48 protein-coding genes and 2 riboswitches (2 of these 50 only partly in view) are annotated in these 57,671 nt (G+C 73.4%); of the genes, 22 read left to right on the forward strand and 26 right to left on the reverse strand.

Features of this window, described 5'->3' with window-relative positions; genetic code table 11:
- On the reverse strand, window positions 1-1,233 hold the 5' portion of the coding sequence (gene treS, locus ACZ462_RS02895; RefSeq protein ID WP_467802666.1) for a maltose alpha-D-glucosyltransferase. It extends 462 nt beyond the left edge of the window; the window shows 1,233 of its 1,695 coding nt (coding positions 1-1,233); its start codon is at window positions 1,231-1,233; its stop codon lies off the left edge, out of view.
- Entirely contained in the window at window positions 1,230-3,224 is a 1,995-nt protein-coding gene (locus tag ACZ462_RS02900; RefSeq protein ID WP_467802667.1) for an alpha-1,4-glucan--maltose-1-phosphate maltosyltransferase, read from the reverse strand. Before ACZ462_RS02900 ends, treS begins: the two co-directional genes overlap by 4 nt.
- Before the next feature lie 957 nt (window positions 3,225-4,181).
- On the opposite strand from ACZ462_RS02900, the gene glgP reads away from it, so the two are divergent.
- Both glgP and ACZ462_RS02910 read left to right on the forward strand, forming a co-directional pair.
- The gene (glgP, locus tag ACZ462_RS02905) at window positions 4,182-6,833 is read left to right on the forward strand and encodes an alpha-glucan family phosphorylase (RefSeq protein WP_467802668.1); all 2,652 of its coding nucleotides are present in this window, start codon (window positions 4,182-4,184) and stop codon (window positions 6,831-6,833) included.
- A 219-nt stretch (window positions 6,834-7,052) separates the two neighbouring features.
- A complete protein-coding gene (locus ACZ462_RS02910) occupies window positions 7,053-7,604 on the forward strand; it encodes a hypothetical protein (protein ID WP_467802670.1) in 552 nt (183 codons plus the stop codon).
- 104 nt (window positions 7,605-7,708) lie between these two features.
- On the opposite strand, the gene ACZ462_RS02915 is transcribed toward ACZ462_RS02910, so the two are convergent.
- Window positions 7,709-9,976, reverse strand: a complete 2,268-nt coding sequence (locus tag ACZ462_RS02915) for a M4 family metallopeptidase (RefSeq protein ID WP_467802671.1) — start codon at window positions 9,974-9,976, stop codon at window positions 7,709-7,711.
- 383 nt (window positions 9,977-10,359) lie between these two features.
- Between ACZ462_RS02915 and ACZ462_RS02920 the strand changes: the two genes are divergently transcribed.
- Window positions 10,360-11,838, forward strand: coding sequence for a sugar transferase (locus ACZ462_RS02920; RefSeq protein WP_467802673.1), 1,479 nt, complete (start codon window positions 10,360-10,362; stop codon window positions 11,836-11,838).
- 19 nt (window positions 11,839-11,857) lie between these two features.
- Here the strand turns inward: ACZ462_RS02920 and ACZ462_RS02925 are convergent, their stop codons facing one another.
- Window positions 11,858-12,820, reverse strand: coding sequence for a GDP-L-fucose synthase family protein (locus tag ACZ462_RS02925; RefSeq protein ID WP_467802675.1), 963 nt, complete (start codon window positions 12,818-12,820; stop codon window positions 11,858-11,860).
- Window positions 12,821-13,179: 359 nt separating this feature from the next.
- Here ACZ462_RS02925 and gmd point away from each other — a divergent pair, with 359 nt between their 5' ends.
- From gmd to ACZ462_RS02940, 3 genes are all read left to right on the forward strand, one after another.
- The gene (gene gmd / locus ACZ462_RS02930) at window positions 13,180-14,193 is read left to right on the forward strand and encodes a GDP-mannose 4,6-dehydratase (protein WP_114054250.1); all 1,014 of its coding nucleotides are present in this window, start codon (window positions 13,180-13,182) and stop codon (window positions 14,191-14,193) included.
- Window positions 14,194-14,439: 246 nt separating this feature from the next.
- A complete protein-coding gene (locus ACZ462_RS02935) occupies window positions 14,440-17,220 on the forward strand; it encodes a CBM96 family carbohydrate-binding protein (protein WP_467802676.1) in 2,781 nt (926 codons plus the stop codon).
- 87 nt (window positions 17,221-17,307) lie between these two features.
- Window positions 17,308-17,979, forward strand: coding sequence for a hypothetical protein (locus ACZ462_RS02940; protein ID WP_467802677.1), 672 nt, complete (start codon window positions 17,308-17,310; stop codon window positions 17,977-17,979).
- 71 nt (window positions 17,980-18,050) lie between these two features.
- Here ACZ462_RS02940 and ACZ462_RS02945 read toward each other — a convergent pair whose 3' ends face one another.
- From ACZ462_RS02945 to ACZ462_RS02960, 4 genes are read right to left on the reverse strand one after another with little or no spacing between them, the layout of a single operon-like run.
- Window positions 18,051-19,418, reverse strand: coding sequence for a CoA transferase (locus ACZ462_RS02945; protein ID WP_467802678.1), 1,368 nt, complete (start codon window positions 19,416-19,418; stop codon window positions 18,051-18,053).
- A 41-nt stretch (window positions 19,419-19,459) separates the two neighbouring features.
- Complete coding sequence (locus ACZ462_RS02950) at window positions 19,460-20,143, reverse strand: hypothetical protein (RefSeq protein WP_467802679.1); 684 nt, start codon at window positions 20,141-20,143, stop codon at window positions 19,460-19,462.
- A gap of 11 nt (window positions 20,144-20,154) precedes the next feature.
- Entirely contained in the window at window positions 20,155-21,273 is a 1,119-nt protein-coding gene (locus tag ACZ462_RS02955) for a glycosyltransferase (protein WP_467802680.1), read from the reverse strand.
- Entirely contained in the window at window positions 21,270-21,809 is a 540-nt protein-coding gene (locus tag ACZ462_RS02960) for a WcaF family extracellular polysaccharide biosynthesis acetyltransferase (RefSeq protein WP_467802681.1), read from the reverse strand. Before ACZ462_RS02960 ends, ACZ462_RS02955 begins: the two co-directional genes overlap by 4 nt.
- Window positions 21,810-22,029: 220 nt before the next feature.
- Here ACZ462_RS02960 and ACZ462_RS02965 point away from each other — a divergent pair, with 220 nt between their 5' ends.
- Window positions 22,030-23,451, forward strand: a complete 1,422-nt coding sequence (locus ACZ462_RS02965; protein ID WP_467802882.1) for a hypothetical protein — start codon at window positions 22,030-22,032, stop codon at window positions 23,449-23,451.
- A gap of 34 nt (window positions 23,452-23,485) precedes the next feature.
- Here the strand turns inward: ACZ462_RS02965 and ACZ462_RS02970 are convergent, their stop codons facing one another.
- The 3 genes from ACZ462_RS02970 to ACZ462_RS02980 are packed head-to-tail and all read right to left on the reverse strand — an operon-like array spanning window position 23,486 to window position 27,623.
- Window positions 23,486-24,679, reverse strand: coding sequence for an MATE family efflux transporter (locus ACZ462_RS02970; protein ID WP_467802682.1), 1,194 nt, complete (start codon window positions 24,677-24,679; stop codon window positions 23,486-23,488).
- Complete coding sequence (locus ACZ462_RS02975; protein ID WP_467802683.1) at window positions 24,676-26,421, reverse strand: lipopolysaccharide biosynthesis protein; 1,746 nt, start codon at window positions 26,419-26,421, stop codon at window positions 24,676-24,678. The genes ACZ462_RS02970 and ACZ462_RS02975 overlap by 4 nt, the downstream gene beginning before the upstream one ends.
- Complete coding sequence (locus ACZ462_RS02980; protein ID WP_467802883.1) at window positions 26,418-27,623, reverse strand: glycosyltransferase; 1,206 nt, start codon at window positions 27,621-27,623, stop codon at window positions 26,418-26,420. Before ACZ462_RS02980 ends, ACZ462_RS02975 begins: the two co-directional genes overlap by 4 nt.
- 172 nt (window positions 27,624-27,795) lie before the next feature.
- Here ACZ462_RS02980 and ACZ462_RS02985 point away from each other — a divergent pair, with 172 nt between their 5' ends.
- A complete protein-coding gene (locus tag ACZ462_RS02985; RefSeq protein ID WP_467802684.1) occupies window positions 27,796-28,278 on the forward strand; it encodes an FAD synthase family protein in 483 nt (160 codons plus the stop codon).
- Here ACZ462_RS02985 and ACZ462_RS02990 read toward each other — a convergent pair.
- Complete coding sequence (locus ACZ462_RS02990) at window positions 28,259-28,981, reverse strand: CDP-alcohol phosphatidyltransferase family protein (RefSeq protein WP_467802686.1); 723 nt, start codon at window positions 28,979-28,981, stop codon at window positions 28,259-28,261. The genes ACZ462_RS02985 and ACZ462_RS02990 overlap by 20 nt on opposite strands.
- Before the next feature lie 64 nt (window positions 28,982-29,045).
- Window positions 29,046-30,248, reverse strand: coding sequence for an MFS transporter (locus tag ACZ462_RS02995; RefSeq protein WP_467802687.1), 1,203 nt, complete (start codon window positions 30,246-30,248; stop codon window positions 29,046-29,048).
- A gap of 70 nt (window positions 30,249-30,318) precedes the next feature.
- On the opposite strand from ACZ462_RS02995, the gene ACZ462_RS03000 reads away from it, so the two are divergent.
- Window positions 30,319-30,813 carry a MarR family winged helix-turn-helix transcriptional regulator gene (locus ACZ462_RS03000; protein ID WP_467802688.1) on the forward strand — a complete coding sequence of 165 codons (495 nt, stop codon included), beginning with the start codon at window positions 30,319-30,321 and terminating at the stop codon, window positions 30,811-30,813.
- A gap of 66 nt (window positions 30,814-30,879) precedes the next feature.
- Here ACZ462_RS03000 and glgX read toward each other — a convergent pair whose 3' ends face one another.
- Window positions 30,880-33,150, reverse strand: coding sequence for a glycogen debranching protein GlgX (gene glgX / locus ACZ462_RS03005; RefSeq protein WP_467802689.1), 2,271 nt, complete (start codon window positions 33,148-33,150; stop codon window positions 30,880-30,882).
- A gap of 180 nt (window positions 33,151-33,330) precedes the next feature.
- Between glgX and ACZ462_RS03010 the strand changes: the two genes are divergently transcribed.
- From ACZ462_RS03010 to ACZ462_RS03035, 6 genes are all read left to right on the forward strand, one after another.
- Window positions 33,331-34,551, forward strand: a complete 1,221-nt coding sequence (locus ACZ462_RS03010) for a L,D-transpeptidase (RefSeq protein WP_467802884.1) — start codon at window positions 33,331-33,333, stop codon at window positions 34,549-34,551.
- A 219-nt stretch (window positions 34,552-34,770) separates the two neighbouring features.
- On the forward strand, window positions 34,771-35,994 hold the full coding sequence (locus tag ACZ462_RS03015; protein ID WP_467802885.1) for a L,D-transpeptidase: 1,224 nt from the start codon (window positions 34,771-34,773) through the stop codon (window positions 35,992-35,994).
- A gap of 87 nt (window positions 35,995-36,081) precedes the next feature.
- Window positions 36,082-36,849 (forward strand): enoyl-CoA hydratase/isomerase family protein, encoded by a 768-nt coding sequence (locus tag ACZ462_RS03020; RefSeq protein ID WP_467802691.1) that lies wholly within the window; start codon window positions 36,082-36,084, stop codon window positions 36,847-36,849.
- Window positions 36,850-37,097: 248 nt separating this feature from the next.
- A complete protein-coding gene (locus tag ACZ462_RS03025; RefSeq protein ID WP_467802692.1) occupies window positions 37,098-37,601 on the forward strand; it encodes an ATP-binding protein in 504 nt (167 codons plus the stop codon).
- 387 nt (window positions 37,602-37,988) lie between these two features.
- Complete coding sequence (locus tag ACZ462_RS03030; RefSeq protein WP_467802693.1) at window positions 37,989-38,780, forward strand: polysaccharide deacetylase family protein; 792 nt, start codon at window positions 37,989-37,991, stop codon at window positions 38,778-38,780.
- On the forward strand, window positions 38,777-39,967 hold the full coding sequence (locus ACZ462_RS03035) for a YncE family protein (RefSeq protein WP_467802694.1): 1,191 nt from the start codon (window positions 38,777-38,779) through the stop codon (window positions 39,965-39,967). Before ACZ462_RS03030 ends, ACZ462_RS03035 begins: the two co-directional genes overlap by 4 nt.
- Window positions 39,968-40,007: 40 nt before the next feature.
- On the opposite strand, the gene ACZ462_RS03040 is transcribed toward ACZ462_RS03035, so the two are convergent.
- Both ACZ462_RS03040 and ACZ462_RS03045 read right to left on the reverse strand, forming a co-directional pair.
- Window positions 40,008-41,246, reverse strand: coding sequence for a cytochrome P450 (locus tag ACZ462_RS03040; protein WP_467802695.1), 1,239 nt, complete (start codon window positions 41,244-41,246; stop codon window positions 40,008-40,010).
- Window positions 41,227-41,967, reverse strand: a complete 741-nt coding sequence (locus ACZ462_RS03045; protein ID WP_467802696.1) for a tRNA-dependent cyclodipeptide synthase — start codon at window positions 41,965-41,967, stop codon at window positions 41,227-41,229. Before ACZ462_RS03045 ends, ACZ462_RS03040 begins: the two co-directional genes overlap by 20 nt.
- Before the next feature lie 254 nt (window positions 41,968-42,221).
- On the opposite strand from ACZ462_RS03045, the gene ACZ462_RS03050 reads away from it, so the two are divergent.
- Complete coding sequence (locus ACZ462_RS03050) at window positions 42,222-42,434, forward strand: EF-hand domain-containing protein (protein ID WP_467802697.1); 213 nt, start codon at window positions 42,222-42,224, stop codon at window positions 42,432-42,434.
- 64 nt (window positions 42,435-42,498) lie between these two features.
- Here the strand turns inward: ACZ462_RS03050 and ACZ462_RS03055 are convergent, their stop codons facing one another.
- From ACZ462_RS03055 to ACZ462_RS03075, 5 genes are all read right to left on the reverse strand, one after another.
- Window positions 42,499-43,089: a PadR family transcriptional regulator gene (locus tag ACZ462_RS03055; RefSeq protein WP_467802698.1), complete on the reverse strand. Its 591-nt coding sequence runs from the start codon at window positions 43,087-43,089 to the stop codon at window positions 42,499-42,501.
- A 143-nt stretch (window positions 43,090-43,232) separates the two neighbouring features.
- A complete protein-coding gene (locus ACZ462_RS03060) occupies window positions 43,233-44,054 on the reverse strand; it encodes an energy-coupling factor ABC transporter ATP-binding protein (RefSeq protein WP_467802699.1) in 822 nt (273 codons plus the stop codon).
- Window positions 44,051-44,800, reverse strand: a complete 750-nt coding sequence (cbiQ, locus tag ACZ462_RS03065) for a cobalt ECF transporter T component CbiQ (RefSeq protein WP_467802700.1) — start codon at window positions 44,798-44,800, stop codon at window positions 44,051-44,053. Before cbiQ ends, ACZ462_RS03060 begins: the two co-directional genes overlap by 4 nt.
- A 3-nt stretch (window positions 44,801-44,803) precedes the next feature.
- The gene (locus tag ACZ462_RS03070) at window positions 44,804-45,148 is read right to left on the reverse strand and encodes an energy-coupling factor ABC transporter substrate-binding protein (RefSeq protein ID WP_467802701.1); all 345 of its coding nucleotides are present in this window, start codon (window positions 45,146-45,148) and stop codon (window positions 44,804-44,806) included.
- Between the two features lie 5 nt (window positions 45,149-45,153).
- Window positions 45,154-45,846: an energy-coupling factor ABC transporter permease gene (locus ACZ462_RS03075; RefSeq protein WP_467802702.1), complete on the reverse strand. Its 693-nt coding sequence runs from the start codon at window positions 45,844-45,846 to the stop codon at window positions 45,154-45,156.
- 29 nt (window positions 45,847-45,875) lie between these two features.
- Window positions 45,876-46,070: riboswitch (cobalamin riboswitch) on the reverse strand.
- Between the two features lie 320 nt (window positions 46,071-46,390).
- Between ACZ462_RS03075 and ACZ462_RS03080 the strand changes: the two genes are divergently transcribed.
- Entirely contained in the window at window positions 46,391-47,122 is a 732-nt protein-coding gene (locus ACZ462_RS03080) for a flavodoxin family protein (RefSeq protein ID WP_467802703.1), read from the forward strand.
- A gap of 21 nt (window positions 47,123-47,143) precedes the next feature.
- On the opposite strand, the gene ACZ462_RS03085 is transcribed toward ACZ462_RS03080, so the two are convergent.
- From ACZ462_RS03085 to gcvT, 5 genes are all read right to left on the reverse strand, one after another.
- Window positions 47,144-47,665 carry an AMIN-like domain-containing (lipo)protein gene (locus ACZ462_RS03085; RefSeq protein ID WP_467802704.1) on the reverse strand — a complete coding sequence of 174 codons (522 nt, stop codon included), beginning with the start codon at window positions 47,663-47,665 and terminating at the stop codon, window positions 47,144-47,146.
- Window positions 47,666-47,827: 162 nt separating this feature from the next.
- On the reverse strand, window positions 47,828-49,210 hold the full coding sequence (locus tag ACZ462_RS03090) for an L-serine ammonia-lyase (protein WP_467802705.1): 1,383 nt from the start codon (window positions 49,208-49,210) through the stop codon (window positions 47,828-47,830).
- 289 nt (window positions 49,211-49,499) lie between these two features.
- Window positions 49,500-50,756: a serine hydroxymethyltransferase gene (gene glyA, locus ACZ462_RS03095; RefSeq protein WP_365513623.1), complete on the reverse strand. Its 1,257-nt coding sequence runs from the start codon at window positions 50,754-50,756 to the stop codon at window positions 49,500-49,502.
- A gap of 14 nt (window positions 50,757-50,770) precedes the next feature.
- Window positions 50,771-51,154, reverse strand: a complete 384-nt coding sequence (gene gcvH / locus ACZ462_RS03100; protein WP_467802707.1) for a glycine cleavage system protein GcvH — start codon at window positions 51,152-51,154, stop codon at window positions 50,771-50,773.
- Between the two features lie 108 nt (window positions 51,155-51,262).
- Window positions 51,263-52,378 carry a glycine cleavage system aminomethyltransferase GcvT gene (gene gcvT / locus ACZ462_RS03105; RefSeq protein WP_467802709.1) on the reverse strand — a complete coding sequence of 372 codons (1,116 nt, stop codon included), beginning with the start codon at window positions 52,376-52,378 and terminating at the stop codon, window positions 51,263-51,265.
- Between the two features lie 182 nt (window positions 52,379-52,560).
- Window positions 52,561-52,664: riboswitch (glycine riboswitch) on the reverse strand.
- A gap of 278 nt (window positions 52,665-52,942) precedes the next feature.
- Here gcvT and ACZ462_RS03110 point away from each other — a divergent pair.
- The 5 genes from ACZ462_RS03110 to ACZ462_RS03130 all read left to right on the forward strand — a co-directional run.
- Complete coding sequence (locus tag ACZ462_RS03110) at window positions 52,943-53,575, forward strand: AAA family ATPase (protein WP_467802886.1); 633 nt, start codon at window positions 52,943-52,945, stop codon at window positions 53,573-53,575.
- Between the two features lie 96 nt (window positions 53,576-53,671).
- Entirely contained in the window at window positions 53,672-54,418 is a 747-nt protein-coding gene (locus ACZ462_RS03115) for an enhanced serine sensitivity protein SseB (RefSeq protein WP_467802711.1), read from the forward strand.
- 82 nt (window positions 54,419-54,500) lie between these two features.
- Window positions 54,501-55,241, forward strand: a complete 741-nt coding sequence (locus tag ACZ462_RS03120) for an enhanced serine sensitivity protein SseB C-terminal domain-containing protein (RefSeq protein ID WP_125543002.1) — start codon at window positions 54,501-54,503, stop codon at window positions 55,239-55,241.
- Window positions 55,242-55,883: 642 nt separating this feature from the next.
- On the forward strand, window positions 55,884-56,876 hold the full coding sequence (locus ACZ462_RS03125) for an ABC transporter permease (RefSeq protein ID WP_467802713.1): 993 nt from the start codon (window positions 55,884-55,886) through the stop codon (window positions 56,874-56,876).
- Between the two features lie 41 nt (window positions 56,877-56,917).
- A protein-coding gene (locus tag ACZ462_RS03130) for an ABC transporter substrate-binding protein (RefSeq protein ID WP_467802714.1) crosses the window boundary here: on the forward strand, window positions 56,918-57,671 show its 5' end (the start). Its footprint extends 1,010 nt past the window's final position; the window shows 754 of its 1,764 coding nt (coding positions 1-754); the start codon lies at window positions 56,918-56,920; its stop codon lies beyond the right edge, outside the window.

Here is a 57,671-nt window from a genome sequence, read left to right on the forward strand (position 1 = left end):
GCCGTCGCGGTCGCCGAGCCAGATGTTGTCGCCCATGCCGATCTCGTCGCCGTAGTACAGCACCGGGGAGCCGGGCAGCGACAGCAGCAGGGCGGTGAACAGCTCCATCTGGTTGCGGTCGTTGTCGAGGAGGGGGGCGAGGCGGCGCCGGATGCCGATGTTGGCCCGCATCCGCGGGTCCTTGGCGTACTCGGCGTACATGTAGTCGCGCTCTTCGTCCGTGACCATCTCGAGGGTGAGCTCGTCGTGGTTGCGCAGGAAGATGCCCCACTGGCAGCGCTCCGGGATCGCCGGGGTCTTGGCCAGGATCTCCGAGACGGGGTAGCGGGACTCCCTCCGCACCGCCATGAAGATGCGCGGCATGACGGGGAAGTGGAAGGCCATGTGGCATTCGTCGCCGCCGGAGGAGAAGTCGCCGAAGTAGTCGACGACGTCCTCGGGCCACTGGTTGGCCTCGGCGAGCAGGACGGTGTCCGGGTAGTGGGCGTCGATCTCCGCGCGGACCCGCTTGAGGAAGCTGTGGGTGCGGGGGAGGTTCTCGCAGTTGGTGCCCTCCTCCGCGAACAGGTAGGGCACGGCGTCGAGGCGGAAGCCGTCGATGCCGAGGTCCAGCCAGAAGCGCAGGGCGGAGATGATCTCCTCCTGGACGGCCGGGTTCTCGTAGTTGAGGTCCGGCTGGTGGGAGAAGAACCGGTGCCAGTAGTACTGCTTGCGGACCGGGTCGTACGTCCAGTTCGAGGTCTCGGTGTCGATGAAGATGATGCGGGCGTCCTGGTACTGCTTGTCGTTGTCCGCCCACATGTAGTAGTCGCCGTACGGCCCGTCGGGGTCCTTGCGGGACTGCTGGAACCACTCGTGCTGGTCGCTGGTGTGGTTCATGACGAAGTCGATGATCACCCGCATGCCCCGCTGGTGGGCGGCGTCCACGAACTCCACGAAGTCGGCGAGGTCGCCGAACTCGGGCAGGACGGAGGTGTAGTCGGAGACGTCGTAGCCGCCGTCGCGCAGGGGGGAGGCGAAGAAGGGCGGCAGCCACAGGCAGTCGACGCCGAGCCACTGGAGGTAGTCCAGTTTCGCGGTGAGCCCCTTCAGGTCCCCGACCCCGTCGCCGTTGCTGTCGTGGAAGGAGCGGACGAGGACCTCGTAGAAGACGGCCCGCTTGAACCAGTCGGGGTCGCGGTCCTTGGCGGGGGTGTCCTCGAACGTGTCGTGGACGGGATCGTTGATGATCATGTGGTGGGTGACCCTCCGGTGGGCGGGGACGGTCGCAGAGCGGTCAGCACGTGCGCGGGCGCGCGGCCCGGTTCCAGGCGCACGTAGTTCGCCCTGCCCCAGTGATAGGTCTCGCCGGTGAGCTCGTCGCGCACGGCGAGGGACCCGTGCCAGTCGAGGCCGAGTACCGGCATGTCCAACGAGACCGTCGCCTCCTGGGTGTGGTGCGGATCGAGGTTGACGACCACCAGTACGGAATTGGCGCCCGCGTGCTTCGAATAGGCGATCACCTGTTCGTTGTCGGTCGGATGGAAGTGGATGTCGCGCAGCTGCTGGAGCGCGGGGTTCTCCCGCCGGATCCGGTTGAGGGCGGTGATCAGGGGGGCGATGGTGCGGCCCTCGCGCTCGGCGGCCGCCCAGTCCCGCGGCCGCAGCTCGTACTTCTCCGAGTGCAGGTACTCCTCGCTGCCCTCGTGCAGCGGGGTGTTCTCGCAAAGCTCGTAGCCGGCGTAGACACCCCAGGTCGGCGAGAGCGTGGCGGCCAGGACGGCCCGCGCCTCGAAGGCGGGGCGGCCGCCGTGCTGGAGGTAGGCGTGCAGGATGTCCGGGGTGTTCACGAAGAAGTTCGGGCGCAGCACGGACGCCCAGTGCGGACCGGCCAGCTCGGTGACGTACTCGGTGAGCTCCGCCTTGGTGTTGCGCCAGGTGAAGTACGTGTACGACTGCTGGAAGCCGACGGCGGCGAGGGTGTGCACCATCGCGGGGCGGGTGAACGCCTCCGCCAGGAAGATCACGTCCGGGTCGGTCCGGTTCACGGCCGCGATCACCTTCTGCCAGAAGGACACCGGCTTGGTGTGCGGGTTGTCGACGCGGAAGATGCGGACGCCGTGGTCCATCCAGTGCCGCAGGACGCGGACGGTCTCCTCGACGATGCCGGCCATGTCGGCGTCGAAGTGGACCGGGTAGATGTCCTGGTACTTCTTCGGCGGGTTCTCCGCGTACGCGATCGTCCCGTCGGGCCGGTGCCGGAACCACTCGGGGTGCTTCTCCACCCACGGGTGGTCGGGGGAGCACTGCAGGGCGAAGTCCAGCGCGATCTCCAGCCCGAGCTCGCCCGCCCGGGCGACGAACGCGTCGAAGTCCTCCAGGGTCCCCAGGTCGGGGTGGACCGCGTCGTGGCCGCCCTCGGGGGAGCCGATCGCCCACGGCACGCCCGGATCCCGGTCCGTGGCCGAAAGCGTGTTGTCCGGCCCCTTGCGGAAGGTGGTGCCGATGGGGTGGATCGGCGGGAGGTAGACGACGTCGAAGCCCATGGCGGCGATCGCGGGCAGCCGTTCGGCGGCCGTGCGGAACGTGCCGCTCACGGGGGCGGCGCCGGGTTCGACGACGGCCCCCTCGGACCGCGGGAACATCTCGTACCAGGAGCCGAAGAGGGCCCGCCTGCGCTCCACGAGCAGCGGCAGCGCCTTCGCGGAGCTCACGAGTTCCCGGTAGGGGCGCCGGGCGAGCGCCGCCTGCGCCAGCGGGTCGAGGGCGGCGGCGTACCGCTCGGCCGCCGGCCGGTCCTCGTCCCGCATCGCGGCCGCCGCGGCGAGCACGTCCGCACGGCCGTCGCGCTTGGTGATCCGGGCGGCGGCGCGCTCGTACAACTCGGCGCCCTCCAGCAGGGTCAGACCGGGGTCGATCCCCGCGGGCACCTTGATCGCGGCGGCTGCCCGCCAGGTGGCCAGCGGGTCGCTCCAGGCCTCGACGGTGTAGGTCCACCGCCCCTCGGTGTCGGCGGAGATCCGGGCGCCCCAGCGGTCGGTGCCGGGGGCGAGTTCGCGCATCGGCACCGGCGGGCGCAGCCGCCCGCTGGGGTCGCGGAGCACGACGTGGGCGGCGACGGCGTCGTGGCCCTCGCGGAACACGGTGGCGGACACCTCGAAGACCTCGTCCACCACCGCCTTGGCGGGTCTGGCACCGCAGCCGACGGCGGGGCGGACGTCCAGGACGGGAATGCGACCGATCATGATGGGATCACCTGGGGGCAGTTCGCAGGGCTCGGTGACAACAGGCCGATCGGGACGCCGACCGGTAGTGCACGCTCTGTTCGCTCTGTTTCTAGCCGTTCGGAAGACGGCTGCGCTGCGGGCATGGCCGCTCCTGTCCGCGTTCACTCGGGTGGCGGGGAAGGGCTGGGCGTGGGGTGCCGTGCAGGTACGCGGGGAGCCCTTCCCAGTCTCGCCGCGCCCAATCCGCACCGCCCGTCAACTACTCGTGCGTAGCGCGTAACCCCGGACCGGGATGGGCCGGACGGATGGGTGATGCTCCGTCAAGTCGTTTGGAACAGGCGGACGCATCCCCCGGCACGCCCGTCACAACCGCCACTCGCGTGGTCTCCGGGGCTGGTGGAAGCCCTCCGGACCGGACCGTCCCGCAAGGGCGTGCGACGGCCGGAAACCTCCTCGACAGCGATGATTTCCGGCCGTTGTGTACGGGCGCGGGCCGTCCGCCGCCGCGAACGGGGGCACGGACGCCGCGCCCGCGCCCCCCGTGCGCCGTCAACTCGCCCGCAGGCCATAGAATTTGGCCGCCTTCCGGGCTTTCGCTCCGTCCGGTCGGCCTCGCAGTGGCCCGCCCGGGGGCCGCCGCATGCGCTCCGCCGGCGGGCGGAGGCCGCGGCGGACCCGCCGCGAGGGGCCGGCGGCGCCCGCGGCGGGGGCCGGCATGATCGCCCGGTCGGGGGATTCCGCCACGGCCGCCGCCCACCCACCCGATCCGGTCACACCCGTACGGCGCGCACCGGCGCTCCCGGACCCCTCCCGGTCCGGCGGCACGCGTTCGAGGAGCGCTTGCGGCGCGGTGGGGGGCCGCGGCGGCGGGATGGCCGCCCGGGCCCGGCGGGGCTAGCCTTCCGGGGGTTGTTGCGCGGGCGCACAGCGTGGTGCGGCCGCTCCGGTCCGCACTCGCCTGCGAAGGTGGAACGCGTGAAGGCTATCCGTCGATTCACCGTACGCCCCGTCCTCCCCCCGCCGCTGCTGCCGCTCGCCGACCTCGCGCGCAACCTGCGCTGGTCGTGGCACACGGAGACCCGCGAACTCTTCCAATCCGTCGACCCCGAGGGCTGGCAGGCCGCGGGCGGCGACCCCGTCCGCCTGCTCGGCTCCGTCTCCGCCGCCCGCCTCGACGCCCTCGCCTCCGACCGCCGGTTCCTGCGGCGGCTCGCCGTCGCCGCCGCCGACCTCGACGACTACGTGCACGGCGCACGCTGGTACCAGACCCACGAGGACATCGCCGACCTCCCCGCCGCCATCGCCTACTTCTCCCCCGAGTTCGGCATCACCGCCGCCCTGCCCCAGTACTCCGGCGGCCTCGGGATCCTCGCCGGCGACCACCTGAAGGCCGCCAGCGACCTCGGCGCCCCGCTCATCGGCGTCGGACTCCTCTACCGGCACGGCTACTTCCGCCAGTCCCTCTCCCGCGACGGCTGGCAGCAGGAGCACTACCCGGTCCTCGACCCCAACGAGCTCCCGCTCTCCCTGCTCCGGGACGCCGAGGGCACCCCCGCCCGGGTCTCGCTCTCGCTGCCGGGCGGCCGCGCCCTGCACGCCCACATCTGGCAGGCCCGCGTCGGCCGCGTCCCGCTGCTGCTCCTCGACTCCGACGTCGAGGACAACGACGCCGGCGCCCGCGAGGTGACCGACCGGCTCTACGGCGGCGGCAGCGACCACCGGCTGCTCCAGGAGATGCTGCTCGGCATCGGCGGCGTCCGCGCCGTCCGCACCTACTGCGCCCTCACCGGCCACCCGGAGCCCGAGGTCTTCCACACCAACGAGGGCCACGCCGGCTTCCTCGGCCTGGAGCGGATAAGGGAACTCGACGGGGCGCAGGACCTCGGCTTCGACGCCGCCCTGGAGGCGGTCCGCGCCGGCACCGTCTTCACCACCCACACCCCCGTCCCCGCCGGCATCGACCGCTTCGACCGGGCGCTCGTCGCGCGCCACTTCGGCCCAGGCGGCGAACTCGACGGCGTGCCCGTCGACCGGATCCTGGAGCTCGGCGCCGAGACCTACCCCGGCGGCGACCCCGGCGTCTTCAACATGGCGGTGATGGGCCTGCGCCTGGCCCAGCGCGCCAACGGCGTCTCCACCCTCCACGGCGCCGTCAGCCGCGACATGTTCGCCGGGCTGTGGCCGGGCTTCGACCCGGCGGACGTGCCCATCACCTCCGTGACCAACGGCGTGCACGCCCCGACATGGGTGGCCCCCGAGGTCGTCCGGCTCGGGGCGCGGCAGATCGGCGCCGGCCGGACCGAGGACGCCCTGTCGGTCGGCGGCTCCCAGCGCTGGGACGCCGTCGCCGACATCCCCGACCAGGACGTCTGGGAGCTGCGCCGGGGCCTGCGCGAGCAGCTGGTGCTCGAGGTGCGCGAGCGGCTGCGGGCCTCCTGGCGCCAGCGCGGCGCCGCCGACGCCGAGCTCGGCTGGGTCGACTCCGTCCTCGACCCGGACGTCCTCACCATCGGCTTCGCCCGGCGCGTCCCCTCGTACAAGCGGCTCACGCTGATGCTGCGCGACCCCGAGCGGCTGCGCCGGCTGCTGCTGGACCCCGACCGGCCGGTGCAGATCGTCGTCGCCGGCAAGGCGCACCCGGCCGACGACGGCGGCAAGCGGCTCGTGCAGGAGCTGGTGCGCTTCTCCGACGACCCGCGCGTGCGGCACCGCATCGTCTTCCTGCCCGACTACGGCATGGGCATGGCCCAGAAGCTGTACCCGGGCTGCGACGTGTGGCTGAACAACCCGCTGCGGCCGCTGGAGGCCTGCGGCACGAGCGGCATGAAGGCCGCGCTCAACGGCTGCCTCAACCTGTCGGTCCTCGACGGCTGGTGGGACGAGTGGTTCGAGCCCGACTTCGGCTGGGCCATCCCCACCGCCGACGTCGGCACGGACGAGGACCGGCGCGACGACCTGGAGGCGAAGGCCCTCTACGAGCTGGTCGAGCAGCGGGTCGCGCCCCGGTTCTACGACCGCGCCGACCGCAGCGGGCTGCCGGTGCGGTGGATCGAGATGGTCCGGCGCACCCTCGTCTCCCTGGGCCCCAAGGTGCTCGCGGGGCGCATGGTGCGCGAGTACGTGGAGCGGCTCTACGCGCCCGCCGCCCGAGCCCACCGGGCGATGAGCCAGGACGCCGCGCGGGACCTGGCCTGGTGGAAGGGCCGCGTCCGGGCGGCCTGGCCGCAGGTCGCCGTCGAGCACGTCGAGGCGCTGGCCGCGGCGCCCGTCGGCGGAACCGCCGAGCTGGGGGCGACCCTCACCCTGCGGGTGCGGGTGGCGCTCGACGCGCTGGCCCCCGAGGACGTCGAGGTGCAGGCGGTCGCGGGCCGGGTGGACCCGCAGGACGTCATCCGCGACAGCCGGGCCTTCCCGCTCAAGCCGGCCGGCGGGCCGGACCTGGAGGGCCGCTGGGTGTACGAGGGGCCGCTCGCCCTGGACCGCACGGGGGCCTTCGGGTACACGGTCCGGATCCTCCCCTCCCACCCGCTGCTGGCCTCGCCGGCCGAACTGGGGCTGGTCGCGGCCCCCGCGGACGGCGACGCGGCCGGGGAGGCGGGCCCGCAGGGCGGCGTCGTCCTGCGCTAGCCGCCCGTGCTGCGGCCGGGGGCGGGCGGGGTGCAGACCCCTCCCGCCCCCATTCGCGGGCCGGGGCGGCCCGTACGGCGGCGGAGGGCGCTCCGGGCGGGTGAACCTCCGAACGCGTGCGCATGCCGCACCGCCGCGGCGCGCGGGGCTTCTCCTACGCTGCCGGCTGGACGCCACCGCCGACCGCGCGTCCAGCGCCGACAGAACGGACACCGCCCCATGCGCCTCCGCCGCACCGCCGCAGCCCTCCTCACCGCCCTCGCCCTCGCCGTCCCGGCGGGCACCGCGGCCGCCGACGAGCACGACCAGGACCTGGGCAGGCTGGACTACCTGGTCGGGGGCGACGAGCGCCGCTCCATCCGCCCCACGGGCCTCGACACCTGCTACGAGCTGAACGGCACCTCGCACGACAAGCCCGCCACCGCCGTCAGCAACGGGACGGAGGGGCGCGCGTACCTCTTCCCGGACCGCGGCTGCAGCGGCCGGCCCGAGCGGATCCTGGAGCCGGGCGACCGGGTGTACGGCGTGCACGTCCGCTCGGTGCTGTTCACCCCGGTCGGCCGCGACGGCCACGACGAGGGCAACGACGAGGGCCGCGACGAGGGCAACGACGACGGCCGCGAAGACGGCGGGTTCGCCGGCGACGGCGGCGACTTCGGCGGCCCGGAGGCCGCCGCGCAGGAGGCGCCGGCCGGGCACGAGGCCGCGCGGGAGGACCGCGGCGCCCAGCGGTCCGGCATGCTCGACGAGGTCTTCGCGGCGATCCCGTAGCCGCCCCGCAGCGCACGCGGGCATGGAACAGGGCCGTCCGGGAGGGTTTCCCCCGGACGGCCCCGTGTCGTGTCAGCCGGTGCGCCTCATCCGCCCGCCAGGGGTCAGAAGGTCAGCTTCCAGCTGTTGATGTAGCCGGTGTCCAGGCTGGCGAGGTCCGCCACGCGGAGCTTCCAGACGCCGTTCGCGACCTCGGAGGAGGCGTTCACGGTGAAGGACTGGACGATGTTGTCTGCGCTGCCGCCGCTGCGGTTGCGCAGGTTGTAGACGGTGCCGTCGGGGGCGACGAGGTCGACCCGCAGGTCACCGACGTAGGTGTGGACGATGTTGACGTCCACCTTCAGGGTGCTCGGCGCGTTGCCGGAGCGGGTCACCGTGATCGGGGACTCGACGGTCGCGTTGTCCCGGATCTGGTAGTCGGCGGTGTTCTCGAAGACGTTCTGCTCGCCCGTGCCGACGGTCCAGGTGAAGGAGGCCGTGCCCGACTTGCTGGCGGAGTCGGTCACCGTCACCGTCACGTTGGACGTGCCCGCGGTCGTCGCCGTGCCCGAGATCAGACCCGTGGAGGAGTTGATCGAGAGGCCGGCCGGCAGGCCGGTGGCGGAGTACGACAGCGCACCGGGGGTGGTGCTCGTCGCCTGGACCTGGAGGCTGACCGCGGTGCCCACGGCGGTGTTCTGGTTCGGGATCGCGGTGACCGTGACGCCGTCGCTGATGCGGGCGCCGACGTTGATGGCGGCCCAGGCGTTGGCCGTGTTGTTGTACGTGGCCGAGCCCTGGCCGTACAGGTCGGCGGCGGCCTGGAGGGTCGCCGTGCGGGCGGCCGCGTAGTTGGTGTTCGACTTGAAGTAGCCGACCGTCAGCGCGCGGAACCAGATCTTCGAGGCGGCGTCGCGGCCGATGGGCGTGACCGGCAGGTTGTCGTAGGTCGGCGAGTCGTAGCTCACGCCGTTGACGACCTTGGCGCCGGAGCCCTCGGAGGCCAGGTAGTACCAGTGGTTGGCCGGGCCGGAGGAGTAGTGGACGTCGATGCCGCCGAGGCCCGAGTACCAGTAGTCCTTGGAGGAGCCGTCCTTGCTCGGCTTGTCCATGTAGCGCAGCGGGGTGCCGTTGCCGCGGATGTCGATCTTCTCGCCGACCAGGTAGTCGCCGACGTCCTGCGCGTTGTTGGCGTAGAACTCGACGGCGGCGGCCATGATGTCGGAGGTCGCCTCGTTCAGGCCGCCGGGCTCACCGCTGTAGGTCATGTTGCCGGTGACCGAGGTGAGGCCGTGGGTCATCTCGTGCGCGGCCACGTCGGTGGAGGTCAGCGGCTTGGCGTTGCCGTCGCCGTCGCCGTAGGTCATGCAGAAGCAGGAGTCCTGCCAGAACGCGTTCACGTAGTTGTTGCCGTAGTGGACGCGGCTGTACGGGGCGACGCCGTCGTTGCGCAGGCCGTTGCGGCCGTGCACGTTCTTGAAGTAGTCCCACGTGACCGCGGCGCCGTAGTGCGCGTCCGCGCCGGCCGTCTCCAGGTTGGAGGGCAGGCCGTTGCCCCACACGTCGTCCGGACCGGAGAAGAGGGTGCCGGTGCCGGAGGTGCCCCGGTTGAGGTTGTACGTCTTGTGGCTGCCGCGGTTCGCGTCCGTCAGGGTGTAGCTGCTGCCGGACTGGCTCGTCCCGAGGGTGACCTGGCCGCTGTACATGGTGTTGCCGGTGCCGGTCTCGACGGCCTGCCACTCGGTGATCTTCGCACCGGTCTTGGCGTCGGTGACCACGTGCAGCTCGTTCGGGGTGCCGTCGTGCTGGAGGCCGCCGACCACCGTCTCCCAGGCGAGGACGGGCGCGCCCTCGGCCGCCCAGACCACCTTGCGGGCGTTCTTGGCGGGCTTGGCGTCCTTGGAGCCCGCCGCGTCGGCCGCGGAGAGGGCCTGGCCCTCGGCGGCGGCCGGGGTGACGGCGGCGTCGGTGGTCGGCACCTTGATCTCGTGGTGCGTGGCCTTGGTGACGCTCTTGGTCGTGCCGTCCTTGGCGTGGACCGTCAGGTCGCCGCCGAGTACGGGCAGGCCCGCGTACGTGCGTTCGTACGTGGTGTGCGTGGTGCCGTCCGCGTCCTTGACGACGTCGCGGACGATGAGCTTCTCCTGGCCGCCGAGGCCCAGCGCCTTGGCCGCCTGCGCGGTGGTGGAGTTCGCCTCGGAGATGAGCGTCGCACGCTCGGAGGGGCTGAGCTTGAGGGGTGCCGCGCCGGGGTTGGCCTTGGCGGCGGCGGGCGCCTTCGACGCCGCGCTGTCGGCGGTGGCGCTGCCGGCCTGTATGCCGACGGCGAGCATCGCGGCCGCGGCGACGAGTGCGCCGGCCGCGGTGGCGCGCCTGTGGGGGGTGGGACTCAACGCAGACTCCTTCTGCAAAGGGGATTCCGGACGGCTGGGTGGGCCACCGGGCAGAACAGGGCTGGTGCGATGAACGGATCGAAGAGTGCCACCCGCGCGCAGGAATGTCAGGGTCGCGTCAAAAACTTGGCCGGAAAGGGTCCGTTGACCGAGGCGTCGCATCCGGTATCCGAACCCTTCACCTTCGCGCGTGCCGGTGTAGGCGAAAAATATGGAGCCCGGGGTACCGGTTGCTAACACTTAAGCAACAAGCGTCCCCGTTCGGGCGTTCGGTACTTGTAGTAAAAGTGTTTGTCGTACTGTTTCCCGGTGTGTTGGATGCCCGTCGCCAGGGGAAGCCGCGGGCCTGCGCCACCGTCATAGACCGCGTGCCAGGGGGGCCCATGAGGCATGTCCATTTTCCTGCGCAAAGAGTGGCCGGAGCGGCGGCCGAGCTCCTTGCTGCGCCCGTGAGGCGGATCGGCGACAAGGCGCGCTGGTACCTGCCCGCCGCGCTCGCCGCCGACTTCCTCGGAGCGGCCGTCCCGGTGGGGCTCGTCTTCGAGGCCGCGCAGCAGGTCCGGCCCGTGTACTGCGCCCTCGGCGCGGCCCTCGCCTGGACCGGCGTGCAGGCGGTGCGCCGCCGGTACGCCGCCCGCGCGCTCGGCGAGTCCCGCGGAGTGCTGCCGGTCGTCCACGACTGGCTGATTCTGATCGGCGTCCTGGCCGTGGCACGCGTGGTCACCGGGGAGGACACGCCGCGTCTCGCCGCCCTGGGCGCCCTGCTGCCCGCCCTCCTCGTCACCGTGGCCTGCCGCAAACTGACCTACCGCCACCTCTCCGCGGCCCGCCGCGAGGCCCAGGCCGTCAGCCGCGTCCTGGTGATAGGGGAGCCGGCCGCGGCGGACTCCCTCATCGCGCACCTCGCCGCCCGCACCGACCACCCCTACGTCGTCGTCGGCGTCGTCCCCGTCGGCACCGGCCCGCTGGAGGGCGGCGTCCCCGTCGCCGCCCGGCTCGACGCCCTCGCCCCGGACGCCCCGGCCGCCGACTCCGCGGCCGTCCTCGGAGCCGTCCGCAGCCACCACGCCGACCTCGTCCTCGTCGCGCCCGGCGCGCGGATCGCCGGGGAGCGGCTGCGCCGCGTCGCGTGGGCGCTGCACGACGCGGGCCTGGAACTCGCCGTCTTCCCGGGCCTGGTGGAGGTCTCCGTCAAGCGCCTGGAGACCCTCTCCGCCGGCGGCGTCGCCGTGCTGCGCGTCGCCCCGCCCGTCAGCCGGGGCCTCCAGACGGCGCTCAAGGCCGCCCTGGACCGCGTCGGCGCGGCCGTCGGACTGGTCCTGCTCTCCCCGCTGTTCCTGGCGATCGTCCTCGCGATCCGGCTCGGGTCGCGCGGCCCGGCGTTCTACCGCCAGCAGCGCATCGGCCGCGACGGCGTCCCGTTCACCATGTGGAAGTTCCGCACGATGGTCGTCGACGCCGACCGCCTGAAGGGCGAGCTGGCGGGCGCCAACGAGAACGACGGCCTCATGTTCAAGATCCGCCGCGACCCCCGGGTGACCCGGGCCGGCCGGCTGCTGCGCCGCACCTCCCTGGACGAACTGCCGCAGCTCCTCAACGTCCTGGCCGGGCACATGTCCCTGGTCGGCCCGCGCCCGCCGCTGCCGGAGGAGGTGGCCCGGTACGACGAGGTCGAGCTGCGCCGGCTCTCCGTGCGGCCGGGCATGACCGGGCTCTGGCAGATCAGCGGCCGGTCCGACCTGTCCTGGGACGAAACGATTCAGCTCGACCTGAGCTACGTCGACAACTGGTCCTTCACCAGCGACGTCGACGTCATGGGCCGTACGCTCCGCGCCGTCGTCGACGGCCGCGGAGCGTACTGAGAGGCCCTGCCGCGTGCGTTCAGCCCCGCGTCCCCGGCCCGCCCTGCTCCAGCCACCACCGGTAGGTGGCGGCGATGCCGTCGCGCAGCCCGGTCTGCGGCTTCCAGCCGAGCGAGGTCAGGCGGGCGACGTCCAGGAGCTTGCGCGGGGTGCCGTCCGGCTTGGAGGTGTCCCAGGCGAGGCGGCCGCGGAAGCCGGTGACGTCGGCGACGGTCTCGGCGAGGGCCCGGATGGTGAGGTCCTCCCCGCAGCCGATGTTCACCGGCTCGTCCCCGTCGTAGCGCTCCAGCAGCACCGAGCAGGCCGCGGCCAGGTCGTCGACGTGGAGGAACTCGCGGCGCGGGGTGCCCGATCCCCAGAGCACGACCTCCTCCCGGCCCTCGGCCGCCGCCTCGTGGAAGCGGCGGATGAGCGCGGGCAGCACGTGCGAGGTCTCCAGGTCGAAGTTGTCGCCCGGGCCGTAGAGGTTGGTGGGCATGGCGGAGATGTACGAGGCCCCGTACTGCCGGCGGTAGGACTGCACCTGCACGATGCCGGCGATCTTCGCCAGCGCGTACGCCTCGTTGGTCGGCTCCAGCGGGCCGGTCAGCAGCGCGTCCTCGGTGATGGGCTGCGGCGCGAGCTTGGGGTAGATGCAGGACGAGCCGAGGAACAGCAGCCGGGCCACACCGGCGGCGTGCGCGCCGCCGATGACGCTCAGCTGGATCCTGAGGTTGTCCTCCAGGAACTGCACCGGGTAGGTGCTGTTGGCCATGATGCCGCCGACCTTCGCGGCGGCCAGCACCACGGCGTCCGGGCGCGTGTCGCGCAGGTACGCGGCGGTCGCGGCGGCGTCGCGCAGGTCGAGGTCGGCGCGGCTGCGGGTGAGCACCTCGTGGCCGTCGGCGGTCAGGCGGCGTGCGACGGCGGAGCCCACGAGGCCGCGGTGGCCCGCGACGAAGACGCGGGCGTTCGGCGGCAGGAGCGGCAGCGAACTTGTCATACCGCCGATGATGCCAGCCCGGCCGGGCGGCCCGGGGCCGAAGTGCCGGACCCCGGAGGCGGCCCCGCCGCCGGGGCCCGGCGCGGTCCGGACCGCCCGCGGACGGAGCCCCGCACCGGTGTACGGTACGCATCCGGCTTCCGGGGCCGGGCCCTTGGCCCGGTGCCGGGCGGGGACCCGGCGGGGGCCGCGTCCCCGCGGCCCGGCCCCGGCAGGCCGCAGCGCCGCCGGGACGGGGCCGCACCCACCGCACGACCACCCGGCAGGAACCGCCGCGGCCGCACGGCCGGGGCGGGCCGGCCCCGAGGCGCAGCAGCCTCCGGAACCACACACCGCAACGATCCCCAGGGGGACCCCACATGGGCAAGACCGCGCTGATCACCGGCGTCACCGGGCAGGACGGCTCCTACCTCTCCGAGCTCCTGCTCTCCAAGGGCTACACGGTGCACGGGCTGGTGCGGCGGTCCTCCAGCTTCAACACCGAGCGGATCGACCACATCTACCAGGACCCGCACACCGCGAACCGGTCCTTCGTCCTGCACCACGCCGACCTGTCCGACGGCGTCGCGCTCGTGAACCTGCTGCGCGAGATACGGCCCGACGAGGTCTACAACCTGGGCGCCCAGTCCCATGTGCGGGTCTCCTTCGACGCCCCGCTCTACACGGGCGACGTGACCGGCCTCGGCGCGCTGCGGCTGCTGGAGGCGATCCGGGCGAGCGGCATCGACACCCGCATCTACCAGGCCTCGTCCTCGGAGATGTTCGGCTCCACCCCGCCGCCGCAGAACGAGGACACGCCGTTCCACCCGCGCAGCCCGTACGGCGCCGCCAAGGTGTTCGCGTACTGGACGACGGTGAACTACCGCGAGGCGTACGACATGTTCGCCGTCAACGGGATCCTGTTCAACCACGAGTCCCCGCGCCGCGGCGAGACGTTCGTGACCCGCAAGATCACCCGGGCCGTCGCCCGCATCAAGGCCGGCCTCCAGGAGCACCTGTACCTCGGGAACCTCGACGCCGTCCGCGACTGGGGCTACGCGCCGGAGTACGTCGACGCCATGTGGCGGATGCTCCAGCAGGACGAGCCGACCGACTACGTCGTCGCCACCGGTGTGGCCGCCACGGTGCGGGAGTTCGTCGAGTCCTCCTTCGCCCACGCGGGCCTGGACTGGACCGAGCACGTGCGCTACGACGCCAAGTACGAGCGCCCGAGCGAGGTCGACGCGCTCATCGGCGACTCGTCCAAGGCCCAGGAGCTGCTTGGCTGGAAGCCCTCGGTCCTGGTCGCGGAGCTGGCGCAGATCATGGTCGACGCGGACATCCGCCTGGTCGAGGACCAGCTGGCCGGTGCAACGGTCCGGATCGACCGCTGAGGCCTTATATTTCCCCTACGATTTGCCGTGTACGGACATCGCCGCAGGCAGCTGCGGCGGTGACCGGACATACCTGCCGTATGTCCGCAATGCGCCCGCCCTGCCGGTCCAGGTTGGTCCCAACCCGGTGCAGAATCGGCCAAGGGGGGTGACGGGGTTCCGTTTTGCCCCCTAGTCTGCGCCCGTACATACGGCTGTTCGTATAGTTCCAGCCATCAAAACCGGGCGATACGCCCTGGGGGGCTCATGCGTAGATCCAGAGGGCTGACTGCTGCCCTCGTCCTGTCACTGGCCGGTGCGGGCACCGGGATAGGCCTGGTGCTCATGCCCCAGGCGTCCGCCATCACGGCGCCCGTGGCGTTCACCGCCGACAGCCTGCCGACGTGGCAGCCCAACGGCACCGTCTGGGCGATGGCCGAGGTGGACGGCACCGTCTTCGCCGGCGGCACCTTCTCGGCGGTCCGCCCGCCGGCCGGCGCCTCCTCCGGATCGGAGCAGGAAGCCGTCAACTTCGTCGCGCTCGACGCCGCGACGGGCAAGCCGACCGCGTGCAAGCTCGCCTTCACCGTCGGCGAAGGCACCGCGACCGTCCGCGCGCTGACCGTCTCGAAGGACAAGAAGACCCTGTACGCGGGCGGCTACTTCGGCGCCGTCAACGGCACCCCGGTCTCCAGCCTCGCGGCGATCGACATCGAGAGCTGCACCCCCAAGGCCGCGTTCCACCCCGGCTTCCCCGCCACCGTGCGGGCGCTCGCCGCCACCGAGGACACCCTCTACGCGGCCGGCGACTTCAACTCCGTCGAGGGCCAGACCCGCGAGCGGTTCGCCGCGGTCGACGCCGGCTCCGGCGCGCTGAAGCCCTTCACCGCCAACGCCGACGAGCCGGGCCGCGCCGTCGCGGTCACCCCGGACGGCAAGAACGTCCTCCTGGGCGGCGACTTCTTCACGGTCAACGGCACCAACTCGCACGCGCTCGCCGTGGTCGACGCGGTCTCCGGCAAGGTCGCCAAGGCCTACGGCAACATCCCGTGGAACTCCGTCGTCAAGTCGATCGCCACCGACGAGACCGGCTTCTACACCGCCAACGAGGGCTCCGGCGGCGGCGTCTTCGACGGCCGCATCGGCCTGCGCCTGAGCGACTTCGGCGAGAAGTGGCGCGACCGCTGCCTCGGCGCCACCCAGTGGGTCCTGCCGTACGAGGGCGTGCTCTACAGCGCCTCGCACGCGCACGACTGCTCCACCGAGCTGGAGTTCCCCGACGGCCGCCGCCGCCACCTGCTGGCCCAGCCGACCGACCACACCGGCGCCGCCCCCGCGCCCGTGGACGGCTTCGTGCGCGGCCCCCGCAAGCTCGGCTGGTTCCCCGACACCAACGACGGCCTCGGCGAGGGCATCGGCCCGCGCGTCATGGCCGTGTCGGAGAAGGACGGCAAGAAGTTCATGTGGGTCGGCGGTGAGTTCACCACCGTCAACGGCGCCGAGCAGCAGAGCCTGACCCGCTTCGCCTCCACCGGCGACGTCGGCGCCCCGACCACCCCGGTCGCCAGCGCCGCCGCCGTCAAGCCCGGCGAGGTCCAGGTCCGCTGGCGCACCAGCTACGACGCGGACGACAGCAAGCTGACGTACCGCATCTACCGCAACGGCTCCAGCACGCCGATCCACACCATGACCGCCGACTCCCTGGAGTTCGAGCGGCCCCAGGCCTCCTGGAACGACACCACCGCCAAGGCCGGCCAGAGCTACACCTACCGGGTCACCGCAACCGACGCCGCCGGCAACACCAGCGCCCTGTCGGCCACCGCCTCGGTGACCGTCCCGACCTCCGTCGAGGCGTACCCGAACCAGGTCCGCGCCGACGGCGCCCAGCTGTACTGGCGCTACGACGACACCGTCCGCCCGTACGTGGCCGACTCCTCGGACGGCGGCAACACCAGCGGCATCCAGGTCAACGCCCCGGCGCTGCGCCAGACGCCCGGCGCGGTCACCGGACCGAGCACCGCGATGGGCTTCAACGGCACCAGCCAGAAGCTCCACAGCGACCACCGCCAGACCGTCGGCAGCAGCTACACCGTCGAGACGTGGTTCAAGACGAACACCACGCGCGGCGGCAAGCTCGTCGGCTTCGGCAACAACACCACCCGCAACAGCGGCACGCACGACAAGCACATCTACATGACGAACACCGGCCGCCTGGTGTTCGGCGTGTACAACGGCTCCACCCGCACGATCACCACCGGCCTGTTCGACACGTACAACGACAACAAGTGGCACCACGTGGTCGCCAGCCAGGGCCCCTCGGGCATGGCGCTGTACGTCGACGGCCAGCTCAAGGGCACGCTGGGCGTCACCGACTCGGCCTCCTACGCGGGCTACTGGCACGTCGGAGGGGACAACCTCTCCGGCTGGCCGTCGCGCCCGACGAGCAACTTCTTCGCCGGCCAGCTCGACGAGACGGCCGTCTACGGCAAGGTGCTCACCGCCGCCCAGGTCAAGAACCACTTCGACCTGGCGAAGACCCCCGCCGACACGGTCTCCAAGGTCACCGCGACCGAGGACACCTACGTCAACCAGGGAGCCCCGAGCGCGGCCAACGGCGCGTCCACCTCGCTCGCCGTCCGCGGCAACCCGGGCTACGAGACGTACCTGCGCTTCGACGTGCCGGCCGCGCCGGCCGGGCAGGTCCTGAAGTCGGCCGTCCTCCAGGTCAAGACGTCGACGCAGTCGGGCGCCGGCACCGCCGACACCGTCTCCGTGGTCCCGGTCACCGGCACCTGGAGCGGCGCGACGACCTCCTTCACCACCAAGCCGGCCCTGGGCACCACGCCGCTCGGCACCTTCGCGGCCATCCCGGACGGCTCGGCGCTGCACAGCGCCCAGCTGGACACGGCCGCGGTCTCGGCGCTGCTCGGCGGCAGCCGCAGCCTGGCCCTGACCAGCACGGGCACCGACGCGCTGTGGCTGTGGTCGAAGGAGTCGACGGCGGCGGACGCAGCACCCCAGCTGGTCCTCACCTTCGGCCAGAAGTAACCGGAGGGTGCGGGGCCCGGCCGCGCCACGCCGGGCCCCGCACGCCTGCCGCCCCCGAACCAACCGGCACGCACGGGAGCCCCACCGATGTACCGACGCTCCACCGCGGCTGCGCTCCTGCTGGCCGCAGCCCTGACCCTGACCGCCTGCAGCTCCGGCGGCGACGGCTCGTCCGACAAGGCCGAGGCCAAGCCGCCGGCCGCCTCCCCGGTCCCGGACCCGGCGGACTCCGCCGCCCCGCCGGCCACGCCCGACGCGAAGCCGACCGGGCCCGTCCTCCCGGACGCGAAGCTCACCCCGAAGACGGGCAGCTTCAAGCCCAACGAGAAGGCGTACCTGAGCGGCCGCGTCCCCGAGAAGATGGACCCGGCGGCCGTGCTGCAGAGCGGCCAGGAGGCCTGCCAGCGCGTGGAGCGCACGGCCAAGCGGGACAAGGACGCGGCGACCGGCGCGGTCATCTCCGGGGAGATCCCCGGCGCGAAGGACGCGATCCCGCACCTGTGCCCGGAGCAGAAGCCGATCCTGGACGCCGCCGCCAAGGGCTTCGGCGACGGCACCCGGCCCGCCCCGGCGCCCGGCACCTACCGGGCGCTGACCCAGAACACGGCCTGCACCTGGGAGGCCAAGGGCAAGGACGGCGCGGTCCTGGCCTCGGGCCCCGAGTCGGCCCCGAAGCCGGGCGACAAGATCACGGCGGCGGTCCCGGCGGGCGCGGCGGAGTTCACCTCCGCCAACTGCTCGGCATGGATCCCTGCCTGACGCATCCTGACGCGGCGCCTCCGCACCCCTCGCCGGGGGGCGGGGGCGCCGCCGTGTCCACGCCCCGGCGGTCAGGCCGGCGGGAGCCAGGCGGCGCGGTCCGCGCCCCAGCGGGACGGCCCGGCCGGCCAGTCGCCCGGGCCCACCGCGAGCGGGGGCGCCGCGTACCGCAGCCGGCCGTAGCCGGACCGGCCCTCGCGCAGCCAGGCCTCCGCACCGGCCCCGTCCGCCCCGCCCGGCGCCGGGCGCGGATCCCGCGGGACCTCCCGCACCAGCCACGACGCGGTCCCCGCCAGGGAGAACCGCAGCACCCGCCCGCCGCCCGCGGCCAGCGCCCGCAGCACCCCGGCCGCCAGCAGGTAGCCCGTCCCGTGGTCCAGCGCCTGCGCGGGCAGCACCCCGGGCACCCCGTCGGGGCCGGCCTCCGCCGCGGCGATCCCGTACCCGGCCTGCACCAGCGAGTCGAAGCCCCGCCGGCCCGCCCACGGCCCCTCCCAGCCCCACGCGCACAGCTGCGCGAGGACCAGCCCCGGCCGCGCCGCGGCCAGCTCCTCGGCGCCCAGGCCGAACCGGTCGAGCGCCCCCGGCCGGTAGCCCGACACCACCACGTCGGCCTGCGCCAGCAGCCCGTCGAACACCGCCCGGTCCGCCCGGTCCGCGAGGTCCAGCACCGCCGAGCGCTTCCCGAACCCGGTGTCGGCGTGGGCGTCGTCCGCCTCGGGGGTCCCGGGCGGGTCCACGCGCAGCACGTCCGCGCCGAGCAGGCCGAGCGTGCGGGTGGCCACCGGCCCGGCGATGACCCGCGTCACATCCAGCACCCGGACCCCCGAGGCGGGCAGCGGGCCCGGCCCGAGCTGCCGGCCGCGTCCGCCGGTCTCCCGGATCCCGACGAGCGGCTGCGGCGCGCCGAAGGAGTCGGCCACGGCCACGGCCAGGCCGCCCGCCGCGTACACCGCCTCCTGCACGTCGAGCGCCCGGCGCCCGGCCAGCTCGGCCCGCAGCCGCTCCGGCGTCAGCGGCCCCGCGCCCAGGCCGCGTTCCAGGGCCGCCTGGTGGTGCGGGTAGTTCGCGTGGGTGCGCACCCACCCGTCGGCGGTGCGCCAGAACCCGGACAGCGGGGCGAAGGACACCGGCGCCCGCCCCTCCACCCGCAGGAGCCGCTCGCCGGTGAACGCCGCCGAGACAGCCCCCTCGTCGACCGCGAGCTCCGCCCCGTCCGCCGCATCCGCCGCCGGCCGCCCGGCCCGTACGGCGGCCAGCTCGGCCGCGGCCAGCGAGCACACCCCGACCGCCGCCCGCGCCAGCTCCCGCACCGGCAGCCGCGCCGCGCCCAGCTCCCCGCCGCCGCGGTACACCACCCGCCGGGCTGCTCCGCCCGGCCCGCCGAGCGCCGTCCACGCCTGCCGCGTGGCCGCGTCCGCTTCCCCGTTGGTCTCCATACGCCCATTGTGGGCGAGGGCCTCGGCGAGGTGAACGGCCGTCAGCCGTAGGCGATCACACGGCCGCGGCGCAGCGCGTGCTCGGCGGCGCCCAGGTACAGGGCGGTGTAGTACGCCGCGTCGGGCGCCTCCTGCCACGGCCCGGGGTGCCCGGCCGCGGCCCGCCCGGCCGCGGCCCGCCCGGCCGCGGCCCGCCCGGCCGCCGGCCCGGCGAACCAGCCGGTGAGGGCGAGCGGCCCGCCGTCCCGCGGTACGCAGTCGGGCAGTTCGAGTACGGCCGCCAGCCGCCGGGCCGCTTCGGCGGCGCGGTGCGCGCTGCGGACCCGGGCCCCGTCCCCGCCGGGCTCCGCGGGAACGGCCAGTTCGAGCACCCCGTCGAAGTCGACGGGGACGAGCAGCTCCCAGTCCATCAGGGCGTCGTGGAGGCGGGAGCCGTCCGGCTGCGCCCGGCACAGGGCCTCGAAGGCGCCGTAGGGCCGGTACGCCTTCTCCGAGAAGGCGTCGGCCCGCCCGCCGCGCGCGGAGGGCCGGCCGGGCAGCCCGCGCAGCCCCAGCCGGGCGGGCGGGCCGGGCCGGCGGCCCGGCGCCCGCGACCCGGCCGGCGGCTCGGGGAGGCGGCCGAGCCCGCGCCGCTCCAGTTCCCCGCGCAGGGCGGCGAGGACGGGACCGCGGATCTCCGCGTCCGCCCAGTCCTCGTCCGCGACGCTGACCACGTAGATGCCCATGGCGCGGGCGGTCAGCGGTCCCGAGCCGCCCGGTACACCGGCAGCAGGGTGTCCAGGACCGCGTCCATCGAGAAGGAGCCGGCGGCCAGGGCGCGGGCCGCCCGGGAGGCGGCGGCGCCGGCCGCGGGGTCCAGCAGCTCCAGGACGGCCGCGGCCACGCCCGCCGGGCCGGGTTCCACCGCCCGGCCGGCGCCCGCCCCGGCGACGTCCTTGGCGAGCCCGTTGGAATGGGTGACCACCGTGGGCACGCCCACGGAGAGGGCCTCCAGCACCGACATCGGGAACGGCTCGTCCACCGAGGGCAGTACGTACACGTGCGCCCGCCGCAGCTCGGCGAGCACCTCCGCCGACGACAGGGCCCCCGGCACGGTGAACCGGCCGGCCAGGCCCAGCTCGTCGATCCGGGCCAGCACCGCGGCCCGCTCGCCCTCGTCCGGCCCGGCCAGCACGAACTCGGCGTCGGGGTGCACCGCCAGCACCGCCGGGGCCGCGTCCACGAAGTCGACGGGGCGCTTGCGGGCCTGGAGCCGCGCCGCGTACAGGATCCGCGGCGGCCCCTCCGGGGCGGGGCGCGCCTCCTGCGCCGGGGTGCCGTTGACCAGCCGGACGGCCTGCGGCAGGGGGCCGCCCACGACCGCGTCCAGCCCCTCCCGCTCGTACGGGGTCAGGTACAGCACCGCGTCCGCGCCGCGCAGCACCCGGCGTACGGCCAGCGCGTCCAGCACCTTCGCCAGCAGCCGGCCGCTCGGGTCGACCATGCCGTGCGTCTGGAGCACCAGCGGCCGCCCGGCCCGCAGCGCCGCGAGCGCCACCGGCAGCGTCACCAGGTCGCGCGCCAGGTGGACGTGGACCACGTCGGCGTCGCGTACGAGCCGCCCCGCCGAGGCCAGCAGGGCCGGGGAGGTCATGCCGCTGAAGCCGAGGGGGAGGATCCGGCGGGCCGGGAACAGCTTCGCGGGAACCCCCTCGACCTCGGTCGGCCAGGGCTCGCCGAAGCCCTCGCCGAGGGCGAGGAGCGCCGCCTCGTGGCCGCGCTGCCGCAGCCCCCGGGCGAGGTTGAGGGCGACCCGCACGGGGCCGCCGAAGGCGTGCGTGGGGGAGTGCAGGGTGACGGCGTGCAGGACTCTCACTGGGGCTCCTCGACCGGGCGGCGCCGCCCGTCCATCGTCTGCAGGGTCAGGGCGGGGAGGTCCTTGTGGACGACCGAGCCGGCGCCCGCGACCGCGCACCGGCCCACGGTGACCCCGGCCAGCACCGTCGCCCGCACCGCGACCCACGCCCCGTCCTCGACGGTGATCGGCGCGTTGCGGTAGCGGAAGTCCGCCGCCCGGTGGTCGTGGGAGCCCGTGCAGAGCATGGCCTCCTGCGAGATGCACACGTGCGATCCGATGGCCACCGGCTCCAGGTTCAGCAGCCAGGCGCCCTCGCCTATCCACGTGTGGTCGCCGACGGAGAGCTTCCACGGCCACAGCACGCGCACCCGGTGCCGGATCAGGACGCCCTCGCCGATCTCGGCGCCGAAGGCCCGCAGCAGGGCCACCCGCAGCCGGGCCGGGCAGAACCACGCCGCGAACACCGTGTTCATGACGGCGAACCAGAGGGCCTGCACGAGCAGGCCGCGCCCCTTGTCGTATCCGGTCAGCGTGAAGGAAGGAAGATCACGCAACGGTCGCACCTCATCGTTCTCCCCGGCGCCCCCGGGGCCCCCACGGGCCGCGCCTCCCCTGGCGCCGCCCGCTCAGACTAGACTGCCGCCGGATCAGGCACATGGGGTGGGGGCGGCAGTGGCAACGGACATACGCAAGCCCCTCATCGCGGCTCTCCGCCCCGACCCGCGGGAGGAGGCGGAAGCCTCCCGCTGGGGCCGCGTCACCACCCCCCGCACCCTGCTCTCCCGGGCCCTGTCCGTCCCGCTGATCCTCGGCTTCACCGTCTTCCTGCCGCTGATCGTCGCCGTCCAGACCGGCGACGGCCGCCGCGACGCCGCCTTCTGGCTCCAGCTCCTGCTGACCATGTACGCGGGCGTCCGGCTCTCCGCGATGATCCTGACCAGCCGCCGAAAGCTGCTCCAGGGCTCCTTCTGGCTGTTCGTCTACATGGCGATGGGCGTGGCGCCGCTCGCCCAGGCCGTCCTCGGGCGCGTCCCGACCCCGGTGGTCGGCCCGCGCTCCGACCTCACCCTCGCCATCGGGCTCGTCCTGCTCGGCTGCACCGCCTTCGACGTCGGCGTCCTGCTCGCCCGGCACCGTCCGGCCGTCCGGACGGCCGGTGCCCGCCGCGAGGCCTCACGGCCCGTCATGGCGCACCGGCGCCGCCTCCAGCTGCTGACGGTCCTCGCCTTCGGCTGCTCGGCCGTCTTCGTCCTCAAGCTCGGCGGCCCCGCGGTGTTCTTCTCCAGCCGCCAGGAGATCATCGCCGGGATCCAGGAGGCGGGCGTCTCCAACGGCGACGGCCAGGCCGGCCAGGCCTTCCTGCGCGGCTTCGGCACCGTCCCGGCACTGCTCGCGCTGCTGCTGTACACCCGCTGGCTGATCACGTCGAAGTACGCCCGCCGCAAGGTGTCGGTCATCGTCACCTGGGCGGCGCTGTGCGGGCTGAACCTCGTCGTCAACAACCCGATCTCGAACCCCCGCTACTGGTTCCTCACCGTCATGTTCGCGATGCTCTTCACCGTCTTCCCGGTGAGCGCGGCCATGTACCGGGTGGCGCTGTCGATGGCCGTGGTCGTCGCCCTGCTGGTCTTCCCGTTCGCGGACCGCTTCCGGTACGACGAGAAGAACTACAAGCCGGTGGAGACGACGTCGTTCCTGGAGCCGATGGCCCTCAAGGACTACGACCAGATCGGCATGTTCGCGAACACCATCACCTTCTCGGAGTCCGGGCCCGGCCACTTCTACGGGCGCCAGCTCGCCGGTTCGGTCTTCTTCGCGGTGCCGCGCTCGGTGTGGCCGGGCAAGCCGCGCGACACCGGCGTGATGGTCGGCCAGTGGATGGGCACCGTCAACACCAACCTGTCGTCCCCGATCTGGGCCGAGCTGTGGATCGACTTCGGCCCGCTGGGGATGGGCGCCGGCCTGCTCGGGATGGGGTACGCGGCCGCGCGCGTCGACCGGCGGTACGCGAAGCGGGCCACCCGGCGGGCGCCGCCCGGCAGCCTAATCTCCGTGGTCGTGCCGCTCGTCGCAGGCTACTCGTTCATCCTGCTGCGCGGGCCGCTGCTCCAGGCCTCGGGGCGTGTGGCGATCGCGGCGCTGTGCCTGGCGCTGGTGGCCACGTACCGCACGGACAAGGCCACCACCCTCCGCTGACCCGGGCCGGAGGCGGCGCCGACCGCCCCGGGGGTCAGGGGACGGGGAGGCGGACGGCGCGGAGCCAGGCCGCCGCGGCCTTGGCCGCGGAGCCCAGCGCGAGCCCCCACGCCGCGCCCGCCACGCCGAACAGCGCGTACCCGCCCAGCAGGAAGCCCACGGACAGCAGCGAGAACACGACCTGGAGGGACAGCGTGGCCTTCGGGCTGAGCACCCGCAGCGTCAGCAGCGCGCACGTGCCGAGCCCCATCACCGCGTACTGCGTCCCCGTGGCCGGCAGCAGCGCCGACGCCGCCTGCCAGGTGTCGCCGAGCAGCCGCCGCCCCACCGCGTCCGGCAGCGCGTACAGCGCGGCTCCCCAGGCGGCGCCCAGCACGGCCAGCGCCGCGCCCATCGCCGCCGTGAGCCGGATGACGCCCGGCTTGCCGGAGGCCCGCCCCACGACCGGCGGCCCGAAGGCGTTCGCGGAGTTGAACAGCACGTTCAGCGGCCCGAACACGGTGGTGGCGCCGCGCAGCGCGCCGACGGCCAGCGGTGTCGCGAAGACGCCGAGCCCGAGCACCGCGAGCTGGCTCGCGCCGTTGCCGACGGCGAACTCCACGGCGAAGCGCTGGCCGAGGTGCCCGCGCCGCAGGTAGGGGCGCAGGTCGGCCCGCGCCCCGCGGACGAACGGCCGCAGCAGGAGCAGCCCGAGGACGAGCGCCGGCAGGGCGGACAGGCCCCACGCCAGCACCAGCCGCCCCGGCGCGGACCCGGCGGGCTGGACGAGGAGTGCGGCGACGGCGCACACCAGCCGCAGCGTGTCCGCGGCCAGGGCCCGTTCGGGTGTGCGCAGTGCGGAGAAGCAGTACCGCAGCCCGTCCTGGAGCAGCACCGCCGGCAGGACGAGGCCCAGCGCGAGGAAGGCCGCCCCGGCGTCCCCCGGCAGCAGCGCCCCGGTGACCGCGAGCACCGCCCCGGCCGCGGCCGCGGCGGCCGCGGTGAAGCCGAGGGCGGAGCGGCACACCGCGGGGAGCCGCTCCGCGTCCTTCTCCAGGACGGTGCTCTGCCCGACGTACGCCACGTTCAGCCCGAGCAGGACGCTGAACGCTACGTACACCATCGAGAAGTCGGCGAAGCCGGCCGCGGTGGACAGCCGGGCGGCCAGCACCACCACGAGGATGTTGGTGGCGCTGGACGCGGCCTGGTCGAGGACGGAGGAGACGGCGGCGAGGCTCCGCCGGCTCACCTGTTGCCCATGCGCACGGTGCGCAGCGCCACGGTGTCCGTGCCGTCGCCCGGGATGTGCTGCTCCGGGCCGCCCGGGCGGGGCCCGGCGGGCTGCTGGGGCCGGGGGGCCGGCGCCGGCGGCGCCGCCTCGGGGGCGCCGCCCTTGGACTTGCCGCGGCCGCGCTTCTCGACGGGCAGCGGGGCGTGCACGACCGCGCCGAGGACGGTGCCGCCGGCGCCGGTGATGAGCTCGCGGATGCGGACCAGGTCGGTGCGGTGCACGGCGCGCGGGTCGCAGACCACCAGCACGCCGTCGACGCGGTCGACGAGCGCCAGCGCGTCGGCGTACGACAGGACGGGCGGGGCGAGCACCACGACGGTGGAGTTGGGGGAGTCGGCCTCGGAGATGAGCCGGGTGGCGCGCGGCGAGGTCAGGGCGCGGGCCACGTTGCGGACCCGGTCGCCGGGGATGAGGTCGAACGCGCCGGACTCGCCGGCGTCGACGACGAGCTGGCGGCCGTCGGGCCACTCGGAGTCGCCGTGCGCGCCGGGGGCGCCCGTGCCGGGCCCGCCCGGCATCTGGCTCCAGCGGGGCCGGCCGCCGGCGTCGGTGGGGAGCTGGCTGGCGAGGACCGGGGTGCGCAGGTCGGCCTCGATGAGCAGGACGTCCTTGCCGGTCTCCGCGAAGGAGGCGGCCAGGTTCACGGCGACCGCGGCGGCGACCTCGCTGCTGCCGCGCGGGGCGACGACGAGGAGCCGGCGCCGGTCGGCGAACCGGGAGTCGTAGGCGAGGCGGAACGCGACGGAGCGGAACGCCTCGGCGAGCCGGGGGTCCTCCTCGCCGGCGGCGAGGAGCGGCCCGCCGGCGCTCTTGTCCCTGGGCAGCGAGCCGAGGACGGGGGCGCGCAGGGCGCGGGCGACGTCGCCCTCGGAGCGCGGCGCGGGGTCGAAGACGAGCCGCACCCATGCGGCGAGCAGGCCGAGGGCGAGGCCGACGGCGGCGCCGAGGGCGAGGGACATCACGATGCCGGGGCCGTCGTCGTCGCTCGGCGGGGTGGCGGCGCTGGTGACGCGGCCGGGCGCCATGTCCAGCGCCTGGAGCTTGGCGATGTTGCTGTTGAGGGTGTTGACCTTGCTCTGCAGGTCGGTTTTGGAGGAGTACGCGGCGTCGCGCGCCGGGCCCGCCGGCATCCCGTTGATCTGCCGGACCAGCTCGTCGAGCTGCTTGGCGACCGGGTCGCGCTGGTCCTGGTAGCCCTTGACCATCTTGTCGCGGGTGACGTCGAGGGCCTCCTGCCGCTTGAGCAGGTAGGCGTCGGTCATCGCGTTGGCGCGCTTCGCGGCCTCCTTGGGGGAGGACGCGGTGTAGGTGAAGCGCAGCACCATCGTCTGGGGCGGGTTGGTGACCTGGAGGCCCGCGCGGAAGGCGGCGAAGTCCTTGGCGGTGACGCCGAGCTTCTTCGCGGCCTCGTTGGCTATGGAGCTGGAGAGGGCGACCTGCCGCTCGGAGCCGATGTTGATCGCCTTGTCGGGGGCGAGGCTCGGGTTGAACGGGTCGTCGGTGGGCGCGCGCAGCACCACGTCGGTGGTCGCCACGTAGGTGTCGGCCGTGGAGATGCCGAGGTAGACGCCGCCCAGCAGCCCGACCCCGATGCCTGCGCCGATCAGCCGCCGGTAGCGCAGGAGCTGGCGGAACTGGTCCCGGAGGAGGTCGGGTTCGTCCTCGGTCGGGACCGCTGCGGGGCGGTTCGTCTCGATCACGGCTGCGGACCCCCAAGTGCTTCGTCTATCAGTGCGTCGATGCGGGCCAGGCCCGCCTCGCGGCTCAGGTGGGCCGCGACGTGGCGGGGCCCCGCCGCGCCCAGTGCGTCCGCGCCCGCGGGGTCGTCGGCCAGGCCCCGTACGGCCTTCAGCAGCGCTTCGGGGTCCTCCGGCGGTACGAGCACCCCCGCGCCCGAACGCTCCACTTCCTGCGCGGTGCCGCCCTCCGCCGCGACGGAGGCGACGACGGGCCGGCCCGCCTGGAAGTAGGAGGTCAGCTTCGACGGCACGCTCATGTCGAGCACGGCCGCGTGCTGCGTCACGGCGAGCACGTCCGCCGCGGCGAGGATATCCGGGAACTCCGCGTCGGCGGCAGGGGGGATGATGTCCAGGTTCGGCACGTCGGCGGAGAGCGCCTCCAGCGCGGCCCGCCGGCTGCCGTCGCCCATGAGGACGAAGCGGACGGCGGGGTCGAGGCGGGCGGCGCCGACGAGCACCTCCAGGCCCTGCTTGAGGCCCATGTTCCCGGAGTGCAGCACCACGGTCTGGCCGGGCGCCCAGCCGAGGTGGCGCCGGGTCTCGCCGCGCGGCCGCTTGGGCTGCGGCACGTGGGACCAGTTGGGCACCAGGCGGATCCGGCCGGGGTCGACGCCCATGCCGGTGACGCGTTCGGTGAAGGTCTCGTGGATGACGCCTACGAGGGCCGCTCGCTTCAGGGCGTACGCCTCGGCGCGTCCGGCGAGGACGGCGGCCTTGTCGCCGCCGCTGATGCCGCTCTGCGCGGCCGCGGCGCCCATCAGGTCCTGCACGACCGGGATGAACGGGACCTTCCACTTCGCCGCGAGGCGGGACGCGAGGATGCCTCCGGCGAGGCTCGGCATCTGCGCCATCACGGCGTCGGGGCGGCCCATGCGGGGCGGGGCCACCGCACCGTGCAGGAGGATCGATCCTTCGAACAGGGCGCGCCTCACGGCGGTCTGACGGGACGGTACGGTGTGCGCGCGCCGGTGCACGGTGACTCCCGTGCGCCGCTCCGTGCGCCGGAGCGCCCCCTTGTACTCCGGCTCCAGCGACCATGACGGATAGTGCGGCATGCCGGCGAGGACGTGCGTCTCGTGGCCGAGTTCCGCCCAGTGCTCCGCGATCTGGGTGGCGTACGGGCCGATCCCCGCGTGCTCGGGAGCGTAGTTGGTGGAAACCAGCAGCAAGCGCCGGTGGCCGGATGTGGACACGTGACGTCCCCTTCTCCCCAGGATGATGCGCTCGTCACCCTATTCGTTCACCGGCATGCCGCGGAACGTGCACGCTATTGTCTGCTAATCCACCACACCGGGGGGTGTGGTCGCTGGGGGGTAACTCATGACGGAGCAGGACATGTCCGAACGTGGCGCCGGGGCGCGCAGACCGTATCGAGTCGGCTATGCGCCGGGCGCGTACGACCTCTTCCACATCGGACACCTCAACATCCTCCGGCACGCCCGGAGCCGCTGCGACTACCTGGTGGCGGGCGTCGTCTCGGACGAGATGGCCGAGCTGGCCAAGGGCCGGCGCCCGATGATCCCGCTCGTGGAGCGGCTGGAGATCGTCCGCAGCGTGAAGTACGTGGACGCCGCGTTCGTCGAGACGGTCCCGGACAAGGTGGAGACCTGGAAGCAGGTCCGCTTCGACGTCCTCTTCAAGGGCGACGACTGGCGGGGCACCCCCAAGGGCGACCGGCTGGAGCGCGACTTCGCCGCCGTCGGCGTCGACGTCGTCTACTTCCCCTACACGGTGCACACCTCCAGCACCCAGCTGCGCCGGGCGCTGGACGCGCTCGCCGGGCCGCCCGGGGACGGCGTCACCGCCGAACGGCGCTGAGCTCCCGGAACCACTTCGCGAGGAACGCCGCCAGGAACAGGGCGGCGACCGCGCCCAGTCCGGCGTACGCCCAGCGGAACAGCTCCCCGCCGCCGAGCAGCAGGAACACCAGGCAGAAGACGCCGTAGTCGACGGGGAGCAGGGCCACCGCGCGCAGCGTCGACGGCGCGGCGGCGGGGCTGCCCGGCGCCGGCCGCGGCTTCAGCTTCTCGGTCAGCAGCCCGCCGAAGAAGGTGACGACGGCCGCGAACTGGAAGCCGAGCGGCACCAGCAGCCAGCTCGCGGAGCCCGTGCCGTAGGCCTCGGGGAAGCGGAAGAAGGCGATGAGCACGCAGGAGTGCAGGGCGGTCAGCTTGGCCGCGTCCACGACGTGGTCGAGCCATTCGCCGGCCGCGCTGCCGCCGCCGCGCAGCCGGGCCAGCTGCCCGTCGGCCGAGTCGAAGGCGAACCCGGCGGCCAGCGCGGCCCACACCGCGGCGCCGAGCGCCCAGGACGGCGGGACGAGCGCCACGGCGGCCACGGCGGCGAAGCTGAAGGCGGCGCTGACGAGGGTGACCTGGTTGGGGGTCAGTCCGAGGGCGTACGACCCGGCGGCCAGGTAGCGGCCCGCCGGCCGGTTGACGAACCGCGAATAGAGCGAGACCCCCTTCGCCGACTTCTGCGCACCGCGCAGCTCCCGCAGCGCCGTTCCGACACTCGCCATGCGCACCCCTGTTTCCCGCGACGGCACACGCGCACGGTCGGGGCACGTGTGTACGAAGGCCACATCATCGCAGGGCCGGAGCGGCTTCCCGCTCGGAATCGGCCGCGCGGACGTCCGGGAGCAGCAGCACGCCCAGGTTCGCCGCCGCGCTGAGGGCGGCGGCGGCCAGCAGCGGCGCCGCCGTGCCCGCGGCGGCGGCCAGCGGGGCGGCGACGGCGAGCCCGAGGGGCCGCGAGGCGAAGGAGATCAGGGTGTCGAAGGAGCCGACCCGGCCCAGCGCCTCCAGCGGGATCCGGCGCTGGAGCTCGGTCTCCCACAGCGGGCTGAGGACGCCCAGCCCGAACATCGCGGCGAAGTACGCGGCCGCCGTCACGCCCACCGGCAGCCGCAGGGCGAACGCGGCCAGCGGAAGGGCCTGCGCCGCCGCCCCGACGGCCACCCCGTACAGGGGGCGCCGGATCGGCAGCCGGCCGGCCGCCCACACCCCGGCCAGCAGCCCGGCGGTGCCCACCTGGGCGATGACGACCCAGGAGCCGGCCCCGCCCAGGCTCTCGACCGCGATCAGCGGCCCGAGGGTCAGCAGGAGCCCGGCCGCGAGGTGCCAGACGCCGTGGGCGAGGGCGTTGGCCAGGAACCACGGGTGCCGGCGCGCCTCGGCCCAGCCGCCCCGCAGCTCGGCCGCGAACCCGGCCCGCACCCGGGCGGCGGGGGCGTGGAGGGGCCGCAGGCCGCCGAGGGTGAACGCGGAGCCGGCGAACAGGGCGGCGGTCAGGAGGGAGGACCAGCCGGCGCCGAGGGCCAGTACGGTGCCGCCGGCGGTGGCGGGGCCGGCGATCTGCGCGATCCCGCCGGCGACGCCGAGCCGGGCGTTGGTGCGCAGCCGGTCCGGCGCGGGGACGACCGCGGCGACGAGGGTGCGGGCGGACGGGCTGCCGAAGGCGACGCCGACGCCGGTGGCGGCGGCGAGCGCGGCGAGCCAGCCGATCCGCACCGGCCCGGCGAGCAGCAGGAGCCCGGTGCCGCACTGGGCGGCGGCGCGCACCAGGTCGGCGGCGAGCACGACGCGCCGGGCGGGGAAGCGGTCGGCGGCCACCCCGGCGACGGGCAGCAGGAGCAGCATCGGCACCAGCTCGGCGGCGAGCACGATGCCGAGGTCCGCGGCCGAACCGCTGCGCACGACGGCGAGGGTGAGGGTGGTGGGGATGAGGGCGGTGGCGAAGGTGGCACAGGTGCGCCCCGCGAGAAGCCGCTGGATCGGCGAGATCATGACAACAGGCTATTTCGCCAGCGAATCATTCGTCAACGAAATATATGGCGGCGGGTGCGATAATCGCCCCATGGACACAGAGGACTCCGTCGACCGCCACATCGCCCGCTGGAGCGGCAAGGTGCCCTTCGACGTGCCCACCGAAGGGGTCATCACCCGGATCCAGCTGCTGGCCAAGCACGTGAAGTACGGCAAGGAGCGGGCCCTGGCCGAGACCGGCCTGCAGGAGTTCGAGTTCGAGACGATGCACCGGCTCGCCGGCCGCGGCGCCCCCTGGCGGGCGCCCTCCGCCGAACTCGCCGCCGAACTGCTGCTCTCCCCGGCCGGGATGACGGGCCGCCTCGACACCCTGGAGAGGTCCGGGCTGGTCCGCCGGGTCCGCGCCGAGGGCGACCGCCGCCGGGTCGACGTCGAACTCACCGACGAGGGCCACCGGCGCTGGATCGACGCCATGCGCTGGCGCGGCATCGCCGAGGCGGAGATGGTCGAGCCCCTCGACGACGGCGAACGCGCCGCGCTCTCCGCACTGCTCAAGCGGATGCTGCTGCACGTCGAGGAGAGATAGCCGGAGCCGCGCCCCGCCCCCGCCCGCCCGGTCCGTGCCCGGTCCGGCCCGGTCCGGCGTGGTCCGTCAGTCCGCCACGCGCAGCAGCAGCACCGACCGCGCCGGGACCGTCAGCTCCTCCCCGCCCCGGTGCCGCGTGCCCGGCGCAGCGGCCTGGTCCTCCCGCGAGGTGTCCAGCAGCAGTTCGTACTCCGCCGCCCACGGCGGCCCCGGCAGCACCCACGGCAGCGGCCCGTCCCCGGCGTGCAGCAGCGCCAGGAAGCTGTCGTCCGCGACCTGCCGCCCCCGCCCGTCCCGGCCCGGGATGTCCCGCCCCGACAGGTACATCCCGAGCGCCGCGGCAGGCGCGTACCAGTCCTGCTCCGTCATCTCCGCCCCGGCCGGCGTGAACCAGGCCAGGTCCCGCAGGCCGTCGGCGGCCTGCGGCCGGCCGGAGAAGAACGCCCGCCGGCGCAGCACCGGGTGCTCCTGGCGCAGCGCCACCAGCCGCGCCGTCAGCGAGCACAGCTCCCGCCACGCCGGATCCTCCAGCAGCGACCAGTCCACCCAGCCGATCTCGTTGTCCTGGCAGTACGCGTTGTTGTTGCCGCCCTGCGTCCGGCCGAACTCGTCGCCCGCGACGAGCATCGGCACCCCCGTCGACAGCAGCAGCGTGGTCAGCAGGTTGCGCAGCTGCCGCCGCCGCAGCGCGCCGATCCCCGGATCGGCGCTCTCGCCCTCCGCACCGCAGTTCCACGACCGGTTGTCGTTCGTCCCGTCCCGGTTCTCCTCCCCGTTCGCCTCGTTGTGCTTGCGCTCGTAGCTCACCAGGTCCCGCAGGGTGAAGCCGTCGTGGGCGGTCACGAAGTTCACCGAGGCGTACGGCCTCCGCCCGCCCCACGCGTACAGGTCGCTCGACCCCGACAGCCGGTAGCCGAGGTCCCGTACGTCGGGCAGGGCGCCCCGCCAGAAGTCCCGGACCGCATCCCGGTAGCGGTCGTTCCACTCGGTCCACAGCGGCGGGAACGCCCCCACCTGGTAGCCGCCCGAGCCCACGTCCCACGGCTCCGCGATCAGCTTCACCCGGCGCAGCACCGGGTCCTGCGCGATGACCGCGAGGAACGGCGAGAGCATGTCGACGTCGTGCATGGACCGGGCCAGCGCCGCCGCGAGGTCGAAGCGGAAGCCGTCCACCCCCATCTCGGTCACCCAGTACCGCAGCGAGTCGGTGATCAGCCGCAGCACGTGCGGCCGGCCCGCGTGCAGGGTGTTCCCGCAGCCCGTGTAGTCGGCGTAGCGCCGCTGGTCGTGCTGGAGCCGGTAGTAGCCGCGGTTGTCGATGCCGCGCAGCGACAGCGTCGGCCCCAGCTCGCCCGCCTCCGCCGTGTGGTTGTAGACCACGTCCAGGATGACCTCGATGCCGGCCGCGTGCAGGGCCCGCACCATCCGCTTGAACTCGCCGACCTGCTGCCCGGCCGTGCCGCTGGACGAGTACCCGGCGTGCGGGGCGAAGTACCCGACCGAGTTGTAGCCCCAGTGGTTGCGCAGGCCCCGGCGCAGCAGGTGGTCCTCGTGCGCGAACTGGTGCACCGGCAGCAGCTCGACCGCCGTCACCCCGAGGCGCAACAGGTGCTCGACCGCCGCCGGGTGGGCGAGGCCCGCGTACGTCCCGCGCAGGTGCTCGGGAACACCCGGATGGCGCATCGTGAACCCGCGCACGTGCAGCTCGTAGATCACCGAGTCGGCCCACGGCGTCTTCGGCCGGACGTCGTCCGACCAGTCGTCGTCATCGTGGACGACGACCCCCTTGGGCACGAACGGCGCCGAGTCCCGGTCGTCGCGCACCGTGTCGGCGATGTACTGCTGCGGCCAGTCCCGGACGTGCCCGTACACCTCCGGCGGCAGCGTGAAATCCCCGTCCACGGCCCGCGCGTACGGGTCCAGGAGCAGCTTCGCCGGGTTGAAGCGGGCCCCCGTCCACGGGTCCCACCGGCCGTGCACCCGGTAGCCGTACCGCTGGCCGGGCCGCACGCCGGGCAGGAACCCGTGCCAGGTCTCGTGCGTGAGCTCCGTCAGCGCGCACCGCGTCTCGGAGCCGTCGGCGTCGAAGAGGCAGACCTCCACGGCCTCGGCGCCCTGCGCCCACAGCGCGAAGTTGGTGCCCGCCGTCCCGTCCGGCCCGGTCCGGAACCGGGCCCCCAGCGGGTGCCACGACCCGGGCCACACCGGCGGACCGGCCGGCTCCGCCGCCGGGGCGCGCCCCGCCTCCCGTACGGCCTTCGCGGCCAGGGGGATCCCCGGCGCCTGCACTGCGTCCACCGCGGCATCCACCGCATCTTGCTCGGCTGCGCTCGACACTGCCCGCCTCCACGGCTCCTCGGTACCGGCGGGGGCAGGGCTGTGCGGTCCGGGCGTCCCGGCCCGGTCCCGCCCCCGTCTGGTCCTTCCCACTGTTCTGCCCGGACAGTTCCCCCCGGAACGTGGGCCGCGGCGACGTTTCCCCGGCGGGACCCGGTCGTTGGAGGGGTCGTGACACTTCTGACGAGGCGGGCAGGGGCGGTCCTGGCCGCCGCAGCGGCCTGGGCGTGCCTGCTGGGCGGGCTGTCCGCGTGCACCGGCGACGGCGGCTCCCCGGTCGAGATCCAGCTGCCCGGCAAACCCCGCTCCCCGGCGGAGGCCATCCGCATCACCCCCGAGGACAACGCCGAGGGCGTCCCCGCCGAGGGGCCGCTGAGCGTGCGCGTCCCCGAGGGCCGCCTGGAACGCGTCGTCGTCACGAAGGTGGAGGACGCCCAGGAGGAGCGGGTCCCGGGAACGATCGCCCCCGACGGGCTCAGCTGGAGCCCCGACCCGGCGGCCGGCCGGCTCGCGCTCGCCGCCAAGTACACCGTGGACGCCGTCGCCGTCGACGGCCACAACCGCCGCCAGGCCCGCCACACCACCTTCACCACCTATGTGCCCGAGGAGCGCTTCATCGGCTACTTCAAGCCGGAGAACCGCTCCACCGTCGGCGTCGGCATGATCGTGTCCTTCCGGTTCAGCCGGTCCATCGAGAACCGGGCCGACGTCGAGCGGGCCATCGCCGTCACCGCCGATCCCCCCGTCGAGGTCGTCGGCCACTGGTTCGGCGGCGCCCGCCTCGACTTCCGGCCCCGGGACTACTGGAAGCCGGGCACCGAGGTCACGGTCCGCATCAGGCTGCGAGACGTCCAGGGCGCCCCCGGCTCGTACGGCATCCAGGACAAGACGGTCCGCTTCACCGTCGGCCGGGCCCAGGTCTCCACGGTGGACGCGGCCGCGCACACGATGGCGGTCCGCCGCGACGGGCGGCTGCTGTCCACGGTCCCCATCAGCGCCGGGTCACCGGAGAACCCGACCTACAACGGGAGAATGGTGGTGATGGAGATGTACGACGTCACCCGGATGAACGGGCAGACCGTCGGCTTCGGCGGCGAGTACGACATCCCCGACGTCCCGCACGCGATGCGCCTCACCACCTCCGGCACCTTCCTGCACGGCAACTACTGGGTCAGCCCCGACACCTTCGGATCCGCCAACACCAGCCACGGCTGCGTGGGCCTGCGCGACGACAAGGGCGGCGGCTCGGACACCCCCGCCGGCTGGTTCTTCGACCGGACCCTCGTCGGGGACGTGGTGGAGGTCGTGAACTCGCAGGACAAGACGGTCGCCCCGGACAACGGGCTGGGCGGCTGGAACATGCCTTGGACGGAGTGGGCCGCAGGCTCCGCCCTGTCCTGACCGCCGGCCGCCCGCGCCGCCGCGGCCCCGCCGGCGCGCGGGAAGCGGAAGGACAAGAAGGAGGCCGACGGGCCGCACTCCTGATCCGGTGTCGGCGGCGGGTCTTGGGACGGAACGGTGACATGACCGTTTCTCTTCGTGATATCTCCGTGTGCTTTCCTGTGGGCAAGCGTGCGAGCGTCCGCGCGCGGGGGACATGGGGAGAAGAGAAAAGTGAAGCTGCAGCCGATTCGCGGCCGTGCCCGCCGCACCGGTCTGCCGGCCCTCCTGCTGGGAGCGGCGCTGCTGTTCACGAGCGCGTGCAGCAACGGCGGCGACGCCGACGGCGCAGGCACCGGCAGCGGGGGCGCGGGGGGCGCGGCGAAGACGGGGACGGAGGCCTCCAAGGCCGTCGTGACCGTCAAGCCCGACGACGGGTCCAAGGAAGTGGCCACCAGCGGCGTCCTGAAGATAACCACCACCGGCGGCAAGCTCACCACGGTGACGGTCGCCGACACCAAGGGCAACCAGGTCGAGGGCAAGATCGCGGCGGACGGCGCCAGCTGGGAGCCGGCGCGCCACCTGGCGTCGGCCACCGAGTACAAGGTGCACGCGGTCGCCAAGGACGAGGCGGGCCGCGAGTCCGCGAAGGACACCAGCTTCACCACCCTCACCCCGAAGAACACCTTCGTCGGCCACTACACGCCGGAGGACGGCCAGACCGTCGGCGTCGGCATGCCGGTGTCGTTCAACTTCACCCGCGGCATCACGAACACAGAGGCCGTCGAGAAGGCCATCACGGTGACGGCCGAGCCGTCCGTCCCGATCGAGGGCCACTGGTTCGGCAACGACCGCCTGGACTTCCGCCCGGAGAAGTACTGGGCCGCCGGCACCAAGGTCACCGTGAAGATCGCGCTGGACGGCGTCGAGGGCCGGCCGGGCGTCTACGGCAAGCAGACCCGCACGGTCAGCTTCACCATCGGCCGCTCGCAGGTCTCCACGGTCGACGCGAGCGAGCACACGATGCAGGTCGTCCGCGACGGCCAGGTCATCAAGAACCTGCCCATCACCGCGGGCGCCCCGTCGACCACCACGTACAACGGCCAGATGGTCATCAGCGAGAAGTACAAGGTGACCCGGATGAACGGCGCGACCGTCGGGTTCGGCGGCGAGTACGACATCTCCGACGTCCCGCACGCGATGCGGCTGTCGACCTCGGGCACCTTCGTCCACGGCAACTACTGGGCCTCGGCGAGCACCTTCGGCTCGCAGAACGTCAGCCACGGCTGCATCGGCCTGAAGGACGTCCGCGGCGCCTACGACGGCAACCAGCCCGCCGCGTGGTTCTTCAACGAGTCGCTCATCGGCGACGTGGTCATCGTGAAGAACTCCAAGGACAAGCAGATCGCCCCCGACAACGGCCTCAACGGCTGGAACATGGACTGGGCGGAGTGGATCAAGTAGCTCCCCCCGCAGCCCGCTGACGGCGGCCCGGTGCTGTGACCCACGGCACCGGGCCGTTCGGTGTTAACCGGCGCTAACCTTCCCCGTATGACCCTCTCTCTCGAAGTCTCCGAAGGCGTCGGCACCCTCCGCCTGGACCGGCCGCCCATGAACGCCCTGGACATCGCCACCCAGGACCGGCTGCGCGAGCTGGCGGCCGAGGCCGCCGACCGGTCCGACGTCCGGGCCGTCATCCTCTACGGCGGCGAGAAGGTGTTCGCGGCCGGCGCGGACATCAAGGAGATGCAGACGATGGACCACGCGGCGATGGTCGCCCGGTCCCGCGCGCTCCAGGACGCCTTCACCGCCGTGGCGCGGATCCCCAAGCCGGTCGTGGCGGCCGTCACCGGCTACGCGCTGGGCGGCGGCTGCGAGTTGGCGCTCTGCGCGGACTACCGCATCGCCGCCGACAACGCCAAGCTCGGCCAGCCCGAGATCCTGCTCGGCCTCATCCCCGGCGCGGGCGGCACGCAGCGCCTCTCCCGCCTGGTCGGCCCGTCCAAGGCCAAGGACCTGATCTTCACGGGCCGGATGGTCAAGGCGGACGAGGCGCTCGCCCTCGGCCTCGTCGACCGCGTCGTGCCCGCGGCGGAGGTGTACGAGCAGGCGCACGCCTGGGCGGCCAAGCTCGCCCAGGGCCCGGCCATCGCGCTGCGCGCGGCGAAGGAGTGCGTGGACGCGGGCCTGGAGGCGGACATCGACACGGGCCTGACCATCGAACGCAACTGGTTCGCGGGCCTGTTCGCCACCGAGGACCGCGAGCGCGGCATGCGCAGCTTCGTCGAGGAGGGCCCGGGCAAGGCGAAGTTCCTCTGATGCGGCGGGAATTCGACCCGTCCTCCCTCGGGGTGGATTAGCCCGGCCTTAAGCCCGGCTTAAGCAGGACAGGCGGTCGACCCCGGGTGGTCATCGGCATGCGGTGCGTCACCGCAGTTCAGCGCCGCCGGGACGGCTTCCGGCTGCCCGGCGCATAGGACGGGGCACCCCTCCGCGGCATCCCGCTGCGGGGGGTGTTTTCCCGCGGAACGGCCCGGGCGGGCCCGCAGGCCGTCCATGATGGGTGCATGGCGGGCCTGGAGGGTGTGGAGCAGCCGCGACCGCAGGGCGGCGCCGCGGCCGTGCGGCCGACGGCGGCACTGGAGGACGAGCAGGGCCTCGGCGCGGTGGAGGAGTACGGGAATCCGGCCGAGGCGGAGGTGACCCTGCCGTCCATGCCGGTCTCGGCCGGCACCGCCCGCCGGCTCGCCCAGTACGTGGTGATCCGCTTCTGGGGCTTCTCGCCGCAGGTCGCCGAGCACACCGTGCTGCTGGTGTCCGAGCTCGTCGGCAACGCGGTGCGCCACACCGGCGCCCGCTCGTTCGGCTTACGGATGGTGCGGCGGCGCGGCTGGATCCGGGTGGAGGTGCGCGACCCCTCGCGCGGGCTGCCCTGCCTGATGCCGGTGCACGAGCTGGACACCACGGGGCGGGGGCTCCTCCTCGTCGACAAGCTGTCCGACCGGTGGGGTGCGGACCTGCTGCCCCGCGGCAAGATCACCTGGTTCGAGATGCGGGTGGCGGACCGCTGAGCGGGCCCCGGAACGCCTGAAGCCCCCGTGCGCCGCGGTGGGGCGTCGTGGGGGCCTCATGGGTGCGCCGAGGATCGAAGGGGGTGTGATCCTCGGCGTGGTGCGACTTCGCTCGGGTCAATGGGGAAGCCGTGATTCCGACTATGGCAGACGGGGGACCGAATGCCAAAAATCCCAACTCGGACATAAATGTGCATATCCTAAGACTTTCCCGCTAAATCTTAGGTGAGGTGGGCCACGTACCTCACATTCCATGAATAGGTATCCACCCGTTCGTGTGAATCCTTGATCAGGGGGCGGATGTTCGCCCCTCTGGACCCTCTCCGGCCGACGTCCCGAATTGGGTCAATCGTTACTTCTCACCCTCATGACCCCTTAAATGGGCGGGTGTCTTGCTACCCGGACCGCAGGTCCGCCCTCCGCGCCGGTGCGGCGGCCGCCGCCGGAGCCCTCGCCGCCGCCTGCGGCGCGGGCGGCACCCACCCCTCCGCCGCACCGGCGTCCCCGGCCCCCGCCAAGCCCGCCCCGGCCCGGCCGGCCCGCCGCCCCGCACCCCCGCCGCGCCGCTTCGCCGGGCACCCCGAGGAGATCGCGCACGGCCCGCGCACCCGCCCCGCGGTCGCCCTCACCTTCCACGGGAACGGCGACCCCGCGACCGCCCGCGCCGTCCTCGCCGAAGCCGAGCGCGCCGGCGCCCGCGTCACCGTCCTCGCCGTCGGCACCTGGCTCGACGCCCACCCCGCGATGGCCGCGCGCATCCTGGACGGCGGCCACGAACTCGGCAACCACACCCAGCGCCACCTCGCCCTCAACGACCTGCCGGAGGCCGAGGCCTACGCCGAGATCACCGGCTGCGCGCAGCGCCTGCGCAGGCTCACCGGCTCCATCGGCACCTGGTTCCGCCCCTCGCAGACGCAGCACGCCACCCCCCTCGTCCGGACGCTGGCCCGCAGGGCGGGCTACCCGCACGTCCTGTCGTACGACGTGGACTCCCTCGACTTCACCTCGCCCGGCGCGGCGGCCGTCATCCGCACCGTCACCGGGACGATCCGCAGCGGATCCGTGGTGAGCCTGCACTTCGGCTACGCGGACACGGTCGACGCGATGCCGCCCCTCCTCGAAGAACTCGCGCGCCGGAAGCTGCGCGCGGTGACCACCACGGAGCTGCTGACCCCATGACGACCCCCCGCCCCTCCCGTAAGGCCGCCGCGCTCGTGGCCGGTCTGGCCCTCGCCGCCCTGGCCGGCTGCGGATCGGCCGACCGGGGCCCCGCCGAGGCGCTCGGCTCCAAGGCGCCCGCCCGCCAGCCGGCCAAGGCCGTCCCCGCGGCCCCGCCGGGCCTCCCCGGCATGCCGCCGCTCCTCGACCCGAACGACGTGTACGCCGCCGACCGGCCGAACGCGCTCTCCCCGGTGGTCAAGGACTTCCCGTCGCGCGTCTACGTCCCGAACACCAACTCCAACACCGTCTCGGTCATCGACCCGGTGACGTACAAGGTCATCGACACCATCCCGGTGGGCGTCCAGCCGCAGCACGTCGTGCCGTCCTGGGACCTGAAGACGCTGTGGGTCAACAACAACCGCGGGCACACGCTCACGCCGATCAACCCGGCCACCGGGGAGGCCGGCAAGCCGGTCGAGGTCCACGACCCGTACAACCTGTACTTCACCCCGAACGGCAAGTACGCGGTCGTCATGGCCTCCATGGACAAGGAGCTGGTTTTCCGCAACCCGCACACCATGGACCGGGTCAAGACGGTCCCGGTGACCTGCTTCGGCGTCAACCACGCCGACTTCTCGGCGGACGGGCGCTACTTCATCGTCTCCTGCGAGTTCTCCGGGGAGCTGCTGAAGGTGGACACCGAGAAGATGGAGGTCGTCGCCCAGCAGAAGCTGCCCTTCGAGGGGGCCATGCCGCAGGACGTGAAGGTCTCCCCGGACGGCAAGACCTTCTACGTCGCCGACATGATGGCGCACGGCATGTGGGTGCTCAGCGGGGACCGGTTCGAGACGCCCAAGCTGCTGCCCACCGGGAAGGGCTGCCACGGGCTGTACGTCAGCCGCGACTCCAGGGAGATGTACGTCTCCAACCGCGGCGAGGGCTCCGTGTCGGTCTTCGACTTCAAGCAGAACAAGCTCACGAAGAAGTGGGAGCTGCCGGACGGCGGCAGCCCCGACATGGGCGGCGTCAGCGCCGACGGCAAGGTGCTGTGGCTGTCCGGCCGCTACGACAACGAGGTCTACGCGATCGACACGGTGACGGGCAAGCAGCTCGCCCGGGTCCCCGTCGGCGGCGGCCCGCACGGCCTGGCCGTCTACCCCCAGCCGGGCCGCTACTCCCTCGGCCACACCGGCATCTTCCGCTAGTGCTGTGAGGCGCCCCGCCCCGGGGGCGCCTCCACACGGCTCACCAGGCGACCGGGAGCCGCTCCGGCAGGCGCTTGGTGAAGCCGGTGCGCCACACCAGGTTCTCCGCGGGCACCGCGAGCCGCAGCCCGGGCAGCCGCTCCGCCAGTACCTCCAGCGCGATCATCGCGTGCACCCGGCCCAGCGCCGAGGCCGGGCAGTAGTGCGGCCCCGCACCGAACGCGAGGTGGGCGTTGCGGCTCTCGCGCTCCAGGTCGAGCTCCTCGGGGCGGTCGAAGGCCTCCGGGTCGAAGTTGGCCCCTTCGAGGAGGACGAGGACGAGCTCGCCCTCCTTGACGAGCACGTCGCCGACCCGGACGTCGGCGCGCGCGATCCGCGGCAGGCCGTCGCCGACGGAGAGGTTCCAGCGCAGCAGCTCGTCGACCGCCTGCGCCGTGCGCTCGGGATGCCGGCGCAGCCGGGCGACGAGCCCGGGCCGCTGGAGCAGGGCCAGCACGGCGAGGACGAGGAACGCGGACGTGGACACCGCCCCGGCGCCGAAGAGGGACACGGCGACGGTGGCGAACACCTCGTCGGTGAGGTGCGCCGACTCCGGATCGGCCCCCCTCAGCTCCGCGAAGCGGCCGAGGAGCCCCGTACGCTCCTCGGCGGGCAGCGCGGCCTGCTCGCCGAGCCGGTCGGCGAAGTACCCGACGGCCTTGCACCAGTTGAGCGCCGAGTCGGCGAACGGCTCGCGCGCGGTCATGAACGCGACGTCCAGCCCGGACATCAGGCGCCTCCAGTCGTCGGACGGCACGCCCAGGACCCGGCAGTGCATGGCCGCCGAGAAGGGGTCGGCGAAGGCGGCCCGCAGGTCGGCGGGCGCGCCCTCGGCGGCCATCGCGTCGACGAGGGCGTGGGCCGTGGCCCGCAGCGCGTCCTGCAGGCCCGCCTGGCGCGGGTTCAGCGACTTCGTCACCGCGGTCCGCAGGCCCGCGCTGTTGGTGCCGCCCATGGTGCCGACGACCTCGGGCGGGATCGTCAGCGCGTACTGCCGCGGGACGCCGGCGTTCGCCGTGTCCTCCAGGCTGAACCGGTCGTCCTCCAGTACCTGCTTGGCCAGCGCGTAGCTGCTCACCAGCCAGGCCTGGTCGCCCGTCAGCGTGCGGACCCTGGCGACGGGCGCCTTCTCGCGCAGCCAGGCGCACTCCTCGGGGACGATGTCGCCGCGGCGCGACAGCGGGAAGTCGAGGAGGGGGAGGGCCTGCTCCGGGCCCGGGTCAGGCTGCTCGGCGCTCACCGGCGCTCCCTTCGGTCGGTGCGCGGTCCGCGGCCTCCGGCCGGACGGCGGCGCAGCCCTGTTCGCGGGTCGCGCGCAGGCCCCCGCCGCCTGCGAACAGGAGGTCGGTCAGCGGCATCCCCACGTGGTACGCCGCCACCGGCGACGCCGCGTCCGGAATGCTCGGGGCGTCCGCGCAGAAGGGCAGTTCGGCCGCGAGGTGGTCGAAACAGGCCTGCAACCGGGCGTCCGTCATGGATTCGCCTTCCGGCAGTTCGGGGCCGACGAAATACAAGGCCATCTCCTCGCGCCCCTTGCGGAATTCTCCGTCGGTCTCCAGGAAATGGAGGACGCGCCGCTGCAGAAGTCGGAAAACGGGGTTCGACCGGAAGTCGGACAGTGCGCCCACCCGGATCCCGGGATGCGCCCGCCCGCATTCCCCGACGCCTTTCGGAACGCGCCTCCGGACGGCTTCGATCTCCTTCGAGGCGCGTCTGGCGGCATGCTCGCGGCTGTATCCGAACGCCGCGGACATACGGTCCACGTGCAAGTCCGCGTAGCCGAAGTCGACCTGCGCGAAACGGGACGAGGTCCAGCGGGCGAGGCTTCCGATGCGCTCCGAGCTGAAGTGGCCGTTCCCGGGGCTTACCCCGATGAGCACATGGTCGCCGTCCTCCCGGATGTTCCGGCAGGTGCGGGTGAAGGGAAGGACTTCGAAGGGTGGGCCGGCTGTGATCGTCACCTGGGATCACCTTTGTTGCCGCATGTCCCTGGGAGCCCTGCGCTCCTGGTGTGGCGGCAATGCCGGTACGTTATGCGGTGATCCCGGAACGTGACAAGCCCGAGTCCGGTTTCCTGGCCGGAATCATCCATTCCGCGTTACGGGGCGGTAATTGAATTTCTTTCTGCCGGGCGAACGGGACCCGGAGGCGGGAGCCGCCCCGGCTGGCGCTACCCTGAGCCGGTCAATCAGCACCGAGAAGGGGTGGATCCCAAGTGGCGGACATCGAGAGCGCGCGGGCGACGTTCGGCAGGTTCGACGCGGACGGCGACGGCTTCGTGACGGCCGACGAGTTCCGTCAGGCCATGGCCCAGATGGGCGACCCGTTCGTGACGGGCCCGGTCGCGGACGCCGTGATCGCCGCCCGGGACACCGACAGCGACGGCCTGATGAGCTTCGACGAGTTCTGGGCGTCCCTGAACAAGTGAGCCGTGCGCCGTGCCCCCGTACGCCTGAGCCGGGCGGACGGGGGCACTGCCGTGTGCACACCCGTCAGGACGCCCCCGCGGCGGGCGGTTCCGCGGGATCCGGCCCGCCGCCCGGCCGGTCCGCGAGGGCGCCGACCTCCTCCAGCGCCTCCTCCAGCCAGCGCAGCCAGAACGTCTCCAGCCCGATGCCGCCGTGCAGCACGAGCCGGCGCAGCCGGTCCTCGTCGGAGTCCCGGCCGGGCGGGAAGTCCCGCTCCTCGATGGCCTCGTACAGCGCCAGCTGCCGGCGGTGCAGCTCCAGGTGCCGCCGGAGCTCGGCCCGGAGGCCGCCCGCGCCCACCACCGCCGCCGCGCGGACGCGCAGCAGCAGCGGGTCCCGGATGGCCTTCGGGTCCTGGCTCCCGCCCACCCAGCGCGCCAGCTCCTCGCTGCCCGCGGGCAGGACCTCGTACTCCTTCCTCTGGCCCCGTACGGGCCCGTCGCCGGGCAGGGCCCGGATGAGCCCGGCCTCCTCCAGCCGGCCGAGCTCCCGGTAGATCTGCTGGTGCGTCGCCGACCAGAAGTACCCGATCGACCGGTCGAACCGGCGGGTCAGCTCCAGCCCCGACGAGGGCTTCTCCAGCAGGGCGGTGAGGATGGCGTGCGGCAGGGACATGCCGCCATCGTAGGGAGTGCCGTCAAAATGGCGCCGGCCGCCCGAAAAGGGGCAGGCCCCGCCGGCCGGACGGGACTTCGACGACACGACCGCGGAGGCCGGCCCGGGGGCAGCGGGGATCCGCCGCCCCCCGACGACGGAAGTCAGTGCCAGGAGGCCAGAGCCTCGGGCGCCTTGGGCCCCGGGACGCCCGCCGCCAGCAGGCCGCGCGCCCGCAGGAACTCCGCCACCGCCGGCGACCAGGCCTGCCGCAGGCCCGCCCCCGCCAGCAGCTCCGGGTCCGACAGCAGCGCCGCCGCCGGGCCGAGGCGGATCCCCTCCCGGGTGAGCACCGCCGCGTCGTCCGCCCAGCGCACCGCGAGGTCGACGTCGTGCGTGGCCATCACCACCGTCGTCCCCGCCGCGCGGAGGCCCGCCAGGGCGTCCAGCAGCCGCTCCTGCCCCTCCGGGTCCAGGCCGGCCGTCGGCTCGTCCAGGATCAGCACGCGCGGCGCCATCGCCACCGCCCCGGCGATCGCCGCCCGCTTGCGCTGCCCGTACGACAGCAGGTGTGTCGGCCGGTCCCGCAGCGCCGTGATGCCGAGCGCGGACAGCGCCTCACCGACGCGGGCCCGCACCTCGGCGGCCGGCAGGCCCAGGTTCATCGGGCCGAAGGAGACGTCCTGCTCGACGGAGGCCGCGAACAACTGGTCGTCCGGGTCCTGCACGACCAGCTGGACCGCCTTGCGCAGCCGGGTCAGGCCCGCCCGGTCGTACGCCACCGGCACCCCGTCCAGCAGGAGTTCCCCGGAGGCCGGCCGCAGCCCGCCGCTCAGCAGCCGCATCAGCGTGGTCTTGCCGCTGCCGTTGCGGCCCAGCAGGACCAGCGCCCGGCCTTCGGCGATGGAGAAGTCCACGCCGTCCAGCACCGCCGGGCCGTCGTCGTAGGCGTAGCCCGCTCCGGCCAGTTCCACCAACGGGTTCACGAGTACAGCCCCTCCAGGGTGTAGGTCAGCGCGACCAGGCCCGCGATGAGCGCTCCTGAGGCCGCGAGGAAGCGCCGCGACAGGGCGGCCTCGGGCACCAGCACGCGCAGCGCCCCGTCGTACCCGCGGCCGGCGAGGCCGGACTGGAGCCGCGCCGCCCGGTCGAAGGCCCGGACGAACGAGGTCGCGGCGAGCCCGGCCAGCGACCGCCACACCGCCGCCCGGTCCGCGGCCCCCAGCCGGGCCGCCTGGGCCCGCCTGACCTGCGCGAGCGAGTCCAGCAGCAGGAACCCGATGCGGTACATCACGAGCGCCACGTCGACCACGGGGGCCGGCACCCCGGCGCGGACCAGCCTGGGCAGCACGTCCGAGACCGGGGTGGTGAACGCGAACAGCAGGACGCCCAGGGACGCGGCGGACGTGCGCAGCAGCAGCTCGCCCGCGTGCCGCGGCCCGTCCGGGGCCAGCGAAACCGGTCCGGCGGCGCCGCCGACCGCGACGAGCAGCGGCAGCGCACCGGTGAAGCAGAAGCCCAGCGGGATCCGGAAGGCCCGCCACAGCTGCCGCCCGGCGACCCCCGCCGGCCCGAGCAGGACGGCGAGGGTCGCCGCGGCGACCAGGGGCCCGCCGGGCCAGGGCGGAAGGCACACCGCGGTGACCGTCAGCCCGAGTCCCAGCAGGGCCTTCTCCAGAGGGTGCCGGCCGCGCCAGCGGCTGCCGTGCGCAGCCACGTCGATCGGCAGCACCGGCTAGCCCTCCGCGCGGGTGTCGCCCGGCGCGGCGGACACGGCGGCCGCCGCGGCGCCCTGGCGGCGGCCCCTGCGCACTCCGAAGTAGTAGGCGAGGACGCCTGCGCCGAGGGCCGCCTGGAGGGAGAACAGGGCGGACTCGACCTCGCCGGACGGCGGCTCGTACAGCGGGGTGAACCACGGCTCGTAGTCCGGCTTGAGCTCGGTGATCGCCGCTTCGGCCTGGCCGTCGGCGCCGGTGAACGGCTCCTCCCTGCCGTCGCCGAGCCCCAGCGCGAGGGGGAGCACCGCGAGGGCGGCGACCACGAGCAGCAGCAGGGTGTTGATCTTCGCGTTCCGGCTCATGCCCATCACGCCGCCGCCTTCCGGTCGGAGCGGCCGGCGAGCTTGGCGACGCCCAGCCGGACCAGGTCGGACTTGCTGGACTGCATCAGCAGCCGCATCACCAGGACCGTCAGCAGGCCCTCGCTGACGGCCAGCGGGATCTGGGTGACGGCGAAGATGCCGCCGAACTTCGCGAGGGCGCCGGCGATGCCGCTGCCCGGGTCGGGGAAGGCGAGCGCCAGCTGCACGGAGGTGACGCAGTAGGTGACCAGGTCCGCGGAGAAGGCGCCGAAGAACACGGCCACCATGAGCGGGGCGCCGAACCGCCGGAGCAGCAGGTAGACCCCGAACCCGGCCCACGGGCCGGCGATCGCCATGGAGAAGACGTTGGCACCGAGGGTGGTCAGGCCGCCGTGCGCGAGCAGCAGGGCCTGGAAGAGCAGGGTGATGGTGCCGAGCACCGCCATGATCGGCGGCCGGAACAGGATCGCGCCGAGCCCGGTCCCCGTCGGGTGCGAGCAACTGCCCGTCACGGAGGGGATCTTCAGGGCGGAAAGGACGAACGTGAAGGCTCCGGACGCCCCGAGGAGCAGGGTGCTCTCGGGGTTCTCCTTCACCTCGCGGGTGAGTGCGCGGACGCCGTGGACGACGAACGGAGCGGACGCGGCGCCCCAGGCGGCCGCGTGCAACGGGGGCAGAAACCCCTCGGCTATGTGCATGTGTGGGGAGACCTCTCCAGCACCTCGTGGATGGACAACGCGCCCCGGCCGGTCTCCTGGCTCACGGGTGCTGCCGCCCTGGCTCCGCCTTCCCGGGCGGTGCGGATCACCCCGCGCCGCCCAGTGGCTTCCCGCAGGAGTGGAGCCGGACTTCCCGTTCACAGTGGCGAGGGCCGCACCGGTCTTCCACCGGTTTCCCGAACACCAAGGCCCGCTGACCCTAATGGCCCGCACGGACCCGGAACAAGCCGGTGTGGGCGAGGGCACGCCCGAGCCGGATTCCGCTTCCCGGGCCGCGCCCGGCGTACGCGCTCTCCGGGAGGGGGAGCAGCGGCCGTTCCGCCTTGTGATTCCGCCCCCGCCGGCGGCCGTTCGGGCTGCCGGGCGGGCACCGGCGCGCGGCCCGGCGCGATTCCGCCCCCGTGCTCCCACCGGCGTGCGCCGAAGCCGCGGAACGGGCCCGGCGCCGACCCCGGGGAGCGCGCCGCCCCCGGACGGCCGCCGTCCGCTGGCGGGCCGCCCAGGGGCGGCGCAGGGTGGTGCCGTGGCCGCCGAAACCGACACCGCGCACCCGTACGACTACTCCGACCTCACCGCCCTCTTCGTCAACTGCACGCTCAAGCGCTCGCCGGAGACCAGCAACACCGAGGGGCTCATCGACCGAAGCCGCGCCGTCATGGAGTCGGCCGGCGCCCGCACCTCGGTCGTCCGCGCCGTCGACCACGACATCGCCACCGGCGTCTGGCCGGACATGACCGAGCACGGCTGGGAGACGGACCAGTGGCCCGTCCTGTACAGCCGGGTCATGGACGCGGACATCCTCGTGCTGTGCGGGCCGATCTGGCTCGGCGACAACAGCTCCGTCATGAAGCAGGTCATCGAGCGCCTCTACGCCTGCTCCTCCCTGCTGAACGAGCACGGCCAGTACGCCTACTACGGCCGGGTCGGCGGGGCGCTCGTCACCGGCAACGAGGACGGCGTCAAGCACTGCGCCATGAACATCCTCTACAGCCTCCAGCACCTCGGCTACGCGGTCCCGCCGCAGGCCGACGCCGGCTGGATCGGCGAGGCCGGGCCCGGTCCCTCGTACCTCGATCCGGGATCGGGCGGCCCCGAGAACGACTTCACCAACCGCAACACCGCCTTCATGTCGTGGAACCTCATGCACCTCGCGGCGCTGCTCAAGCGCTCCGGCGGCATCCCGGCCCACGGCAACCAGCGCTCGCAGTGGGACGCCGGCTGCCGCTTCGACTTCCCCAACCCGGAACACCGGTAGCGGCGGGCGGGCCGTTGCCGATCAGCCGCAGCACACGTTCCGGTGCGCGATGTCGACCACGAACCGGTCGGGCGAGCGGAGCGTGAACGCCTTGTACGAGGGCCTGCTGTCGAAGGCGGCGCCGAAGGTCACGTACCCCTCGAAGTCGCCGGTCATGGCGAGCCCCTTGAGCGCGGGCAGGTTCGTCCGGACCAGCCTGGGCCCGCGGTAGGTGCCCTCGCCGGAGCGCAGGTGCGCCGCGGCGGGGTGCAGCCGGATCTGGAGGAAGTGCTTCCCGGCGAGCGGGACGGGGGCGCCGGAGCCGTCCTGGAAGAGTGCGGGGACGCGCGTGATCTCGGCGTCCGGCACGCGCCCCTTCAGGTCGACGACGATCCGGTCGTACGTGCAGTGCCCGGCCCAGCGGGCGCCTACGACGAGCGGGGTGGCCGGGGCCCGGCCGGCGGGGGCCGCGGCCGTGGAGGCCGGTGCGGCGAGGGCGGTTCCGGCGGTGAGCAGGACCCCGGTGGCCAGGGCCGCGGCCTGCCGGCGGCGGAGGTGTTTCATGGCGTCCCCCTGTTCTTCGAGAGACGGGGACAGGTTGTCGCTGCTGAAGACACGCCGTGGACCCTCATGGTTGCAGCAAAATGCAAAAAAATAGGACAGAAGGGGCCGACCTGGTGAGGTCCGCCCCTTCTGCCCGCGCCCGGCCGGATCAGCCGGACGGTGTCAGCACTCGATGACGTTGACGGCGAGGCCGCCGCGCGCCGTCTCCTTGTACTTGATCTTCATGTCGGCGCCGGTCTCCTTCATGGTCTTGATGACCTTGTCGAGGGAGACCTTGTGGGAGCCGTCGCCACGCATCGCCATCTTCGCCGCCGTGACGGCCTTGACCGCCGCCATGCCGTTGCGCTCGATGCAGGGGATCTGCACGAGGCCGCCGACCGGGTCGCAGGTCAGGCCCAGGTTGTGCTCCATGCCGATCTCGGCCGCGTTCTCCACCTGCTCGGGGGTGCCGCCCAGGACCTCCGCGAGCGCGCCGGCCGCCATCGAGCAGGCCGAGCCGACCTCGCCCTGGCAGCCGACCTCGGCGCCGGAGATCGAGGCGTTCTCCTTGAACAGCATGCCGATCGCGCCCGCGGCGAGCAGGAAGCGGACCACGCCGTCCTCGTCCGCGCCGGGCACGAAGTTCACGTAGTAGTGCAGGACGGCCGGCAGGACGCCCGCCGCGCCGTTCGTCGGGGCCGTCACGACGCGGCCGCCCGCCGCGTTCTCCTCGTTGACCGCCATCGCGTAGATCGTCGTCCACTCGCTGCGGTGCATCATCGGGTCGCCCTCGGTGCGCAGCTGGCGCGCCGTGGACGCGGCGCGGCGCCTGACGCGCAGGCCGCCGGGGAGGATGCCCTCGCGGGACATGCCGCGCGCCACACAGGCCTGCATGACCCGCCAGATCTCCAGCAGGCCCTCGCGGATCTCCTCCTCGGTGCGCCACGCCTTCTCGTTCTCCAGCATCAGCGAGGAGATCGACAGGCCGGTCTCCTTCGCCAGGCGCAGCATCTCGTCGCCCGAGCGGAAGGGGTACTTCAGCACGGTGTCGTCGAGCTTGATCCGGTCCTCGCCGACCGCGTCCTCGTCCACCACGAAGCCGCCGCCGACCGAGTAGTACGTCTTCTCCAGCAGCGGCGTGCCGGCGGCGTCGTACGCGAAGAGGGTCATGCCGTTCGCGTGGTAGGGCAGGGACCGGCGCCGGTGCAGGACGAGCTGGTTCGGCTCGTCGAAGGCGATCTCGTGGGCGCTCCCTATCTCCGTGCCCAGCAGGCGCAGCCGGCCCGTGGTGCGGATGCGCTCCACCTCGGCGTCGGCGGTCTCCACGTCCACGGTCCGCGGGGAGTGGCCCTCCAGGCCCAGCAGCACCGCCTTGGGCGTGCCATGGCCGTGGCCGGTCGCGCCGAGCGAGCCGTACAGCTCCGCGCGGACGGAGGCGGTCTGGGCGAGCAGGCCGTCCTTCTTCAGCCGGTTGACGAACATGCGGGCGGCGCGCATCGGGCCGACGGTGTGCGAGCTGGACGGACCGATGCCGATCGAGAAGAGATCGAAGACGGAAATGGCCACGGTGGCGGACTCCCGGTCACCCCCGCGGTGGCGGGGAACGAACCGCCGAGTCGCTCTCGCAGCGGGGGCGAGGCGGCCGACGGAGGGGGCGGACTTTGCAGGGATTGCGGGCAAAGATCGCCTCGTGGGCGCCCTTGCCCGGTTAATCAGCGTACGTCAGTTCGTGAGGGGGCCGGTGACGCCGGCCTGTACGGCGGCTTGCGGGCCGGCGGCGCGCAGGGCGCCGCACCCGGCCATGGGAAGGGCCCGGCCCTGTGGGGGACAGGGCCGGGCCCTCCGAGCCGCGGCCTTACAGCGACGGGTACAGCGGGTGCTTCGCGGCGAGCGCCGAGACGCGCGCCTTGAGGGCCTCGCCGTCGTAGGACGGCTTCAGGGCCTCGGCGATGATGTCGGCGACCTCGGTGAAGTCCTCGGCGCCGAAACCGCGGGTGGCCAGGGCCGGCGTGCCGATCCGCAGGCCCGAGGTGACCATCGGGGGCCGCGGGTCGTTCGGGATGGCGTTGCGGTTGACGGTGATGCCGATCTCGTGGAGGCGGTCCTCGGCCTGCTGGCCGTCCAGCTCCGAGTTGCGCAGGTCCACCAGGACCAGGTGCACGTCGGTGCCGCCGGAGAGGACGTCCACGCCGACGGCCTTGACGTCGTCCCGGACCAGGCGCTCGGCGATGATCTTCGCGCCGGCCAGGGTGCGCTCCTGGCGCTCCTTGAACTCGGGCGAGGCCGCCACCTTGAAGGAGACCGCCTTGGCGGCGATCACGTGCTCCAGCGGGCCGCCCTGCTGGCCGGGGAAGACCGCGGAGTTGATCTTCTTGGCCAGCTCCTGCGTCGACAGGATGACACCGCCGCGCGGACCGCCGAGGGTCTTGTGCGTGGTGGTGGTGACGACGTGGGCGTGCGGCACCGGGTTCGGGTGCAGGCCCGCGGCGACCAGTCCGGCGAAGTGCGCCATGTCGACCATCAGGTACGCGCCGACCTCGTCCGCGATGCGGCGGAAGGCGGCGAAGTCCAGCTGGCGCGGGTAGGCGGACCAGCCGGCGACGATCAGCTGCGGCTTGGACTCCTTGGCGAGGCGCTCGACCTCGGCCATGTCGACCTGGCCGTCCTCGCCGACGTGGTACGGGACCACGTTGTAGAGCTTGCCCGAGAAGTTGATCTTCATGCCGTGGGTCAGGTGACCGCCGTGGGCCAGGTTCAGGCCCATGATCGTGTCGCCCGGCTTCAGCAGCGCGAACATCGCGGCGGCGTTCGCCTGCGCACCGGAGTGCGGCTGCACGTTCGCCGCCTCGGCGCCGAAGAGCGCCTTGATCCGGTCGATGGCGATCTGCTCGACGACGTCGACGTGCTCGCAGCCGCCGTAGTAGCGGCGGCCCGGGTAGCCCTCGGCGTACTTGTTGGTCAGGACCGAGCCCTGGGCCTCCATGACGGCGACCGGAGCGAAGTTCTCCGACGCGATCATCTCCAGGGTCGACTGCTGGCGCGCGAGCTCGGCGTCGACGGCAGCGGCGACGTCGGGGTCGAGCTCGTGGAGAGGGGTGTTCAGAACGGACATCTTCGGTCCCTGGTTCAGTTGCCGGAAAGGGTGAGCTGCTCGTACTCGGCGGCGGAGAGCAGGTCCTCCGGCTCGTCCGACACGCGCACCTTGAAGAGCCACCCGCCCTCGAAGGGGGCGCTGTTCACGAGCGCCGGGTCGTCCACGACGTCCTGGTTGGCCTCGACGACCTCGCCCGTGACCGGGGAGTACAGGTCGCTGACGGACTTGGTCGACTCCAGCTCGCCGCAGGTCTCGCCCGCGGTCACGGTGTCGCCGACGGCGGGGAGCTGGGCGTAGACGACGTCACCGAGCGCGTTGGCCGCGAACGCGGTGATGCCGACCGTCGCGACGCCGTCCTCGGCGGCCGACAGCCACTCGTGCTCCTTGCTGTAACGCAGCTGCTGGGGGTTGCTCATGGCCTGATTCTCCTGGATGCGGGGGAGTGCGAACGAACGGTTGTCTTGCCTGTCGAGACGGCTCGGCCCGGCAGGCGGGAGCGTGCGGACGTGCCGACGCGTCGGGGTCTACTTCTGCCGCTTGTAGAAGGGCAGGGCGACGACCTCGTACGGCTCATGGGTACCGCGGATGTCCACGCCGACGCCGGAGGCGCCCGGTTCGGCGTGTGCCGCGTCGACGTACGCCATGGCGATCGGCTTGCCCAGGGTCGGCGACGGGGCGCCGGAGGTGACCTCGCCGACCACCCGGCCGCCCGCCACGACGGGGAACCCGGCGCGCGGGACCCGGCGGCCCTCGGCGACCAGGCCGACCAGCTTGCGCGGCGGGTTCGACGCGGAGCGCTCGGCGGCGGCCTCCAGGGCGGCACGGCCCACGAAGTCGCCCTCCTTCTCGAACTTCACGACCCGGCCCAGGCCCGCGTCGAACGGGGTCAGGGAGGTCGTCAGCTCGTGCCCGTACAGCGGCATGCCCGCCTCCAGGCGCAGCGTGTCGCGGCAGGACAGGCCGCACGGCACCAGGCCGCGGCCCTCGCCGGCCTTGCTCAGCGCCTGCCACAGCTCCACCGCGTGCTCCGGGGAGACGAACAGCTCGAAGCCGTCCTCGCCGGTGTAGCCGGTACGGGCGATCAGCGCGGGGACGCCCGCCACCGTGCCGGGCAGGCCGGCGTAGTACTTCAGGCCGTCCAGGTCGGCGTCGGTCAGCGACGCCAGGATGGCGGGGGACTCCGGCCCCTGCACCGCGATCAGCGCGTACGCGTCGCGGTCGTCGCGGACCTCGGTGTCGAAGCCGGCCGCGCGCTCGGTGAGGGCGTCCAGCACCACCTGGGCGTTCGAGGCGTTGGCGACGACCATGTACTCGGTCTCGCCGAGGCGGTAGACGATCAGGTCGTCGAGGATCCCGCCGTCCTCCTGGCAGATGTGCGTGTAGCGGGCGCGGCCGACGCCGACGGTGGAGATGTTCCCCACCAGGGCGTAGTCGAGGGCCTTGACGGCCTCCGGGCCGGTCAGGGTGATCTCGCCCATGTGGGAGAGGTCGAACAGGCCGGCCTTCGTGCGCACGGCGTTGTGCTCGTCGCGCTCGCTGCCGTACCGCAGGGGCATGTCCCAGCCGGCGAAGTCGGTCATGGTCGCACCGAGCGAGCGGTGCAGCGCATCGAGCGCGGTCAGGCGGGGGGCATTGCTCATGGGTGTGGCTCCCGGGTCCCAGGGCATGACATGACGAGGACGTTCCTCCCCATCTGTCATCGGAACCTGAGAGGTTCGCCGAGAGTTCCCCGGAGCGGGATCACCGACTTGCACCTTGGGTGGAGCACCCCCCGGTCCCGTCGCGGCGGACGGGCGGGGCGCGGCTCGCTTTTCAGATCTGCCTCATCCACGCGGTACGGGGCCTGAGAGATTCAAGGGAGGTACTTGCTCCTTCGGCGCCCGGACACGGCCTCGCGGCCTGCCGGGACTCTCCCGCGCGGATTCAAGCGGCCGGTATGCAGTTGGTCCAGATGGCGCACATCATTGCACGAGGTGCCCGAGAACGGGTGCGCGGGCCCGAAAGACCGTTCCATCCGCCAAGAGCGCGGGGTCGCGGGGCGGGCGCGGCCGGGCGTCCGCCGGGCGGACGCGCCGACGCAAACCCGGGACGCCGGATTACCGTCCCTTTACATTGGGTGGGAATGGGTCCCGGTGACCCGTGCGGGGGAGGCGATCGGTGTGCGGAGGTTCGGAGTGCTGGCCACGGCGGGGACTGCGGAGGGGGTGCCGGCCCGGCCGGCCGCGGAAACGTGCCACGGATCCGTGCGCGACCTGCGCGGCACCGGCGGGAGCGGCCCCGACCGGCTCGGCTTCGCCGAGGGGGACATCGTCGTGGTCTCCGGCCTGCCCGGCGGCGGGAAGAGCACGCTGATCAAGCGCGCCGCCGAGGGCGGCGGCATCGACTCGCAGGACGTGCGCGAGCGCTGGGAGCGCCGCATGCCCCCGGCCCTGCCGTACGCCGTCTACCGGCCGCTGGTGCGGATCGCCCACTACCGGGGGATGTGGCGGGCCCTGCGCTCGGGCGCCTCCCTCGTCGTCCACGACTGCGGCACGCAGCGCTGGGTGCGCGGGCTGCTCGCCGCAGCCGCGCGGCGCCGGGGCCGGGCCCTGCACCTGGTGCTGCTCGTGGCCACCCCGGAGGAGGCCCTGGCCGGGCAGCGGGCCCGCGGCCGCGGCGTGTCCGCGTACGCCTTCGCCCGGCACCGGGCCGCCGTCGCCCGCCTGCTCCGGGCCGCGGAATCCGGCCCGCTGCCCGCCGGCTGCGCCTCGGTGGTCCTCCTGGACCGGCCCGCGGCCGCCCGGCTGAACCGCATAGCCTTCCGCCCGGCGCCCCCGGCCGCACGACCGGCCGCCTGACCGGATCTCCGCCCGGCCCCGCGGTCCCCGACCGCGGGTGCCCGCGCGGGCCGCTACCCTCGGGCGCGTAACACGGCGCGACGAGCGGAGGCGGACATGGGCGGGGACGGCGGCTGGCCGGAGAACGAGCTGGAGCAGGTGCTGGGCGCCGCCCTCGGAGCGGCGGACGCGGGCCCGCGGATCGTCGAGGTCCTCGGCCGCAGCTCCGTCTGGGTGCCGCTGCCCGCCGGGGGCGGCCCCGACAGCGCCTCCCTCGCGCTGCCCACCATGGACATCGGCGGGGCGGCGTACGTCCCGGTCTACAGCTCCGCCTCCCAGTTCCGTGCCTGCGTGGGCACCGCCATGGACTTCGCCGTCGCGCCCGCGGTCGAGTTCGCCCGCGGCCTGCCCCCGCAGCTCGGCATCGCCGTGAACCCAGAGGGCGCCGTCGGCGTCCCCCTGCCCCCGCCCGCCGTCGCCGCCCTGTGCCGCGCCGGCCGCACCGCGCTCGACGGGCCAGCCTCCGGCGCCCGCGTCCGCCTCTACGAGCCCGACTGGCAGGAGGACCCGGTGGACCTCCTCGCCGCGGCCGCCGAGGAGTTCCGCGCCACCGGCGCCGTCGCCGCCGCGTACCGCTGCCTGGCCAGCGTCGAGGGCGGCGCGCCCGAGCTCTACATCGGCGTCAGGCTCACGGGACCGGACCCGGCGCTGCGCGCCCTGCCGCTGGAGGCCCTCGGCCGGGCCCTGGGCCGAGTCCCGGCGCCCTGGCCCGTGCAGTTGGTGCTGCTGGACGCGCCCGAGGCCGCCGGCGACCCGGTCGCCGACCACATCGTTACGCGCGTACGCCCCTTCTGCGTCCCCTAGCGCCGCTTAAGCTGGTGACATCTCCTGGCCGCACGAGTGGCCTGGACAGCGGGTCTACGCGGGCGGACGAGGAGGGGTACCGGTGAGTGCGTCAGGCACGGCCGCGGCCGGGCAGGTCGAGCACGTGATGCGCCAAGTGACTCCCGGGCGCTACGAGAGCTACGAGTCACTTCTGCACGCCCTCGCCGAGGGCCGCCTGTGGATGCTGCTCTGGCAGGGCTCCCCGGGCTCCCCGGACGCCCAGTACGGCGGGATGGAGCTGGAGGGCCTCGGCTACGCCCCGTGCGTCACCTCCCCCCAGGAACTGGCCGCCAGCGGCTGGAACCGGGGCTACGAGGTCGTCACCGGCCGCGACATCGCCCGCGCCCTCTACCCCGACCGGTGGGGGCTCTGGCTCAACCCGCACGCCCAGGGCGGCGGCCTCGGCATCCCCTGGGCCGACCTGCGCCGGATCGCCACCGGCCTGGACCGGATGCCGGCCGGCCCGCTGCGGCTGTCCGAGCCGGCCCTGGAGCTCCCGCAGTTCTACGGGCTGCTGACCCAGCACGCGCACCGCACCCCGGCCGTGCGGTCGCTGCGCCGCGCCTGGGTGCAGCCCGCGCTGGGCTCGCCGTACCTCGCGGTCGGCCTCGACCTGTACGACGCCTCCGCGCCCGCGCTGGAATCCGTACGGGAGATGATGCGCCAGTCCGTGGGGGCGGTGCCCGAGGGCGTGCCGGTGTGCACGGTGGCGCTCGCCGACGAGCACGACCCCGTCGCGATGTGGCTCAGGTCGCAGACGCGCCCGTTCTACGACCGCGAGGGGCAGGCCCCGGCCTACTGACAGACGGCCGCACGGGCCTCCCACGATCCGTGGACGCACCTGCCGCGCGACCCTCCCGGGCCGCGGGGAGCACCGGCTTCGCAGCCGCTCCCCGCGGCCTTCGCCTTGTCCGGATTTCGCCGCCGTTGAACACCCAAAAGGCGTGCTCCTGATGCCCGTTGGGCACCATGTCCGAATGCGCACCGAACGGACGGTGTTGCTCCGCTGAGCCGACAGCGGAGTCCGGATAACGGGAATCGGACCCTCACATCACGGTTGCGCATCCATTCATCTGCGGGTCTGGCGGCTGATCGACGCGCCGATGAAGACTCCCCACCCAAGAGCCGCTCCGGCCCTCGGGAAGGACCCGGCTCACCTGCACACCGCTTGCGCTCCGCCCTGCTTTCCGCAGGCACCGGGCACAGCACCTCCCGCACGTCCGGCACGTCTGCACCTCCCGCACCGCTGCACGTCCCGTGCGTCCCGCACGTCCCGCACGTCCGCACGTCCGCACGTCCTGCACGTCCCGAACCGCTGCACGTCCCGCACACCGGCACGCCCCGCTGCGTGCCGGCGACGCACTCCAGCGCCACTCCGCACCAACGCCGCCACAGCGGCGGGCATGGGCCGGCGACCCGCCGGCCGAGAGGGGTCCCCACCACGATGACGGCACCACTGCATGACACGAGCGCGGAAACCCCCGCACCCGTGTCCGTAGCCGATGTCCCGGCGAAGGCCATCGAGGGCCGTTCGCCCGGCCGTATCGCCTGGATGCGGCTCAAGCGCGACAAGATCGCGCTGACCGGCGGCATGGTCGTGATCCTCCTGATCCTGGTGGCGGTGTTCGCGCCGCAGATCGTGAGCGTGCTGGGCCACCCGCCCAACGAGTTCCACGAGGACCTGATCGACCCGGACCTCGGCACGCCGATCGGCTCCTTCGGCGGCATGAGCTCCGAGCACCTGCTCGGCGTCGAACCCACCAACGGGCGCGACGTGTTCAGCCGGATCGTCTACGGCGCGCGCATCTCGCTGGTCGTCGCCTTCCTCGCCGCCTTCGTCTCCGTCGCCATCGGCAGCTTCCTCGGCGCCCTGGCCGGCTTCCTCGGCGGCTGGGTCGACGGCCTGATCAGCCGCACGATGGACCTGCTGCTGGCCTTCCCGCAGCTGCTGTTCACCATCGCCCTGGTCTCCGTGGTCCCCAACTCCCTCTGGGGGTTCGAGGGTTCGGGCGTCCGCATGGGCGTGCTGATCGTCGTCATCGGCTTCTTCGGGTGGCCCTACATCGGCCGCATCGTCCGGGGCCAGACGATCTCCCTGCGCGAGCGCGAGTACGTCGAGGCGGCCCGCAGCCTCGGGGCCGGCCGCGGCTACATCCTGGTCAAGGAGCTGCTGCCGAACCTCGTCGCCCCGATCCTCGTCTACGCGACGCTGATCATCCCGACCAACATCCTGACGGAAGCGGCCCTCAGCTTCCTCGGCGCCGGCGTCAAGCCGCCGACAGCCTCCTGGGGAAAGATGCTCTCCGACGCCGTCCCCATCTACCAGGACGACCCCATGTACATGGTGGTCCCCGGCATGACGATCTTCATCACCGTCCTGGCGTTCAACCTCTTCGGGGACGGGCTGCGCGACGCACTCGACCCCAAGGGCAGCTGAACCGCTTCACCGATTCACCCACCACTGGAGGTTGGACCACCGTGATCCGCAGAAAGCAGGCACTCGCGATCACCGCCGTGATCGCCGCCCTGTCGCTGACCGCCGCGTGCGGCGGCGGCGACGGCGAGAAGAAGTCCGAGGCGAAGGGCGCCGGCGGCGCCGCCTTCAACGCCGCGACCACCGGCATCGTCAACCCGTCCACCGAGAAGGGCGGCGAGCTCAAGCTCTGGTCGCCGCAGGACGTCGACTACCTCGACCCGGCGCGTGCCTACTACGGCTTCGTGTGGAACATGCAGCGCCTCTACATCCGCCAGCTGCTCGCGTACGACAGCAAGCCGGGCGAGGCGGGCACGAAGCTCGTCCCGGACCTCGCGGAGGCGCTCCCGGTCATCAGCAACGAGGGCAAGACGTACACCCTCAAGCTGAAGGACGGCGTGAAGTACGAGGACGGCACGCCGATCACCTCGAAGGACATCAAGTACGGCATCGAGCGCGTCTTCGCGCAGGACGTGCTGTCCGGCGGCCCCACCTACCTGATGGACATCCTGGACCAGGGCCAGAAGTACCCCGGGCCGTACAAGGACACCGACCCCGAGAAGATGGGCCTGAAGTCCGTCCAGACGCCGGACGACAAGACGATCGTCTTCAACCTGGCGAGCGCCAACTCCGACTTCAGCTACCTGCTGGCCATGCCGTCCTCCTCGCCGGTCCCGGCGGCCAAGGACACCGGCGCCACGTACACGAACAAGCCCGTCTCCACGGGCCCGTACAAGGTCGAGAGCTTCACCGCCGGCA

This window comes from Streptomyces sp. NPDC031121, from assembly GCF_055570615.1.

Coding starts and splice junctions, on each gene's coding strand:
- ACZ462_RS03085 (WP_467802704.1), bottom strand. CDS start 47,665: ATGAAACACCTCCGCCGCCGGCAGGCCGCGGCCCTGGCCACCGGGGTC.
- ACZ462_RS02920 (WP_467802673.1), top strand. CDS start 10,360: ATGAGGCATGTCCATTTTCCTGCGCAAAGAGTGGCCGGAGCGGCGGCC.
- ACZ462_RS02985 (WP_467802684.1), top strand. CDS start 27,796: ATGTCCGAACGTGGCGCCGGGGCGCGCAGACCGTATCGAGTCGGCTAT.
- ACZ462_RS02910 (WP_467802670.1), top strand. CDS start 7,053: ATGCGCCTCCGCCGCACCGCCGCAGCCCTCCTCACCGCCCTCGCCCTC.
- ACZ462_RS02925 (WP_467802675.1), bottom strand. CDS start 12,820: ATGACAAGTTCGCTGCCGCTCCTGCCGCCGAACGCCCGCGTCTTCGTC.
- gmd (WP_114054250.1), top strand. CDS start 13,180: ATGGGCAAGACCGCGCTGATCACCGGCGTCACCGGGCAGGACGGCTCC.
- ACZ462_RS02990 (WP_467802686.1), bottom strand. CDS start 28,981: ATGGCGAGTGTCGGAACGGCGCTGCGGGAGCTGCGCGGTGCGCAGAAG.
- ACZ462_RS03025 (WP_467802692.1), top strand. CDS start 37,098: ATGGCGGGCCTGGAGGGTGTGGAGCAGCCGCGACCGCAGGGCGGCGCC.
- ACZ462_RS02940 (WP_467802677.1), top strand. CDS start 17,308: ATGTACCGACGCTCCACCGCGGCTGCGCTCCTGCTGGCCGCAGCCCTG.
- ACZ462_RS02935 (WP_467802676.1), top strand. CDS start 14,440: ATGCGTAGATCCAGAGGGCTGACTGCTGCCCTCGTCCTGTCACTGGCC.
- ACZ462_RS03115 (WP_467802711.1), top strand. CDS start 53,672: ATGGGCGGGGACGGCGGCTGGCCGGAGAACGAGCTGGAGCAGGTGCTG.
- ACZ462_RS03125 (WP_467802713.1), top strand. CDS start 55,884: ATGACGGCACCACTGCATGACACGAGCGCGGAAACCCCCGCACCCGTG.
- ACZ462_RS03070 (WP_467802701.1), bottom strand. CDS start 45,148: ATGAGCCGGAACGCGAAGATCAACACCCTGCTGCTGCTCGTGGTCGCC.
- ACZ462_RS02950 (WP_467802679.1), bottom strand. CDS start 20,143: ATGGGCATCTACGTGGTCAGCGTCGCGGACGAGGACTGGGCGGACGCG.
- ACZ462_RS02945 (WP_467802678.1), bottom strand. CDS start 19,418: ATGGAGACCAACGGGGAAGCGGACGCGGCCACGCGGCAGGCGTGGACG.
- gcvH (WP_467802707.1), bottom strand. CDS start 51,154: ATGAGCAACCCCCAGCAGCTGCGTTACAGCAAGGAGCACGAGTGGCTG.
- ACZ462_RS03000 (WP_467802688.1), top strand. CDS start 30,319: ATGGACACAGAGGACTCCGTCGACCGCCACATCGCCCGCTGGAGCGGC.
- ACZ462_RS02995 (WP_467802687.1), bottom strand. CDS start 30,248: ATGATCTCGCCGATCCAGCGGCTTCTCGCGGGGCGCACCTGTGCCACC.
- glyA (WP_365513623.1), bottom strand. CDS start 50,756: ATGTCCGTTCTGAACACCCCTCTCCACGAGCTCGACCCCGACGTCGCC.
- ACZ462_RS02900 (WP_467802667.1), bottom strand. CDS start 3,224: ATGATCGGTCGCATTCCCGTCCTGGACGTCCGCCCCGCCGTCGGCTGC.
- ACZ462_RS03075 (WP_467802702.1), bottom strand. CDS start 45,846: ATGCACATAGCCGAGGGGTTTCTGCCCCCGTTGCACGCGGCCGCCTGG.
- ACZ462_RS03035 (WP_467802694.1), top strand. CDS start 38,777: ATGACGACCCCCCGCCCCTCCCGTAAGGCCGCCGCGCTCGTGGCCGGT.
- ACZ462_RS03055 (WP_467802698.1), bottom strand. CDS start 43,089: ATGTCCCTGCCGCACGCCATCCTCACCGCCCTGCTGGAGAAGCCCTCG.
- gcvT (WP_467802709.1), bottom strand. CDS start 52,378: ATGAGCAATGCCCCCCGCCTGACCGCGCTCGATGCGCTGCACCGCTCG.
- ACZ462_RS03020 (WP_467802691.1), top strand. CDS start 36,082: ATGACCCTCTCTCTCGAAGTCTCCGAAGGCGTCGGCACCCTCCGCCTG.